This window comes from Lacihabitans soyangensis, assembly GCF_024343775.1.
GTDB lineage: Bacteria > Bacteroidota > Bacteroidia > Cytophagales > Spirosomataceae > Leadbetterella > Leadbetterella soyangensis.
The window spans coordinates 1-57,671 of the sequence record NZ_RJUF01000006.1 but is presented as its reverse complement, the minus strand read 5'-3'; the positions used below and the strand labels follow the sequence as shown (position 1 = coordinate 57,671).

The 57,671-nt window shown below is 39.0% G+C and carries 40 protein-coding genes and 1 tRNA gene (1 of these 41 running past the window's edge); 20 read left to right on the top strand and 21 right to left on the bottom strand.

What is annotated here, in order from left to right; genetic code table 11:
• On the top strand, nucleotides 1-3,313 hold the 3' portion of the coding sequence (locus EGI31_RS04180) for a PVC-type heme-binding CxxCH protein (protein WP_255035903.1). 497 nt of this gene lie to the left of the window's left edge; 3,313 of the gene's 3,810 nt are visible here — the last part of the coding sequence; its start codon lies beyond the left edge, outside the window; it ends in the stop codon at nucleotides 3,311-3,313.
• Between the two features lie 69 nt (nucleotides 3,314-3,382).
• On the opposite strand, the gene EGI31_RS04175 is transcribed toward EGI31_RS04180, so the two are convergent.
• The 3 genes from EGI31_RS04175 to priA form a co-directional block, all read right to left on the bottom strand.
• On the bottom strand, nucleotides 3,383-3,832 hold the full coding sequence (locus EGI31_RS04175; protein WP_255035902.1) for a nuclear transport factor 2 family protein: 450 nt from the start codon (nucleotides 3,830-3,832) through the stop codon (nucleotides 3,383-3,385).
• Between the two features lie 114 nt (nucleotides 3,833-3,946).
• Nucleotides 3,947-4,309, bottom strand: a complete 363-nt coding sequence (locus EGI31_RS04170; RefSeq protein WP_255035901.1) for a phage holin family protein — start codon at nucleotides 4,307-4,309, stop codon at nucleotides 3,947-3,949.
• Between the two features lie 14 nt (nucleotides 4,310-4,323).
• Nucleotides 4,324-6,825: a replication restart helicase PriA gene (priA, locus tag EGI31_RS04165; RefSeq protein ID WP_255035900.1), complete on the bottom strand. Its 2,502-nt coding sequence runs from the start codon at nucleotides 6,823-6,825 to the stop codon at nucleotides 4,324-4,326.
• Between the two features lie 275 nt (nucleotides 6,826-7,100).
• Between priA and EGI31_RS04160 the strand changes: the two genes are divergently transcribed.
• From EGI31_RS04160 to EGI31_RS04135, 6 genes are all read left to right on the top strand, one after another.
• On the top strand, nucleotides 7,101-7,619 hold the full coding sequence (locus tag EGI31_RS04160) for an RNA polymerase sigma factor (protein WP_255035899.1): 519 nt from the start codon (nucleotides 7,101-7,103) through the stop codon (nucleotides 7,617-7,619).
• A 14-nt stretch (nucleotides 7,620-7,633) separates the two neighbouring features.
• Entirely contained in the window at nucleotides 7,634-9,094 is a 1,461-nt protein-coding gene (crtID, locus tag EGI31_RS04155) for a bifunctional phytoene desaturase/3,4-desaturase (RefSeq protein ID WP_255035898.1), read from the top strand.
• Between the two features lie 14 nt (nucleotides 9,095-9,108).
• The gene (locus EGI31_RS04150; protein ID WP_255035897.1) at nucleotides 9,109-9,945 is read left to right on the top strand and encodes a phytoene/squalene synthase family protein; all 837 of its coding nucleotides are present in this window, start codon (nucleotides 9,109-9,111) and stop codon (nucleotides 9,943-9,945) included.
• A 199-nt stretch (nucleotides 9,946-10,144) separates the two neighbouring features.
• The gene (locus tag EGI31_RS04145; RefSeq protein WP_255035896.1) at nucleotides 10,145-13,417 is read left to right on the top strand and encodes a hypothetical protein; all 3,273 of its coding nucleotides are present in this window, start codon (nucleotides 10,145-10,147) and stop codon (nucleotides 13,415-13,417) included.
• A gap of 11 nt (nucleotides 13,418-13,428) precedes the next feature.
• On the top strand, nucleotides 13,429-15,351 hold the full coding sequence (locus EGI31_RS04140) for a DUF3857 domain-containing protein (protein WP_255035895.1): 1,923 nt from the start codon (nucleotides 13,429-13,431) through the stop codon (nucleotides 15,349-15,351).
• 31 nt (nucleotides 15,352-15,382) lie between these two features.
• Nucleotides 15,383-17,332 (top strand): DUF3858 domain-containing protein, encoded by a 1,950-nt coding sequence (locus tag EGI31_RS04135; RefSeq protein WP_255035894.1) that lies wholly within the window; start codon nucleotides 15,383-15,385, stop codon nucleotides 17,330-17,332.
• Nucleotides 17,333-17,403: 71 nt separating this feature from the next.
• Here the strand turns inward: EGI31_RS04135 and EGI31_RS04130 are convergent, their stop codons facing one another.
• A complete protein-coding gene (locus EGI31_RS04130) occupies nucleotides 17,404-18,285 on the bottom strand; it encodes a PIG-L family deacetylase (RefSeq protein ID WP_255035893.1) in 882 nt (293 codons plus the stop codon).
• Nucleotides 18,286-18,509: 224 nt separating this feature from the next.
• Between EGI31_RS04130 and EGI31_RS04125 the strand changes: the two genes are divergently transcribed.
• On the top strand, nucleotides 18,510-19,106 hold the full coding sequence (locus tag EGI31_RS04125) for a hypothetical protein (RefSeq protein WP_255035892.1): 597 nt from the start codon (nucleotides 18,510-18,512) through the stop codon (nucleotides 19,104-19,106).
• Between the two features lie 214 nt (nucleotides 19,107-19,320).
• Here EGI31_RS04125 and EGI31_RS04120 read toward each other — a convergent pair whose 3' ends face one another.
• Complete coding sequence (locus EGI31_RS04120; protein WP_255035891.1) at nucleotides 19,321-19,608, bottom strand: GIY-YIG nuclease family protein; 288 nt, start codon at nucleotides 19,606-19,608, stop codon at nucleotides 19,321-19,323.
• A gap of 111 nt (nucleotides 19,609-19,719) precedes the next feature.
• A tRNA-Phe gene (locus EGI31_RS04115) sits at nucleotides 19,720-19,792 on the bottom strand.
• A 175-nt stretch (nucleotides 19,793-19,967) separates the two neighbouring features.
• Between EGI31_RS04115 and EGI31_RS04110 the strand changes: the two genes are divergently transcribed.
• Together EGI31_RS04110 and EGI31_RS04105 are read left to right on the top strand one after the other, a co-directional pair.
• On the top strand, nucleotides 19,968-21,293 hold the full coding sequence (locus EGI31_RS04110; protein WP_255035889.1) for a 4Fe-4S dicluster domain-containing protein: 1,326 nt from the start codon (nucleotides 19,968-19,970) through the stop codon (nucleotides 21,291-21,293).
• 211 nt (nucleotides 21,294-21,504) lie between these two features.
• Nucleotides 21,505-22,701 (top strand): anhydro-N-acetylmuramic acid kinase, encoded by a 1,197-nt coding sequence (locus EGI31_RS04105; RefSeq protein WP_255035888.1) that lies wholly within the window; start codon nucleotides 21,505-21,507, stop codon nucleotides 22,699-22,701.
• An 18-nt stretch (nucleotides 22,702-22,719) separates the two neighbouring features.
• On the opposite strand, the gene EGI31_RS04100 is transcribed toward EGI31_RS04105, so the two are convergent.
• Complete coding sequence (locus tag EGI31_RS04100) at nucleotides 22,720-23,370, bottom strand: hypothetical protein (protein ID WP_255035887.1); 651 nt, start codon at nucleotides 23,368-23,370, stop codon at nucleotides 22,720-22,722.
• Between the two features lie 224 nt (nucleotides 23,371-23,594).
• Between EGI31_RS04100 and EGI31_RS04095 the strand changes: the two genes are divergently transcribed.
• Nucleotides 23,595-23,957 (top strand): BlaI/MecI/CopY family transcriptional regulator, encoded by a 363-nt coding sequence (locus EGI31_RS04095; protein WP_310586162.1) that lies wholly within the window; start codon nucleotides 23,595-23,597, stop codon nucleotides 23,955-23,957.
• A gap of 11 nt (nucleotides 23,958-23,968) precedes the next feature.
• Nucleotides 23,969-26,386: a M56 family metallopeptidase gene (locus EGI31_RS04090; protein WP_255035886.1), complete on the top strand. Its 2,418-nt coding sequence runs from the start codon at nucleotides 23,969-23,971 to the stop codon at nucleotides 26,384-26,386.
• A 9-nt stretch (nucleotides 26,387-26,395) separates the two neighbouring features.
• Here EGI31_RS04090 and EGI31_RS04085 read toward each other — a convergent pair whose 3' ends face one another.
• Both EGI31_RS04085 and EGI31_RS04080 read right to left on the bottom strand, forming a co-directional pair.
• The gene (locus EGI31_RS04085) at nucleotides 26,396-28,027 is read right to left on the bottom strand and encodes a DUF1501 domain-containing protein (protein ID WP_255035885.1); all 1,632 of its coding nucleotides are present in this window, start codon (nucleotides 28,025-28,027) and stop codon (nucleotides 26,396-26,398) included.
• A 3-nt stretch (nucleotides 28,028-28,030) separates the two neighbouring features.
• A complete protein-coding gene (locus EGI31_RS04080; protein ID WP_255035884.1) occupies nucleotides 28,031-29,578 on the bottom strand; it encodes a DUF1800 domain-containing protein in 1,548 nt (515 codons plus the stop codon).
• A gap of 175 nt (nucleotides 29,579-29,753) precedes the next feature.
• Here EGI31_RS04080 and EGI31_RS04075 point away from each other — a divergent pair, with 175 nt between their 5' ends.
• From EGI31_RS04075 to EGI31_RS04050, 6 genes are all read left to right on the top strand, one after another.
• Nucleotides 29,754-30,452: a 3-keto-disaccharide hydrolase gene (locus EGI31_RS04075; RefSeq protein WP_255035883.1), complete on the top strand. Its 699-nt coding sequence runs from the start codon at nucleotides 29,754-29,756 to the stop codon at nucleotides 30,450-30,452.
• 126 nt (nucleotides 30,453-30,578) lie between these two features.
• Nucleotides 30,579-32,180: an amidohydrolase family protein gene (locus EGI31_RS04070; RefSeq protein ID WP_255035882.1), complete on the top strand. Its 1,602-nt coding sequence runs from the start codon at nucleotides 30,579-30,581 to the stop codon at nucleotides 32,178-32,180.
• Between the two features lie 130 nt (nucleotides 32,181-32,310).
• Nucleotides 32,311-33,162 carry a helix-turn-helix domain-containing protein gene (locus EGI31_RS04065; RefSeq protein ID WP_255035881.1) on the top strand — a complete coding sequence of 284 codons (852 nt, stop codon included), beginning with the start codon at nucleotides 32,311-32,313 and terminating at the stop codon, nucleotides 33,160-33,162.
• 111 nt (nucleotides 33,163-33,273) lie between these two features.
• On the top strand, nucleotides 33,274-34,731 hold the full coding sequence (locus EGI31_RS04060) for a TolC family protein (protein WP_255035880.1): 1,458 nt from the start codon (nucleotides 33,274-33,276) through the stop codon (nucleotides 34,729-34,731).
• 5 nt (nucleotides 34,732-34,736) lie between these two features.
• Nucleotides 34,737-36,131 carry an efflux RND transporter periplasmic adaptor subunit gene (locus tag EGI31_RS04055; RefSeq protein WP_255035879.1) on the top strand — a complete coding sequence of 465 codons (1,395 nt, stop codon included), beginning with the start codon at nucleotides 34,737-34,739 and terminating at the stop codon, nucleotides 36,129-36,131.
• A gap of 109 nt (nucleotides 36,132-36,240) precedes the next feature.
• Complete coding sequence (locus EGI31_RS04050) at nucleotides 36,241-37,227, top strand: NAD(P)H-dependent glycerol-3-phosphate dehydrogenase (RefSeq protein ID WP_255035878.1); 987 nt, start codon at nucleotides 36,241-36,243, stop codon at nucleotides 37,225-37,227.
• A gap of 91 nt (nucleotides 37,228-37,318) precedes the next feature.
• On the opposite strand, the gene EGI31_RS04045 is transcribed toward EGI31_RS04050, so the two are convergent.
• The 12 genes from EGI31_RS04045 to EGI31_RS03990 form a co-directional block, all read right to left on the bottom strand.
• Nucleotides 37,319-38,377 (bottom strand): dipeptidase, encoded by a 1,059-nt coding sequence (locus EGI31_RS04045; protein WP_255035877.1) that lies wholly within the window; start codon nucleotides 38,375-38,377, stop codon nucleotides 37,319-37,321.
• A gap of 77 nt (nucleotides 38,378-38,454) precedes the next feature.
• Entirely contained in the window at nucleotides 38,455-39,099 is a 645-nt protein-coding gene (locus tag EGI31_RS04040) for a pseudouridine synthase (RefSeq protein WP_255035876.1), read from the bottom strand.
• 116 nt (nucleotides 39,100-39,215) lie between these two features.
• A complete protein-coding gene (rlmF, locus tag EGI31_RS04035) occupies nucleotides 39,216-40,127 on the bottom strand; it encodes a 23S rRNA (adenine(1618)-N(6))-methyltransferase RlmF (RefSeq protein ID WP_255035875.1) in 912 nt (303 codons plus the stop codon).
• Between the two features lie 53 nt (nucleotides 40,128-40,180).
• Nucleotides 40,181-40,606, bottom strand: coding sequence for a hypothetical protein (locus tag EGI31_RS04030; RefSeq protein ID WP_255035874.1), 426 nt, complete (start codon nucleotides 40,604-40,606; stop codon nucleotides 40,181-40,183).
• Nucleotides 40,607-40,713: 107 nt separating this feature from the next.
• Nucleotides 40,714-42,051 (bottom strand): Gfo/Idh/MocA family protein, encoded by a 1,338-nt coding sequence (locus EGI31_RS04025; protein ID WP_255035873.1) that lies wholly within the window; start codon nucleotides 42,049-42,051, stop codon nucleotides 40,714-40,716.
• A gap of 83 nt (nucleotides 42,052-42,134) precedes the next feature.
• The gene (locus EGI31_RS04020; RefSeq protein ID WP_255035872.1) at nucleotides 42,135-44,159 is read right to left on the bottom strand and encodes a glycoside hydrolase family 3 protein; all 2,025 of its coding nucleotides are present in this window, start codon (nucleotides 44,157-44,159) and stop codon (nucleotides 42,135-42,137) included.
• Nucleotides 44,160-44,219: 60 nt separating this feature from the next.
• A complete protein-coding gene (locus EGI31_RS04015) occupies nucleotides 44,220-45,560 on the bottom strand; it encodes a 3-keto-disaccharide hydrolase (RefSeq protein ID WP_255035871.1) in 1,341 nt (446 codons plus the stop codon).
• Nucleotides 45,561-45,676: 116 nt separating this feature from the next.
• Nucleotides 45,677-46,558, bottom strand: a complete 882-nt coding sequence (locus EGI31_RS04010; protein ID WP_255035870.1) for a sugar phosphate isomerase/epimerase family protein — start codon at nucleotides 46,556-46,558, stop codon at nucleotides 45,677-45,679.
• A gap of 77 nt (nucleotides 46,559-46,635) precedes the next feature.
• Nucleotides 46,636-48,303: a RagB/SusD family nutrient uptake outer membrane protein gene (locus EGI31_RS04005; RefSeq protein ID WP_255035869.1), complete on the bottom strand. Its 1,668-nt coding sequence runs from the start codon at nucleotides 48,301-48,303 to the stop codon at nucleotides 46,636-46,638.
• A gap of 13 nt (nucleotides 48,304-48,316) precedes the next feature.
• Entirely contained in the window at nucleotides 48,317-51,406 is a 3,090-nt protein-coding gene (locus tag EGI31_RS04000) for a SusC/RagA family TonB-linked outer membrane protein (RefSeq protein ID WP_255035868.1), read from the bottom strand.
• Between the two features lie 238 nt (nucleotides 51,407-51,644).
• On the bottom strand, nucleotides 51,645-53,030 hold the full coding sequence (locus tag EGI31_RS03995; protein ID WP_255035867.1) for a Gfo/Idh/MocA family protein: 1,386 nt from the start codon (nucleotides 53,028-53,030) through the stop codon (nucleotides 51,645-51,647).
• Nucleotides 53,031-53,047: 17 nt separating this feature from the next.
• Nucleotides 53,048-54,205 (bottom strand): Gfo/Idh/MocA family protein, encoded by a 1,158-nt coding sequence (locus tag EGI31_RS03990; protein ID WP_255035866.1) that lies wholly within the window; start codon nucleotides 54,203-54,205, stop codon nucleotides 53,048-53,050.
• Between the two features lie 219 nt (nucleotides 54,206-54,424).
• On the opposite strand from EGI31_RS03990, the gene EGI31_RS03985 reads away from it, so the two are divergent.
• Nucleotides 54,425-55,288 (top strand): AraC family transcriptional regulator, encoded by an 864-nt coding sequence (locus EGI31_RS03985; protein WP_255035865.1) that lies wholly within the window; start codon nucleotides 54,425-54,427, stop codon nucleotides 55,286-55,288.
• Between the two features lie 183 nt (nucleotides 55,289-55,471).
• Nucleotides 55,472-57,544, top strand: a complete 2,073-nt coding sequence (locus EGI31_RS03980) for a beta strand repeat-containing protein (RefSeq protein ID WP_255035864.1) — start codon at nucleotides 55,472-55,474, stop codon at nucleotides 57,542-57,544.
• Nucleotides 57,545-57,671: the final 127 nt, after the last annotated feature.

Sequence of the window (57,671 nt, the reverse complement as noted above, 5' to 3'; positions counted from 1 at the left end):
GTTAAACGTAGAGTGGGAGGGTGATGCCCAAACCGACGTGACCATAGGTAAATATGATTACGGTGGCTTGTTTGTAAGGATGCTTTGGCGAGAAGGAATAGACGGAGAAGTAGTAAATGCAGCAAGACAGAAAAATGAAAAGGCCGAAGGGCAGCGTGCCATGTGGGTAGATGCCGGCATGACTATAGAAGGCAGAAAAGATAGGGTGCATGTGGCAGTTTTTGACCACCCCGAAAACAAAGGATTTCCGCAATATTGGCGTGTTGACGGTCAGTTGGGAATAGGGCCCGCACGTGCTAGAACGGCTGATTGGAACATAAAAAAAGGAGAGGTGGAGGTCATAAAACATCAGTTGATTGTATATACTGGTCAGCTTAATGATGTTGAAATCAACAATATGTGGGGTGAGTACAGTGGCCAGAATATGACTTGGGCACTTTGGGGAATAGCCCAAAAAGAAGGAAGAGATGCCAAGTTTTTGTCGCCAGAGGAAGCTGTGGCCAACATGACCCTGAAAGATGGTTTCAAGGTAAATACATGGGCAGCAGAGCCCATGATCACACAACCGATGGCTTTTTGTTGGGATGACAAAGGCCGTCTTTGGATAGCCGAAAACCGTGATTATGAGTCTAGAGGAAAAGGATTTTCGAATGCTGGTAACAGCAGAATCTTGATACTGGAGGACACCAACCATGACGGTGTGGCGGACTCTAAAAAAGTCTTTTTAGAAGGCATTGCTTTTCCTGCGGCCATGGCTGTGGGATTTGATGGATTGTATCTGGGTGCTCCACCTAACCTACTTTTTGTGCCAGACAAAAACCAAGACGACCAAGCCGATATGGATGACATCGAAGTGAGGCTAACCGGCTGGGGAATTCGCGACCGCCACGAAACGCTCAACAGTTTGCATTGGGGTCCGGATGGCTGGCTTTATGGTTGCCAAGGATTTGCTACACCATCGAAGGTTAGAAAACCAGTTGGTAAGGGCCGACTTTACAGACACAAAGACCCATTTCCAGAAGATATTTTGCAAGGTGAAGGTGTGGATATCAACGGTGGTGTTTGGAGATATCACCCAACCAAAGACAAATTTGAAGTTGTTTCACATGGTTTCAGCAATCCTTGGGGAATTGACTATGATGCTAAAGGTCAGCTATTTATAAGTGCTTGTGTGATACCGCACATGTGGCACATTATACCAGGAGGCATCTATCACCGCCAGGGTGGACAACATTTTAATCCTTATACCTACAGCGATATCAGAACCATCGCTGACCACAGTCATCGCTCGGCTCACGGTGGTGCCAGGGTGTATCAATCAGATGCCTTTCCGGCTGAGCATCAAGGTAGAATATTTATGGCCAATATCCATGAACATGCAGTTTTGTCTGATATTTTAGAGAAAAAAGGTTCCGGCTTCGTGGCCAAACATGGCGACGAACTACTGATGGCCAACAATGCTCAGTGGGTTGGATTCAGCATGGAAGTTGGGCCCGATGGAGGACTCTATGTGCTAGATTGGCACGATGCCGACATTTGCGGCCAAGAAGTGGTAAATGGCGAAACGGGTAGGGTTTTCAGAATTATGCCCAAAGAAAATAAGGCCTTCAACTGGGAAGGAAGATATGAAGATTTGAACAAATTGACGGATAAACAATTGGTAGCATTACAAACCAATACCAGTGATTGGCATTCCAGAAGAGCTAGGTTGATTTTACAAAATAGAGCTTTAAAAAGTAAGTTAGATGCCTCCGCTTTGGCAGATTTAAGAACTATTTGTAAAACTAATGCCAATGCAGACTATCGTTTGAGGGCATTTTGGGCTTTGTTTATCACCAATAGTATTAGTAAAGACGAACTATATAAATCACTTTCTGACAAAGATGAACACATTAGGGCTTGGGCTATACAGATGCTTTGTGAAGACAAAAACGCTGAGCAAAATGCCAAAGATAAGTTTGTGAAAATGGCCAAAGAGGATGCTTCAGCTGTAGTTAGATTGTATTTAGCTTCGGGATTACAAAGGGTGGATAATACAACCGCCTGGCAAATATCCGAAGGATTGGCAATGTATGGCGAAGATGCTGAAGACCACAATTTGCCTAAAATGATATGGTTTGGTCTGGAAGGTTTGGTAAAAGAAAATCCTGCTCAGGCCATGGCTTTGGCACATCAGGCTAAGATTCCGCTCATTTCAAATTATATTTCGAGAAGATTGGTAGATGCCAATAATCCGGAAGCTATCGTAAATTCATTGGCAAAAAATGGAGCGAACCAAGTAGAAATACTGAAAGGAATGAGAGATGGATTGGAGGGAAGATTTGACCTAAAAGCTCCTAAAAATTGGGCTGCACTTTCAACTAAATTGAAAACTACGAAAGGAGAATCAGCGACTTTGGCCGACCAGATATCCCAACGTTTTGGGGATACGCAAGCCTCTGAACAACAGCTCGCTACCTTGAAAAATAAGAACGCACCGATTCTCCAAAGACAACAAGCGATACAGTCACTTTCAAATAGAAAACGAGAAGAATTGGTAGCTGAAATTCCAAACCTATTGAACGATCCGAAACTTAGATTAGAGGCTATTAGAGCCATTTCGGAATACGACAAAGCGGAGTTTGGAAAACTTTTGGTAGCAAATTATAACCAATTCAACGCCGCCGAAAAACAGCAGGCTATTCAAACGCTTTCTTCCAGATCAAAGTATGGTTGGGAACTTACACAAGCCATAAAATCGGAGAAAATACCAAAACGTGATGTACCGCCATATGCTGCCCGACAGCTCTTGAGAGTGGTAGGAAGTGGTTTTATTGAAGTTTGGGGGCCGATAGAGCAAGAACCTTCTTTGGAGAAATCTTATGCCAAATACCAAAGAATGATAAATGAAAAATCTCTGGCTACAGCAAACCCAATAAAAGGTGAAAAGGTATTTCAAACAGTTTGCGGAAGTTGCCACAAAATGTATGGAAAAGGCGGGAACATCGGGCCAGAATTAACGGGATCAAACCGAGGAAGCACAGACTACATCCTATTTAATGTGCTGAATCCGAGCGGAGAAATACAAGATGATTACAAATTGGTGGTGATCATTACCCGTGATGGCAGAACCTATTCTGGCAACGTGATTTCGGAAAATGACCGTCATCTAACGATGCGAATAGTAGGCCAAGACAAAGTTTTCATCAACAAATCAGACATTCAGTCGAGAGAAGTTATGCAAGCATCACTCATGCCTGTTGGGCTATTTGACAATATGGAGGAGGCTGAGATTTTGGACCTGATGAAATATCTGAAAACGCTGAAAAAGTAATGAGGTTTTAAAGCCACGAATGCACTACTTATTGGATTCGTGAATTCGTGGCATAATCACTTGTACTTTTTATTTTTTAAATGAACTGTGCATTTGCTGCAAAACCCATCGGCCTTTTACTTTTTCAAGAATTATGCTTTCTAGCCATTCTACTTTCCGTACAGAATTATCTTGTAGAGATCGAATAGTGGCAGTGTTGTAATAGCTTACCCAAGCCATATTTTTGTAAAATTTGACTTTAATAAAATCAAACTGATTGGTACGTTCAAACGTTAAGGGCTTGGCGGTCATCTTATCAACGTAAGCCTGGATTTCCTTGCGTTCCCATACTTCACCCACCTCCAACAGTTGGAAATCAGGGCTACAATTTCTATCAAAATACTTCATGTCTGGGTGAGTGAAAGTCTCAAAAAAGTCAGTCAGCACCGCCTTGATGGCTGCAGTTTCTTTCTCTGCATTTTGGGCTTTTGTTACCTGAAATGGTAACACTAGAAAACTCAGGATTAGTAATCTTTTCATTTTTCGATATAATTATTTTTTATTTGATTAGGTCTGTAATATATTGTAAATGAACACTTTAACAAGTTGGAATTCGTAGGTTTATTTTCACCGATACAGCCTTAGGACTATTAATTATACCCCAACCTCATCCAAGGCTTCTCCAACTTTAGTTTTTATGATAGCCTCCACCTTAGATTTTTGTGTTTTGAAAATCCACCATAAAATCAAATATACAGCTATAAGTATGACATAACCAAGCCAAAAAGTATGCGTAAAATGATTGATAGTGGCGGCCAACAATATATTGAGAAGCACAAATACCATCACCAGAAAAACGCCCATCACAATTTTAACCACGATACCCGAAATCAAGCCCTCAATTTTTTCTTGAACCTCCAATTTCTTGAGTTCAAACTTGGCCTCAATAAGTTTAATCAGGTTATCTTTTAGCTCATCTATTTTGAAATAATCCGATATCGACGACTTTATGCTCATAATTTTCTAACGATTTAAACGGCATCCACATTTACCACTACCTGCACAGATTTGAATTTTTTTTCAGTAATCAAATTTACTATTTCTTTTTGTAGAAACGCTTTTGTGGCCTGAATATTCATCTTGTCCTTCTCTAGTTTAAGCCAAACCTCAAAAAGATATTTGTTCCTGATTCTTTCTACCAAAGCTTTTTCAGGACCCATAACACGGGTTTTACCCAGTTGATTCTCCAAAGCCTGAGCAAGCCTGGCAGCAGCTTGATGGGCCAAAGTCTGGTCAACGTCCTTAACCGTAATCTCAATAATTCTCGAAAATGGCGGATAATTATACCCCTCTCTATCAATAACCTCGGATTCATAAAAACCCACGTAATCGTTCTGAAGTACAAACTGCAAAATTCGGTTTTGCGGGCTTCCTGTCTGTATCAACACCCTGCCTTTTTGGTCCCTCCTACCTGCCCGGCCACTTACTTGGGTAATCAACTGAAAAGCCCGCTCGGCCGCTCGAAAGTCAGGAAAGTGAATCATCTTGTCGGCATTATAAATTCCAACCAAGCTCACATGGTCAAAATCAAGTCCTTTGGATACCATCTGTGTACCCACCAAAACATCCACCTCGCCTTTTTCAAACTCCCCGATAATATTCTGATAGGCATTTTTTGATCTTGTGGTGTCCAAATCCATCCGTAATATTTTGGCCTCTGGGAATATTTCATACAGATCTTCCTCTATTTTTTCAGTACCAACTCCCATGGCTTTGACCTTGGTAGAACCGCAGTCGGGGCATGTTTTAGGCACTGATTCCTTGTGTCCACAATAATGACAAACCAAAGTCTTCTCTGCCAGGTGATAAGTGAGCGAAACCGCACATTGGTCGCAATGCCCTATCCAATTGCACTCCTGGCAATTGAGATACGGAGCATAACCCCGTCTGTTCAAAAATATAATGGTCTGCTGTTTATTGGCCAAGTTTTGAGCCATTTCCGCCAACAGCTCCGAACTGAATTCCTTCACAAGGGTTTTGTCCTTCCGCTCCTTTTTCATATCTACCAACCTGATATCAGGCAGCTGAGCATCACCGTATCTTACATTTAGGCTTACCAGACCATATTTTTTGTTTTTGGCTTGATAAAAAGACTCTATCGATGGCGTAGCCGAACCAAGTAGTACTTTAGACCGGACCTTCAGAGCCAACATAATGGCCACATCACGAGCATGATAGCGGGGAGCGGGGTCAAACTGTTTGTAGGATGACTCGTGTTCTTCATCTACTATAATGAGTCCCAAATTGGTAAAGGGCAGAAAAATAGCCGACCGTACACCCACCACAAACTGAAACTTACCGTCCAAAACACCTTTCCAAACCTCCACGCGTTCGTTGTCAGAAAACTTAGAATGATAAACGCCCATGGCATCTCCAAAAACCACCCGGAGTCTGTTCACTATTTGAGTAGTAAGGGCAATTTCTGGCAATAAAAACAATACCTGTGAGCCTGAATCCAGTACTTTTTGTATGAGGTCTATGTAAATTTCTGTCTTGCCCGAACCTGTGATGCCATGAAAAAGCACCACTTCGTTTTGGGTGAAAGAGTCCATTATCTGGTCAGATGCTTTTTGTTGTGGCTCCGAAAGTTGCATTTGAGCCTGAGAGCCAAGGTCTTCACCGTCAAACCTTGAAACCACAATCTCGAATTCCTCAAAAATACCTTTGTCCAAAAGAGTTTTGAGAGACGATTCCGAAATATCACCAGCCTTGAGCGTACTTTTCGCCAAACCCTCCTTGTTTTTATAATGCAGCTCATTAATAGGCACATGGCCTAGATATTCCAACAACACCTCCTGCTGTTTGGTGGTTTTTTCAAGCTTTTCTATCAAGGCCAAAATCTCCTCTGTGCCTTCAAAAACTCGCTTCAAGCGTATTTTCTTGACAATCTTCGGGCGATATTTATCTTTTACCTCTTCAAAAAGTATAATGGCATGCTTGGCCACCAGCTCTTTTATGGTTTTGTTGATGTCTTTTTGGTCTAGAAAACGCCCGACCTCGTCGTAGCTTAGAGATTCCTCCTTCAGAAGCACCTCCATCAGTTGGGTTTCTTGTTCAGACAGTAACTCGGGATGTGCAAAATCAGGATTATACTGAATTCTGGACTGACTACTTATTTTAAGTCCGGCCGGCAACGCAATATTCATTACCTCGCCCACATGACACATGTAGTACTCGGCTACCCACTCAAATAGCCAGAGTTGTGAGGCTGTGACAACAGGCTCAATATCAAGCAATTCCTGCACATATTTGGCCTGATACTTTGGTGGTGGTGTGTTATGAATTTTCACAATGACCGCCGTCAAAACTCTCGACTTGCCGAATTCTACCACTACACGAGAGCCCACTTTGGCCAATTGACTCATTTCTCGAGAAAGACGATAGGTAAAATATTGTGGTATGGGTACAGGCAATACCACCTCCACAAAAAATGTCTGTTCTACCTCTGAAAACTCATTACTCTCACTTATCATATACAAATTTAAAATTTGAGCCTTTAAAACACTATAAATATTGGAAATTATATGGATTGCAACGTAAAACAAATATCACCGGACATCCAAAAAGATGAGTAATACGTAGGTTTGTTTAACGATAAAAGAAAAAAATTAAACAAGATAATTGTACTTATTAAAGAATAAATTAAAACATAGTAAGTTTTGTTTAATATTTTTAAATATAAGTTAAACATAATTTTTTCTTTTGTTTAATCTTTTTAACATTTGCTTAAACAAATTAAAACAATCAAATGACTGCGATAGAATTTAATTATGCTTTACAAACCAACACCAAAACGCTTAAGCCTTTTGCGATGAGGTTAACGAAAAACTACGACGATGCCAATGATTTGGTACAAGATACATTGGTGAAAGCGTTTTTAAATAAAGACAAATACGCTGATGGTACCAATTTGAAGGCTTGGTTGTTTACGATTATGAAAAACACCTTCATCACGAATTATCAAAGGATGATGCGTAAGAACACCATTATTGATACTAGCGACAATTTACATTATATAAATTCGTCAGACAGTATTGTTCAGAATGATGCTTATGGTAACTTTGCTAATGAGGACATCACAAAAGCACTTGAAAAATTGGACGATACCTACAAAGAACCGTTCATGATGTACTTTAATGGTTTTAAATATCACGAAATTGCTGAAAAAGTGGCGATTCCGATTGGGACTGTGAAAAATAGAATACATTTGGCAAGAAAAGAGTTGAAAGACCGCCTAAAAATTTATTCTAATACGCAAACTGTTTAAAAAGAGAGAAAGATTTGAAAAAAGTCATCGTAATCGGTTCAGGTTTTGCAGGAATTTCTGCCGCAACAAAACTCGCAAGTTTGGGTTTTGAGGTGACCGTTTTGGAAAAAAACGCCGATTTCGGTGGCCGAGCAAGAGTATTTAGTGAGGCTGGCTTTAAATTCGACATGGGTCCGAGTTGGTACTGGATGCCAGATGTTTTTGAACGGTATTTTGGCGAGTTTGGCAAAAAACCATCTGACTATTATAAACTTGTCCGACTCGAGCCATCGTATAAAGTCATACTAACAAACGGAAAAGAAGTTGATCTGCCCGCAAATCTAACAGAGCTCAAAGCCCTTTTCGAAAAACTCGAGCCTGGCTGTGGTCCTAGTTTCGATGCCTTTTTTGAAGAGGCCAAATACAAATACACTACAGGAATGGGTGAGTTTGTCTGGAAGCCGTCGCTTTCTGTCAGTGAATTTTTTGATTTTCGACTTTTATCCAAAGCTATTAGTCTTGATCTTTTTGCCTCTTTTGGAAAACACCTCAGAAAATTCTTCAAAAACGAAGATTTACTGAAAATCATGGAGTTTCCTGTTTTGTTCTTAGGAGCAACTCCAAACGACACCCCTGCTCTTTACAGCCTCATGAACTACGCCGAAATGGCCTTGGGAACGTGGTATCCCATGGGCGGAATGCACGAAATAGTGAAAGGCATGCTAAAATTAGCCGAAGAAAAGGGAGTAAAATTCATTAATAATCAAGAGGTTAAGGAGATAGTATCGGAAAATGGTAATGTCAAAAAAATACGTACTCTCGATGCTGTTTACTATGCCGATATTGTGGTAAGTGGTGCCGATTACGAACATACCGAGGGTCTTCTTAACGGCAGCCGTAACTACAGTAAAAAATATTGGGATAAACGATTGATGGCTCCTTCGTCGTTGCTGTACTATATAGGAGTTGACAGAAAAGTGGATAGGTTAGAACATCATAATTTGTTTTTTGATGAAGACTTTAATCTTCACGCCGATGAAATCTACAAAAACCCTAAATGGCCATCGAAACCTCTTTTTTACGTGTCGGCACCGTCAAAAACCGACCCATCTGTAGCACCGGAAGGCCATGAGAATTTGTTTTTGCTTATTCCTATAGCTCCTGATTTGGAAGATGACGAGTCAACCCGCGAAAAGTACTTCGATATAATGATCGAAAGACTTGAAAAATACGTAGGTCATGAGATCAGAAATCATGTAGTTTACAAAAAAAGTTACGCTGTAAGTGACTTTAAAGCTGATTATCATGCCTTTAAAGGAAATGCCTACGGTTTGGCTAACACATTGTTGCAGACGGCATTTCTGAAACCCGCACTAAAAAACAAGAACTTAAAAAATATGTACTATACAGGCCAATTGTCGGTCCCAGGGCCAGGAGTTCCTCCTGCGTTGATCTCGGGATTGGTGGTAGGTGATTATATAGCTAAAAATCATTAAAACCCTGATTGAGAATGTTTAATTTGTATGAAAAATCAACCTTCGGATGTAGTAAGCTCGTAACGGAGCTTTATAGCACGTCCTTTTCATTGGGTATCAAAACACTTACCAAGCGTTTCCACGAACCTATTTATGGTATATATGGATTCGTTCGTTTTGCAGATGAAATTGTGGACACCTTTCATCAGTTTGACAAAAAATACCTTCTCGAAAAATTTAAAGCCGACACCTACGAGGCCATAGAAACGGGTATTAGTCTCAATCCCATCCTACATTCTTTTCAGAAAGTAGTTCATGAGTTTAAAATAGACCTTGAGCTCATTGATGCTTTTTTATACAGCATGGAAATGGACTTGGGTCAAATAGTTTACGACGACAGCAAATACAAAGAATACATTTACGGCTCGGCCGAAGTAGTAGGCCTCATGTGCCTGAAAGTGTTCGTGGAAGGAGATCAAAGCCTTTACGAAAAACTAAAAACCGATGCCAGAAGCCTTGGTGCTGCATTCCAGAAAGTCAATTTCTTGAGAGACCTCAAAAGTGACTATCAGGAGCGTGGACGTGTATATTTCCCACAAATAGACATGAGCAATTTCTCGGCTTACGCCAAAAGGGAAATAGAAAAAGATATACAGATAGACTTCGACAACGCACTGAGGGGAATACTAAACCTACCCGTTGGAGCACGTTCAGGTGTATACTTGGCCTATGTGTATTATCTAAAATTATTCAAAAGAATCAAAAAAACCTCAGCAGCCAAAATCCAAACTCAAAGGGTTCGGGTGCCAGACTTTATAAAATTTACCCTCCTTGCACAAACCTTGGTAAAGGGACGATTTGGTGCATTGTAAAAAACTCTTACCTTATTTGATAAACTTGACTCATCTATTACAATTTTAATAGCCTGATTTTCTCTGCCTTTTATTTTAACCTCCACTTTATAATAAGCCATAACCAACTAAAATTATTTTTTAAATTGGTATTTCAATATTTTGGTTTAATTTTTGCCATAAATATTTTCTAATAATCACATAAAAACCATCCACTTCAATGCGTATCCTCGTTATACTGCTTTTGGTATGTTTAAGCACAGCAGCCAATGCCCAAAATCCCCAAATAATATTAGTAAATTCGGGAGAGTTAATTAAAAAAAGCATAAGCCTTCGAAACGAAGACAAAAAAGACCAGGCCCTCCTAGAGCTAGATAAAATTTCAAAAAGTGACACCAATTATGCTCTATCAATTTATCACAAGTCCCTCACTTTGTTGATGTCTGCAAAGCATAAAGAAACCCAAGAAGTTTGTAAGCTTGGTTTGAATCTCAATTCTAAATATGAAGCCTCATTTTTTTTATTTCTGGCTGCCTCCTATGACGACTCTGGCCTAAAAGAATTGGCCATAGAAACTTATAAAAAAGGTCTTGAAAAATACCCGTACGATTATAGCCTACTGACCAGCATGGGCATGACATACTTGAACCAATGGAAAATAAATGAAGCCGTAGAATGTTTTCAAAAATCAATAAACATCAATTTCTTTAATGCACTGAGCCATAAAATGCTTGGCCATCTGTGTTTAATACAAAACCAACCTACCAGGGGTACCCTTTCGATACTGACCTATTTAACGCTTGAGCCACAAGACGACAATGCCGACAATGTGATTATTGAACTCGAAAAATATTTGTCTACCAATGTTGCTTTTAACAACGATTCCTTGCTGATTCAACCTGCCGAAGATTTCCAGACAACGGATTTGGTGCTGAACTCGCAGGTTACTTTCAATAAGAACTTCAAGCTAAAATCTGAACTTGACTACAAAGTTGTTAGACAATGCCAAGCACTTTTAGAAAAGCTAGAATACGCAGAAGAAAGTGAAGACTTCTGGATGAAAAACTATGTTTTGTTTTATAAAAGGATATGGGAAAATGGACTTTTTAATGATTTTACCCACTATTGGTTGAGCTCTGTAAATGAAAAAGCAAAAAAAAGATACGAAAAAAACGATGCAGGTATAAAGAAAGCTAAAGAACTGGTAGATAATAGTTTTTCTGGACATGACAAATTAAAGGTGTTGGATTTCAACGGAAAAACTGCCAAATACTTCGTTGGTACATACAATAACCACAACCTTCAGGCTATTACAACAAAATATGATGAAAGTACCAAAACATTAATGGGTTATACCGAATTTTTTCACCCAAATAAATCCCTAATGAGCAAGGGCTTGTATGACGATAACGGTCAAAAAACAGGTGAGTGGAAGTACTATACTGAAGAAGGATATCTAAGTCAAATTAGTGTTTTCAACCCGAAAGACTCTACCGTAAAGTTCAAAGATTATTTCCCGAATGGCAACCTAGAGGTAGAAGGACAATACAAAAATGATTTGGAACAAGGGGAGTTTATCTATTATTATTTAGGTGGCGGTAAGAAATATGTTAAGGTTTTTGAAAAAGGACAAAAAGAAGGCAAATTTTTTGATTACCACCAAAATGGCCAGCTGGCAGCCGATGCTATCTATAAAAATAATGAATTAGATGGGCCAAGTCGTCAATACTATTATAATGGCCAACTTTCATCGGAAAGTACCTATAGCAAAGGCCTTGAGGAGGGTGATTATAAAAGCTATTTCTTCAACGGCAAGCCAAAAGTGGCAGGTAAAATGTCAAATAACTTATTGCAAGGCGAATGGCTCTACTTCGATATCAATGGTAAAAAAATTGCCCAGTCTTTCTATAAAGACAGTAAAAAAGAAGGCAAGCAAACCACGTTCCATTCAAACGGTAAATTGGCCAGTGAGGGTAATTCTACCGATGGAGAACCTGTAGGTCTTCATAAATATTTTGATGAAGATGGGTTGATTTTTGCCGAAGAATTTTACGAAAAGAAATTGTTGAAATACACAAAAATTTTCGACAAAAAAGGGAATATTATCAAAGAAAACACCCGCAAAAATGACCAATTGGTCTATGAGACTTACTACCCAGCTGGCCAAAAGAGGCAAGAGGGAAGCATGAACAAATTTGGCAATAACGGTAGTATGAAGGAATATTACATGAGTGGGGCACTGTTCGCCGAAAGGCAATATAAAGATGGCCTTTTACATGGCATTTCAAAAGAATTCACAGAACTCGGACAGCTAAAAATGGAAGGTTTTTTCAAAGACAACCAACGAGATGGTTACTTTGTATATTATCATGACAATGGCCAAAAATCTTACGAAGGTTGGTACGTAAATGACCTAGCAGAAGGCCAATGGAAATATTATTACAACAATGGCGTAATTAAGGACGTCATGTTCTTTCAAAACGGCATAGCTACAGGTTATGCAGAAAACTACGCTCCAACCGGTGTAAAGCTCTATGAATATTTCACAAAAGACAACATAGTAACCAAAACCACTCAATACGATACCCTTGGGCAGGTGTTTAATACAATAGATTTACCAAAGGCAAACGGCAAAGTCACCATATTGAGTTTAAACAAAAAGCCATACAAAGAATACACTTTAGTGAATGGTGTGAAACAAGGGAAAGAAACATACTATTGGTCAAAAGATGGTAATAAATATGCTGAAGTTGCATATAACAACGACATGATGGACGGCAAGTACATGTCATACCATCACAATGGAAAACTTAAAAACGAAATTGAATACAAAAACGGCCTACAGGATGGCTACGATAAGAGATACTTTGACAACGGTAAGCTAGAGTATGAGGGTAAAACTATTGAAGGTGAAGCAGATGGCGAGTCACGATGGTATTATCACAACGGAGCCCTTGAAACGCTAACACCATTAAAAAAAGATGAAAAAAATGGTGAACTTATACATTTTGGTGAGGATGGCAAAACTCCTGCCTATAAAATAATCTATGTCCAAGGCCACATTGTAGGATACTCTTACCAAGATAAAAACGCCAATTGGTTACCCGTAGTAAATACCAAAAACGGTACGTTTGACATCAAAGCTTATTATCCTAACGGCAAAATGAGCTATCAAGCCAGCTACAAAAACAACCAACGTATGGGTAACTTGAAACGTTATTATATGAATGGAAATCTGAGTGCTGAATATAACTTCGTAAATGGCATGTACCATGGCGAGCAAAAAGTATTTTATGTAAACGGTAAAATCCGAAATCGATATTTCCAAAAAGAAGACGAACACGAAGGTCCATCATATAGCTACACCGAAACGGGCAAACTTATGCTTGAAGAACACTATCTACAGGGTTACTATCACGGAAAGGTTATAGAATACGATGCCAATGAAAAAGTGGCTAAATCACGGAATTTTTATTTTGGAATAGAATACTGAAAACCAAGAAAATGAATAAAATAGTAATATTCAGCTTACTGATAACGCAAGGAGTTTGGGCCCAATCCAAAGAAAATCTTGACTATTATCGGGCTCAGTATCCGAGCAACGACATACTCACCATTAGCCAAAAAGAAGAGGTAAATATCAAAATAGTGGACGGTAAGGTGCAAATTCTTACCGATTATTTCAATGAAAATCTCTATCTGACCAATAAGGCCAGTATATACCAGTATGCCGACCAATCTATTGTCTACTCTCCTTTTTTTCAGGAAATAAACAATATTGAGGCCGCAACTTTTGTACCAAGCGAAAAAGGCCCTAAAAAACTCAATGTCAAAGAAATAACTACCGAAAAAGAAAACTCCAAAGGTATTTTTTATGATGATTACCTGGTGAAAAAATTCACCTTTCAGGGTTTACAACAAGGAGCCGTCTCAACCCTGAAATACCAAGAAACCATCAAAGACCCCTACATGATGCCGAGTTTCATATTTGGCAATTACTTACCCATTCAAAACGCCGAATTCTCTGTTACCTTCCCCTCCAATATAAAGGTAAATTTTAAAAAATTCGGTGACTTTTCGAATATCGTTTTTACGGAAAGCAAATCAAAGAACAAAACAACTTATACTTGGAAAGCCTCAAATCTGAAAGATATACCCTACGAATCAAAATCTTTAAATATCAGATATTTAACGCCTTCTGTACAATTGTTTATAGAAAATTATACCATAGATAATAAGACCATAGAAGTACTTTCCGATGAAAGAAAACTCTTTAATTATTACGCAAGTTTGGTACGTAATTTAAACGCATCACCTGATAAAGCCCTGATACATCTCACGGACTCTCTCACAAACGGCAAATCTGACCTCGAAAAAATAAAAACAGTATATTATTGGGTGCAAGACTATGTCAAATATATCGCTTTTGAAGACGGTATGGGAGGCTTTATACCGCGTGAAGCCAGTCAGGTATTTAGCAAACGCTATGGCGACTGTAAAGATATGGCCAGCCTGATTACTACCATGCTCAAAATAGCCAATGTAAAAGACGTACATTTGGGTTGGATTGGTACCCGCGACATCCCTTTCAAATACGCCGAAAATCCCTCCCTTTCTGTTGATAACCACATGATTGCAGTGGCTAAAGTCGACAATCAATGGGTTTTTCTGGATGCCACAGACGACCGCATAGACTACGGCCTGCCTACCAGCCACATCCAAGGCAAGCAGTGTATGATTAAACTTACGGATACAGAATATCAAATAATAGACGTACCAGTAGTAAAGTCGAACATAAATGCTCGTAAAGACAAAACCGAGATAAAAATAGAAGGCAATAATCTTGTCGGAATCGGCAAAACGACCTTAGATGGCCTTTGGAAAACCGAGGTGAAATACTACTTGAGTAATTACTCCGAAAAAGAAAAACAAGACTACACCGAAGCACTTTTTAAAGTGGGCAATAACAAATGCAAAGTAGGTCCTGTAACTATAAATAACCTCAAAGACAGGGAAAAACTTATCGGTTTCGACTATAGTTTTCAGGTACCTGATTTTGTCAAAAAAATAGATAATGAGCTGTATTTTAATCCGCATATATACACCCACATAACTGCCGACAACCTCATGCAGAAATCTCGAAAAAACGATTTTGTGAATGATTATGCTTGGAAAGAAGAATCAGAAGTAGAAATAGAAGTGCCAGAAAATCATGAGCTTGTGTATTTGCCAGAAAGTTCAAACTACACTGGAGCCAACTTTGGTTATGCACTGAGTTATGAGCAAAAATCTGGTAAAATCATCCTAAAACAAATAACCTACCTAAATACACTCGTTTTGAAAAAGTCGGAGTTTGAGGAATGGAATAAGATGATCAATAAAATAACCACGGCTCACAATGAACTTATTGGTTTCAAAAAGAAATAATTCATATTTAATCTCATAAAAACATACATAAATGAAGAAACTTGTATTGGCCCTTACACTATTGGGGTCACCACTATTCGCACAAGACCTACAGTTTTTTAAACTTGATTTTATCAAAAAAACAAATAACAAACTTAGTACGCTAAGTGAAGCAGAAAAAAAAGAACCCGCCATCTTGCTCGACAGTAAGATCTATGTTGAATATTACAAAGACTCGCTTACCCAAAACGTGGAACAATATTACGGCCTCATGCGACGCTTCCATATACACGAAGCCGGGGCTGTTGATAGCTACAACAAAGTGTACTTGCCCATATCGGCTAGCAGCGAGTTAATAGACATCAAAGTTAGAAGCATTAACCCCAAAGGTATAGTAAAAGAGCTCGGTCAAAGTGCCATTAAAGAAACCACCGAAGAAGGCCAAACCTACAAAATGGTAGCTGTAGAAGGACTAGAACCCGGTAGCGAAATGGAGTTTTTTTATGTCATAAAGACCCCAATCAATATATACAGCACAGAGCCACTTCTTAAAAAGCTGCCCATTCGCAACTGGGACTTTTTGATTGTTTCACCAGATTTTCTGAAGTTTGAGGCTAAATTATATAACGCCGTAGGTATAAAAAAAGACACGGTAATAAATAAAAAGGCATTTGTAAGCTACAATCTCAAAGACATTACTCCGGTTTTTGACGAAAAATATTCTTCTGAAAACGCCAACACGCCTAGAATAGAGTACAAACTCACTTATAACACCGCTAAAGACAACAACAAGCTCTTTACTTGGAAAGACGCCGGCAATCAGTTTTTTGAAATGATGCACGCAAGGTCTAAAAACACGCTGAAAGAGATAGAGAAGGTTTTGAAAAAAGAAAAAATACTCGAAATGCCAGAAGATCAGGCCATAAGGGCTATCGAAAACTATATAAAGTCTAATATTAATATAAAAGAAGACGCCGAGGATGCCATGCCCGAGGCCATACTTAAATCAAAATATGCTGAAGCCGGAGGTCTTGCCCGTCTTTATGTTCAGATGTTTGAGGCTGCAAATGTCAATTATGAGTTGGGCATAGGTATAAGTCGATTTAAGAAGAAATTCGACAAGGCCTTCGAAACCTGGACACAGCTCGACAAATACTTTTTTTATTTTCCAAATGCCAAAAAATACCTTGACCCAAGCAATCCAATGCTGAGGCTCGGGCAAATTGAAAGCGGTTTAGAAGGCACCGATGCTTTGTTTATAGCCAACATAAGTTTAGGCGAAACTAAATCAGGCATAAGCAAAATCAAGACCATTCCATTTTCAACGGCAGCATTAAATTACAATAATATAGACGCCGAAGTCAGCTTCCCTGCCAACTTAGCACACGCCAACATTAAACTAACTAGAACCTTGGGCGGTTCGCAAGACGGCGAAATCAAAGGTTATCTGATGCTGTCAAACGAAACCCAACGCAAAGAAATACTAGATAATATATTGAAAGCCTCTTTGAAAGAAGACGCCGAGTATTCTAATATTGTGGCCAAAAACTATGATATCAACTCTGATGAAGTTAATAAACCCTTCATTCTGAGCTCAGACGTAGTGGCTAAAAATATGATAGAAAAAGCAGGTAAAAAGTATATTTTCAAACTGGGAGACATACTCGGGCCTCAGCAAGAACTATATAACGAACGCCCCCGTCAGCAATCTATCGATGTGGGTTCGGCACATGAGTATGTAAGAAATATCACCATTGCCATTCCTGATGGCTACAAGGTACGTGGCTTGGAAGAAGTAAAACGAAATATCACGTATGATTTTGAAGGCAAAAAAAACATGGGTTTTGTATCTGACTACCAAGTAAATGGAAACAAAATAACCATAACAATAAACGAATACTATCACAAGGTTTTACTCCCACTAAGTGTTTACGATGACTTCCAGAAAGTAATCAATGCCGCAGCTGATTTTAACAAAGTAACCATCATTTTTGAAAATTAATAATCTCAAAATGTAAGGACTAATTCGGCCTTAAAGATATTGCGGGTGACCTATCGCCAAAGAGAAGATGGTCATTTGGTCACAAATCCCGACTGACGAATTTTCTCAAAAAGCTTGGAAGTGGCCTCGATGCCACTTTCTACGTTTATATCAAAATACCAAAACGTCTCCAAGTCGCCTCGATGCATAGAGCTATTCATGTCGCCACTTTGTGATTTGTGACAGGCCTTCACCCAATCCGCCACTATCATGTAGCTGTGTTTGTTGTTTTCTCCGAATCCATACGACCTATCGAAATAAAATACTGGGGCTTTTTTAGAGATTTTGGTTTCAGGAAACCCATCCAAAACATCAAAGCTGTAAGTATAATTTTTATTCAAAGCTCTACCACCCAAAACAATTGGTTTTTTCTCTGACTTTAAGTTTTTGACCGCTCTAATAGCCAAAATACTTGCAGTTTTATGGTGGGCGTGTTGCTCAGCACTGGGTACCAAACAAAACACATAATCGTATTGCCCCTCCTCCAAAATCTTGTTCAATTTTTTCTCGCAAAAAGCCATGTCCCAACGCTTCCCTTCGAAAAACGGCTTTGGGTCTATTTGATAAAAATCATCGAGTTGGTCAAAAAAGAAAAAGTTTCTGATACCCATTACTTCACCCGCACAAATCAGTTCCTTTTTACGCAGAAGCGGCAATGCTACCCGACCTGTGGCCGAATCCGTTAAGTTTTTGTCATAATAAGTAGATGCCACCAAACCATTGTATCCTCCCGAAGCGTCGGTTATCAAAGCTAAATCCACCGTGCCTTTCAGCTCCCTAGTAATTTTAAAAACCGTGGCCGGAAACATCGTTTCGTCGTCGGGATGAGCAGTAACGATTAACACCTTTGGGCCTTGGGCGAAAAGGGTATTGGAGGTAAGTAAAAGAAATAGTAAACCGAAAGTTGTTCTCATATTCTTCATAGGTTGAATAAATATTCTTTTGTCTTAACAAATTTAGAAGAATTTGTGGGAATGACTACTAAAAACAACTTTAACATCTTGATAGACCAATTATATAAAGTTTGAATATTTCATTCCGAAAAAAACTACCGATAAATAACATTCCTTCAGCAATATCAAAAACACACATAATTGTAAATGATTAAATTCGTTTGTACCTAAACTATTAAATCATCATGAAAAAAACGATTCACATTATTCTCTTTCTGCTTAGTATTCAATTGGTCTGGAGCCAAAATCAAGGAAAATTCTCAGTAGGTATTGGATTGAATACAAACATAGGCACCATAGCAGGATTTCGAGCACTCCCTCAGCTGAGCGTAAGCAGATTTTATGCTAAAAACTTGGAGGTTGGTCTAAAAATTGGGGGTAACTATAACAAAGTTAAATACAATGGCAACATTATAATAAATAATCAGACCTACGATGAGTTCACTGAGAAGTCTTTTCAAGCTGCCACATTTGGACGTTACTATATTAGCGATTATCGTTTAAGGCCATTTGTATTATTTGAAATAGGTATCGAAACGAATTCCTCAGAATATTTTAAAGTTATATCGCAGACAGCTGCAAGAGGCTTTGGAAATAGCAACACTGCTTTGATAACAAATATTGGGGGAGGTTTCAGTTATGCATTAACCAAAAAAAGAAATCTTTTTTTAGACGCTTCTCTAAGCAAAGGCCTTTCAAACACCCAGACATTTACCTCGTCCAGACCCAATTTAGGAACTTTTGAATTAAGAATGAGGGGTGTTTTTGGTGGGAAGAAGTGATGAATAGTTTTAAAATCTAAACATAATGCTCAACCAATTTAAAGGAGAAACACATTGGCGACAGCTTTGAAAAAATAACTCCAAAAAGCAAATTTTTGTACCCCTAACTGTACCAAACAAAAAAGCAGTCACAACTTTCGTCATAACTGCCTTGTTATTTTGTGGTGATGGACGGTCCCGATAGCTATCGGGAGAACCGCCTTTCGCATAGATATTATTTAACAGAAACAATAAGTTTTTCTATCATTTCTGGGTATTTTTTTAAATTTTCAATGTATTTTGATGATTTCATTGATTTGATTTTTTTCTCTATTATCAATGCCTGATTTCTATTTTCTAATTCAATAAAAAGGTTAATCTCCCAATCATTTACTTGCTTAGTAAAAGACTTTCCATATTTCCCAGTATTGTGCTCTTTTACACGCTCAAATGGAAAGGTAGATTCACCGACATAAAATTTGTTCAAGCTTTGTGAAAAAAGTATATTTACAAAGTGATTCATATTCTTACTATTATGTGAATATTTCAAATCAATTTTTACGCTAATCCAATTTTTTTATGAAATAATCAAAATTTGGAGCACAAAAAAAGCCGACTCTTTCGAATCGGCTTGTGGTGATGGACGGAATCGAACCGCCGACACAAGGATTTTCAGTCCTTTGCTCTACCAACTGAGCTACATCACCATTGTGATTTCACCACCATGTCCCTGTTTGGGACTGCAAAATTAGGGAAAAAGTTTTCAATAACAAATTTCAATTAAAAAAAACATAATTTTTTTTTCGAGCGTTTGTTTTCTTCCACTTTTTCTTGATATTTGTATATAGTATGCATGCATACCATTATTAAAAACCTAACAAGATGAATTTCATACCACAAATATTATTCTTAGCCGCACTTGGTGTAGCAGGTTATTTTATTGCCCGCAGGGTTATGTTGATAAAGAAAACCATTCAATTGGGCAAAGCTGAAGACAGAACAGACAATGCTAGTATTAGGCTTAAAAACATGCTTTTGCTGGCATTTGGTCAGAAAAAAATGTTTGCAAAACCAATGGTGGCCATTCTACACCTAGCCGTTTACCTAGGATTTATCATTATCAATCTGGAAGTGTTAGAGATTGTGCTAGACGGTTTGTTGGGCACGCACCGCATTTTCTTAAAGCCTTTGGGAAGTTTGTACCCAGTATTAATCAATATTTTTGAGTTATTGGCCTTGGCTGTTGTGATAGCTTGCGTTGTGTTTTTGATAAGGAGAAATATCACAAAAGTGGAGCGTTTGCAGGAAAGTCGCCACCGTGAAATGAAAGGTTGGCCAGTAAAAGACGGTAACATCATTTTGGTTTTTGAAATTATTCTAATGGCTGCTTTCTTGAAAATGAACGCCGCCGATACGGTACTTCAAAGTCGTGGTGTTGGGCATTTTGCCGAAGCGATCACGGGTCCATTTGTCGTAAGTCAGTGGTTGGTGCCAATTATGGATACTTTTTCTACTGGCATGTTAATTTTTGCAGAAAGAGCGGCTTGGTGGTTTCATATCTTGGGTATTATGGCTTTTGCCTTGTATGTCACTTATTCTAAGCATCTTCACATTGCTTTGGCTTTTCCAAACACTTATTTTTCCGACCTCAATCCGAAGGGTAAAATGAGCAATATGCCTACTGTAAGTACTGAGGTGAAAATAATGTTAGGCCTTGAACAAGCTCCTGAAACCCCAGCAGAGGTGGGCAGATTCGGAGCAAAAGATGTGGAAGATTTGAGCTGGAAAAACCTCATGGATGCCTATAGCTGTACCGAATGCGGCCGCTGTACTTCCGCATGCCCGGCCAATCAAACAGGTAAGGCTCTTTCTCCTCGTAAAATAATGATGGACACCAGGGACAGACTGGAAGACATCCAAAAAGGCTGGATTAAAAATGGTAACGACTACAAAGACGAGAAATCACTTCTTGGAGACTATATCACTGACGAAGAAATATTGGCTTGTACGAGCTGCAATGCCTGCGTGCAGGAATGCCCCGTAATGATTAGCCCTCTAGATATAATCTTGCAACTACGCCGCTACCGCGTAATGGAAGAAAGCCAAGCTCCTCAAAGCTGGAACATGATGTTCCAAAACCTCGAAACCAACATGGCTCCATGGAAATTCTCTCCTGACCAGCGGTTTGATTGGGCGAAAGAGGATTGATTGGTTAATTGGTTAATTGGTTAATTGGTTAATTGGTTAATTGGTTAATTGGTTAATTGGTTAATTGGTTAATTGGTTAATTGGTTAATAAAAGTCCATCTTTTAATATTGGGTTCATTTTTGGGTGTTTTTGTTTAAATTTGAAGCACTTTTAGAATATTCTTGTTGCAATATCTACTTTGAGTAATTTTCTTGCTTGATCAAAACACCCATGAACCAAAACATCCAAAAACTCTACGAAATAGCTAAAAAGCCAAAACGAATAATCATCGGATTGATGTCTGGTACTTCTATGGACGGTCTGGATGTGGCTCTTTGTGAATACCAAGAAAGTGGATTGAAGACCAAAGTAAAGGTTTTGAAGTTTGAAACTGTACCTTTTGCAGAAGATATAAAAGTAGAAATCAGGAAGATATTTGCAAAAAAAGAGATAGAATTTCAACAACTATGCGTGCTGAATCCTTGGATTGGCAACTTGCATGGAGAAATCGTAAATCAACTTTTAGAGAAATGGGGAATACCGAACTCAGAAATTGATTGTATTGCAAGTCATGGACAAACGGTGTTTCATGCTCCCAAAATCCAACATAAAATAGAGAAATTTCCCAACGCCACACTCCAGATTGGCGATGGAGATCATTTAGCCGCCAAAACGGGCATTATGACTTTGTCCGATTTCCGCCAGAAACATTGTGCTGCAGGAGGCGAAGGAGCACCGTTGGCGGTTTATGGGGACTATCTTATTTTCTCCGAAAAAGGCAAAAATAGAATATTGCTCAACATGGGCGGAATCTCCAATTTCACGTTTTTAAGTGGCGATTTGAATCCCGAAAAGGTCTTTGCTACTGACACCGGCCCAGGAAATACGATTATGGATGCTTTTGTTCAAAAGCATTTCGGAATTCCTTATGATAAAGATGCCGAAATAGCTTCAAAGGGGCAAGTTTCTGAACCTTTGCTCCTAGAATTGAAAAAACATGATTTTTTCAAAGGAACATTACCCAAAACCACCGGACCAGAGGTTTTCAACCTGGCCTATTTGGAATCTGCTTTAGAAAAATCCAACACAAAAGAACTTTCTAAAGGGGATATTATGGCTACACTTTGTCAGCTCACCGCTGAAACCATCACTTACTGTATTTTCTCCATTTCAAAAAATGAACTCCCTTCAGAGGTATTCATGAGCGGTGGCGGCATGCACAATCCACTGATTGTAAGTCTTTTAAAACAAAAAATGCCCAATACGAAATTCTTAAAAACAGATGACATCGGTATAGATGGTGATGCAAAAGAGGCGGTACTCTTTGCAACACTAGCCAACGAAGCCCTTTGCGGTGGTGAAACTGATTTTGGCACTAGAAAAGGTGTACCGAGCGTAAGTATGGGAAAGGTGAGTTTTCCGAGTTGATAGCCACTTATAAAAGAATCATTTTCTTTTCCACTTTCCGATGCCTATACCTACTCCGACAACCGCAGATGGAAAAACTCCAGTACCAGAAGTTCGACCAAACATTGAACCATCAAAGCCTCTTGAATATCCAGGAGGTGTATAGCCAATATAATTATGATATGCCCTTACACCTAGACCAAGGAAAATATCGAATGCTGGAAAGTACTGCATATCAATATACTCCCTTCCAATCTTAATATGCGAAGCCAGAACGTTTACAAAAAACTTAGTGAAATAAGGCGGCTGAGTATAACCAAGAATATCCGTTGGTGCTGTAACCGGAGAAAAGGGCTCCTCAACATGTTTGTACATCAACTCCGTCGCCCAATAGTTTCGACCATTCTTTTTAGATGAAAAAGGTTTAGAGAATTTTCGGTATTCTAGGCGAGCCATATACACCACATTATATTCCTCCTTCTTAAAAATCGCTTTATTTCCAAAACCAAATGTGAACTGGGCACTTCTTTTTGCGTCAATAAAATACTCAAATGACATCTGAAGGTGCTTGTCCACTTCCAAAAAAAGTGGAACTGGATTATATTTTATGGCAAAGCTTGGCAAGGAATCGGACGAAACTTGTCCGAAGCATTTTACAGAAAACAAAATCAAGAAAAGTAATCGACCCATGGATGGATTCTCTTTTTTTCAAAAATAGAAATAATGAGCCATTTTGGGTAAGAAAAATTATTTTACGGTAAAGAATTTTCATTTTTCTAAATATAAACCGTAAAGTAAAAAAGCGGCATAGGTAAACATCTGTTATCGTGTCACTTATGCTTAATTCCTGAAAATTAAATTAAATAACTGAAAAAACAGTTGCAAAACTGATTTTTTAGTTTTAAGTTTGTTTCATGATGGAAGAATTAACAAAAACAGAAGAAAAAATAATGCAGATCATCTGGAACCTCGACAAGTGTCTGGTTAGAGATATCATAGATCAATTGCCTGATGACCCGAAGCCACCTTACAACACCATTTCGTCGGTGGTTCGACTCCTTGAAGGAAAAGGGTTTTTAGACTATAAAGCATATGGAAAAACTTACGAGTATTTTCCAAAGATTACAAAAGAGGAATACAAGCAATTCACCTTCAAAAAAGTGTTTGCCAATTATTTCGACAATTCGGCTGAAAGTCTGTTATCGTTCATGGTAAAAAAAGAAAATCTCAGTAAAGAAGAAATAGAAAATCTCAGAAAAATAATTGATAACAATTAAGCAATACCAACATGGAATATCTACTAAAATCCTCCGCTTGTTTAATAAGCTTTTATGGCTTGTATTTTTTTATCTTTCGCAAATTTACCTTTCATACTGCAAATAGATTCTATTTAATCTTTAGCCTAGTTCTCAGCATACTCCTACCTTTTCTTACAAATACCAAAACAGAAATAGAATACCTAAACACATCAGTGATTTCAACGCCATCACTTATTGAATACCCTCAACCCATATTTCAAAGCACCTCAAGAAATTCAGTTATTAGCACTGATACTGACGATTCGCTATGGAGTAAAATTGAGATCATAGACATTTTAGAAATCGTCTACTTACTAGGTTTAATTATTTCTATTTTGCTATTCTTCAAGAATATTCTTTTCGTCATAAATACCTTAAAAGGAGAAAGATACGATATTGTTCACCAAAATATAAAGATTTACAGAACAGGAGGGTTTCTTCAAAATTCTTCCTTTTTTAATAACATATTTATAAACAATAAGCTACTAAATCCACAAGAAGAATCCCTAATTATCACACACGAAAGTCTTCATTTCAAAAAACTGCATTCTTTAGATTTACTATTTGTGGGTATTGCCAAATGCTTTTTTTGGTTTAATCCGGTAATCCATTTTTTTCAAAAATCTCTTAAAGAAATTCATGAATATGAGGTAGATGACCTGATGGTAAAAGAAATTGACGGCAAAGAGTATGCTCTTCTTTTACTCAAGTTGGGGGTTTCAGAAAATCATACAGTTCTAAATCAAATGAGCAAAAAGCCGCTTTCAAAAAGGATTGAGTTTTTGTTTAGCGGCAACACTTCACAATCTAAAAAATATGCATATTTAGCTGCTTTACCCCTTTTAGTCTTCTCGCTTTTCGCATTCACCAATGAGGAAGTCGTGAAGGTTTACAAAGAAATAAATGGAAGAAAGAAAATTACGAAAATAGAGGTAAAGAGTTATCCGCTAATTATAAAAAAAGAAAGAAACTACGCCACATGGGGATTTACAAAAGCTCTGAAAATGGCCCCTTCTAATCTTACTCTCAACAATTTAACAACAGTCAACTTTAACGGTTACAGATACGAAGTAAATCCAATTTCTTTAACAGAAAGTACCATTGCAGCAGTAAATGCCGAAATTCAAAAAAGAAATTTGGCTCTTGTTATTTCAGAAAAAGAGCTTGACATTAACGGAAATTATAAAAAACTAAAGTTAGCTATAAAACACCTAAAAACAGGACAAATCACCTCTGCCGAGTACTTCGATATGCAAAAGTGCAGAGATCAGGGACGAAATGGTGCTTTTTTTATAATGGAAGCGTATGACCGAAATTTCGAAAAATCACAAATTTCATACTTTTTTGGCTCATCAAGTTTACTCATTAATAAAAGCAATTTGCCTAAAAAGCAACACAACAGCTTTAATATCAACTCGGAGTCCAGCATTATTAGCCATAGTTCGGACTCTATAAGTTATACCGTTTACCCCGATAAATTGACACGCAAAGCAGCAGAAGAAGCAAAAGAATACTTCTCAAAGAATGGTTTTAATTTTGAGTTATTAGATTATTCCGAAAATCCTTCTGGTGGTTTGGATAAAGTTAAGATACTCTTTGGCAAACAAACCAAAAGTTTTGATTTAAGCCAAATGCGTCACTGGGTGAAGCAAAAAGGTGAAGCTGACACAAAACTATCAAGATTGGACGAATGCCTGGTATTTGAGGGAAACTTGAATACCAAAGAAACCAAAATATCAATTAATAATGCGTGGTTTAAAGGAGTATTAATGTCTAATAAATACGACATTGTAACTGGTAGTATAGAAATACAGGAAATTAATCAGAAAAAGGAAATTAGAACGGTATATGAAACCAATTTTCTAGGCGAAAATCCTTTGGTTATAATTAATGGCGAAGAGTTTCCTGCAGAAATTTTGACAAGATTGAATACTAAGGCATTCGGCTGGTCACTTATTTACCTGCCAAACAACGAAAAGGCAATTACTAAATATGGTGAAAAAGCAAAAGATGGATATTTTGAAATGCGTTCCATTAATGATTACGTATTTACTAACGAAAAGGAATTGTCCATTGCTCGTGAAATCGTAAAAAAACATCTTAATGCCAACAAAAAGAGAGTTTTAAGAATCAATTACAAAGATGCAGAAGGTAAGGAATTCGAAAAAATAATTATTCACAAAGAAGACAAGACGAGCACTCATTTAAGTTTAAATGTTCCCAAAAACAGCAAAATTCTTTTCATGATTGATAAAAATATTGTTTCTGAGAATGATATCGAAAATACTGAGTTGAAAATTATTGGTGGTGTTTGCACTGAAAAAATAGGAGAAGCGGACATTACCCGTTTTGGAGCAGTTTTAAAAGACTACGACGGCTACTTTAATCTGACTACTACCAGGTTCTAAAAAGGAATTCTATATCTTCAAACACCTAACAAAGTGATTCCGTTTTCCCACTTTTATACGAAGAAGATAAAGCCCAGGACCGCCTTTTAACTCAAGATAAACATTGTGAAGACCCGCCTGGTAAGTCTTTTCGTGGATTACGCCCATTTCTTGGCCATTTACATAAGTCTGCACAATTCTCACCGATCCTTGAAAATAGAGTCGCATATTTAAAAATGCAGAATTGCCTTGAACAGGGTTTGGATAAAGCGTAAACTTGTCCTGCTCAGTAATATTCAAAGGACTCAGTGGATTGTCGGGATTGTTCAAATCCATGTTTACCTTTGGCACATCTGGAGGTGGTGGTAGCGTAATGTCTTTTTTAGTACTTTTTAGAAATCCCTTCTCCTCAATATATGCAAACTTTGACCCCAGAACGTTCTGTGCGTATTCTGGGGTTTGATCAAACCAACTGACCATTATCTCATAATAAATACTCCTGAAGTCAGTTTTAAACCATAGATTCTGAAAATCACGGAATTGCAAGAATGCGAAATGAAAACCAAATATCTCGCCTTTTACGGCTTCTCCAAAAGCAAATCCGACATTTGCAGTGCCGTGGTCTGTACCTAGAGATCCGTTTTCATAAGGTCTTCTACCAAACTCAGAGGTCGTAATACCCACAACTTTGGACGCATGACCCAACTGCTCTATGTCAGACTGAAACGCACTAATAGCCTCACTCAATTCGGCCAAAAGCCTTGAATGTATTCCATCCAAAACACCCTGATTGGAGTGCGTGTCGTAGCCATGATGTTCTACAAAATACACCTTTGATTTCAGGCCGCCATTTATCAACCTTGCCACCAACTTGAGCTGATTTGCCAAAGGTTGGTCGGCATATTTTTCGATATTCTTGCCGCTATCAAAAGCTTTCTTGATTACTTTGGAATATTCGTTAACCTCCTGCCCAACTTTATTGACATAGTCAAACTCACTCATAAAATACGCCGAGCCGCCAATATTGATTTTGTTGGATTCAACAGACTTAGCCTGACTATAAAGCTGTTCGGCATCTTCCAGGACTATAGATTTCTCACCCGTTTCACCTAAAAACATGAGTGAAGGATTCTGTCCAATTTGCAAACAAAATGGACTATCTGTACGTTCTGAAGGCCTTACTCTGTCAAAATACCTACCCAACCACCCCGATTTCAGCGGCTCGGTATCGTTGTTTGGCACCACACCGCTCAACCAAATATCTGTAGATCTAAAGTGCGAATAGTTGGGGTTGTGATAGCCCAAGCCATGCATAACGGCCAATTTACCCGCATTAAACAATCCCAGCATACCGTTTTTGGGCCCGCGTTTAAGGTTCGGGTGCATAGCCATACCCAAGTCTTTGCTGATGGGCTCTACCACGTTTTTAGGAATATGAAGTTTAGGTCTGTACAAAGTATAGTACGATTCCCACTCGTATGGCGTGATGGTGTTCATGCCGTCGTTGCCGCCAAACTGCTGAATAACCACCAGAATATTATCGTTTTGGACATTTGCTAAAGCCGGCTCAAACGCACTCACGTGCATTTTGCCCAAAGATAGATTGCTTACTACCCCAACGCCCATTGTGGACTGCTTTATAAAATCTCTCCTTTTTATCATATTCTAAAATAAGAAATACTCGGGTGCTTTAATTATTTCAAACAGAAAACTCCTCACTCTTTGACCAGTCTGATCCTTGTTTTTGATGATTTCGTACCATTCATAGTCCGGTGCTCCGCTCAAAAACACATTTTTGAACTTTTTAAATCTATCCTCCGAGACAGGCCTAGCTAAAAATAATTCTATATACCGCTCTGTAAGAATTTGGACATCACCACTGCCTTCAATGCTTAGGGCCCAATTTGCCAATTCGGTATTGGTGTTATTGTTAATTATTTCTTTGATATAATAAACGGTTGTTGGAAGTGTCTTGGTACTAATCCACGACCTATAACCTTTCCACCCAGCTACGTTTGGTGGATTAAAAAGCTCCAAACCAAGGGTTGCCATAATATTACGAGCCCACCTGTCAGGATATTTTAAATGCTTCAGCATACCTATAACCGTCTCAGCAGGCGACTTAACTTGAGCTCCAACATTCAAATCATCAAAAAAATGTTGGCTTTTTAAAAGTCTTTTTAAAACTGGTTTAAGTTCAAAATTATTATCAGTAACCAATTTGGCCATTTGGTCAATTACACTTGCATCAGCCTTTTGGGGGTTGGCGTAAACGAAATATTGGTAAAGTTTGTTGCTGATAAATTTTGCAGCAACCTCGCCTTTCTTTGAGAGAATTACATCTATGAGTTTTTGGATGGAGTTCTTAAAGACATTTTGTTCATTTACCTCATAATTTACGGCAAAAACCTCGCCCATAAAAATCTTGGTGGATTTGTCAAATTCTGCGATATTGAGATATGGCTTATAGGGAGTGCCTTCATCTAAAAAATAATTGACTTTCCAGCCAGTAAGAATTTTAGAGGCTTCTCTGACGTCTTGCTCCGTGTAATTGCCCACACCCAACGAAAAAAGCTCCATAAGTTCTCTAGCATAGTTTTCGTTTGGAGAGGCACTTATGTTTAGGTTGCCATTTAGATACTTTAGCATTGCCCCATCAATCGTAAGCTGCTCCAGCAAATTTCTAAGGTTGCCAGCATAATTTTTACGAAATAGATCGTTTTGCCTATACATAGATATGGCCGGGATGTTATCGCAGCTCTGAAACTGAGTAGCGAAATGGTCATGCCAAAACAAAACCATTTTTTCTAAAACACTCACCGTATCCTTTTTCATTAAGGTAACCCACCATTCTCCTAAAACATAGTTGTACTCTCCAAAAAGAAGATTTCTTTTGGCATCGGCTTCCTCCCTTTGTTTTCCTGAGAGATTTCCCGGGTTTTTAATATGGTCATTATGAAAAAAAGGAGGGGATGGGTTAATTGCTGCATCAGCATTCGTAAACAATTCGTCTACTACAAAACCAGCAGTTTTACCCACATATTTGTCAATAATAGAATTGGACAAACTAAATGTAGTCCTTCTCAACAAATGCTGTACCTGAAGTCTCGATAGTGGCTGTGTGTACTCATCCAAGTTGGCATTTATATCCAATCTGGAGCGAGTCGACTCCAACAAACTATCAAAAAAATTTCTTCTCGAAATGATACCCATTTTATGTGCTGAAAACTGTTACAAGTTATAGAGAAAACAGCGTTTTGCCAAATTAGAATTGTATTAGAGGGTGTTTTGAGAGGGAATACCCACACAGGCAATTATTAAAATAATTTATTTAGTTTCCTAAATTATAACATATATTTGTGTTTGTTCAACTAATAAAAAACGATAAATGAAAAAGTGTATTTTATTCATTCTGGCTCTCTCGGTGGTTTCGACTTTTGCTTTTGCACAAAAAAAAGGCAAGTGGGTTAAACTTAGCGATGGCAAAACCTTTAAAAACTGGCACATTTATAATCACGCCGGGGAACCAGTAAATGCCAAATGGAAAATTGTAGATGGAGCCTTTGCGTTTGACCATACCGCCAAAAGTGACTATAAAGTAAATGATTTGATATCAGATCAGTCATACGAAAATTTTGAGTTAGAACTGGAGTGGAAAATAGCCAAAAACGGCAACAGTGGTATTTTTTATGGGGTATTTGAAGACGCCAAATACAGCACGCCCTACTTAACAAGCCCAGAAATACAAGTATTAGACGACGAGGGTCATCCAGACGCCAAACAAGGAAAAAACGGTAACCGTAAGTCAGGATCGCTATACGACATGATTCCATCAGCCTCAAAAGGGAAACCTGCAGGCGAGTGGAACAAAGTAAAAATCAAGAAATTGAACAATCAAGTGACCGTTTGGCAAAATGGCATATTGGCAGTGACTTACCCAACCGTTGGTCCTCAGTGGGAGGCAATGGTAGCAGACAGCAAATTTAAAACTTGGGAAGGTTTTGGCAAATATCCAAAAGGAAAAATAGGCCTTCAAGACCATGGAAATGAAGTTTCTTTCAAAAATATTAGAATTAAGGAGTTGTAAAATTTCTTAAAAATATTCAAAATCTGACCCTCAAAATTTCTTTGAGGGTCTTTTTTTTGCTCAAAAACCACGACTCTAAAAGATTTTTCCTAAATTGAGTCATCAAATTACCTAGCCTCATCTGCAATGAAAAAAACATTATTTACTCTGCTTCTTGCTCCCTTTTTGGTTTTTAGTCAAATAAAAGACGCTCCTAACAGAACTGAGGGCGACGGACCCTATAATAAACTCATAATCAGAGGAGTAACTTTAGTAAATAGCACAGGTGCTCCACCCGTTGGGCCAGTAGATATAGTAGTAGAGAAAAACCGAATCAAAGAAATAAAACAAGTAGGCTACCCTGGAGTGCCCATAGACCCAAAACGCCGCCCCAAAGCAGAAGCTGGCGATAAAGAACTGGATTGCACCGGCATGTATCTTACACCTGGTTTTGTAGATATGCATGGTCATATAGGCGGCAGCTCGCAGGGAACGCCTTCGGAGTATGTTTTTAAACTTTGGATGGGCCATGGTATCACCACTATCCGGGACCCTTCAGCCGGAAATGGACTAGACTGGACTTTGAAACACAAACAAAAAAGTCTTAAAAACGAAATCGTTGCCCCAAGGATATTGGCCTACACTGCCTTCGGAATGGGTTCTGATACTCCGATTACCACACCTGAGCAAGCCAAAGAATGGGTGCGAAATAACGCTAAAAAAGGTGCGGACGGCATAAAATTCTTTGGAGCAGAGCCAGATGTTTTCAGAGCAGCATTGGGCGAAAACAAGCTATTGGGTTTGCGTTCAGCTTGTCATCATGCTCAGCTAGAAGTTGCCCGAATGAATGTTCTGGCCACTGCAAAAGCGGGTTTGACTTCTATGGAGCATTGGTATGGATTGCCTGAAGCCTTATTTGATGAGAGAACTTTGCAGAACTATCCAGCAGATTATAACTACAACAACGAACAGCACAGATTTGAGGAAGCCGGTAAACTCTGGAAACAAGCAGCTGAGCCCGGTTCAGAAAAATGGTATAAAGTGATGGACGAGCTTCTCAAATTAGACTTTACGCTTGACCCAACATTCAATATTTATGAAGCCAACAGAGAGTTGATGTTGGCTCGGAGAGCCGAATGGCACGACGAATACACCCTGCCGTCTCTTTGGCGTTTTTACGGACCGAGCCGTATTTCGCACGGAAGTTACTGGCTCAACTGGGGCACTGAGCAAGAAATCCAATGGAAAGAAAACTACAGAATCTGGATGCGGTTTGTTAACGAATACAAAAACAAAGGTGGCCGTGTAACCACAGGTTCTGACTCAGGATTTATCTATCAGCTCTACGGTTTTGCGTATATCCGAGAGTTGGAACTCTTGCGTGAGGCCGGATTTCATCCATTAGAAGTAATCAGGGCCGCTACCATAAAAGGAGCAGAGGCCTTGGGAATGGACAAAGAAATTGGCTCAGTGGAAGTTGGGAAATTGGCGGATTTCGCCATTATGGAAGAAAACCCATTGGCTAACCTAAAGACACTATATGGAACTGGAGCCATAAAAGTGAACGATAAAAACGAGGTGATAAGAGTTGGTGGCGTTAAATATACCGTTAAAGATGGTATAGTTTATGATGCCAAAAAACTGCTCGAAGACGTAAAAGCCATCGTTAAAAAAGCAAAAGAAGAAGAAAATTATGAGATACTACAGCCAGGAATTAAGAGAACCGGTGAGGGAAAATTGGGGAATTGAGTTTTTTTGACAAAAATTATTAATTGAGACCAAAAAATTAGAGATAACAATTCCTATAAAATTATCCGTGTCACTTCATTTTAGTACGTGTTCTTGATGAGAAAAGGAAATCTTCTCTGAAAATAAAATAATGCTCCGAATTCCCTCCGAAATACAAGCCCATCAGTTTGAATCCTTAAAAATTCAAGAAAACACTTTTGTAGCTTACCGTAGCGATGTGTATCCATCCAAAAACGATGTGTTTTTTGAGGAAAATGCGGTTATTTATGTACTCGAAGGAGACAAAATATTTAGCAGCTCAAGTTCCGAAGTTCGTGTTCAAAAAGGCGATGTACTTTTTGTAAAAAGAGGTTATTACCTAATGTCAGAGTCTATCAATGAGGCCTACAAAAGTTTGGTGTTCTTTTTTGATGAAAAAATATTGAAAGAATTTGTCAGTCAAAACCTCGAGCTTTTCGAAAACACTTCAGCCATAGACCCAAACAGTTCATGGCTTTTAACCCTAAAATCCAACGAAGCTTTTGGCAAATATATAGAGTCCATTTTGCCGTATTTCAAAAGCAAAACCAAATATCTCAATCAATTTCTGAAACTTAAAGTGCAGGAATTATTGCTCCACTTGTTGGAGTTTGACCCAAATAATCAATTAAAAAATCTTCTTTTTTCTATTTATACGGGTCAAAAAGCAGACTTGGAATATATTCTGAATACATTCTACCTAAAACCCCTAAACCTCGATGAACTGGCGAAACTTTCAGGTAGAAGCTTGTCGGGTTTCAAGCGTGAGTTTCAAGAAATATTTGGTCAATCGCCTGGCCAGTGGATAAAAGACAAGAAACTCGAACACGCAGCTTTTCTGATAAAAAACAAAATGGGCAACATAGAGGAAGTTGCCGAAACTGTTGGCTACGAGAGTGTGTCACACTTTATTAAAAGTTTCAAGGAGAAATTCGGAATAACCCCCAATAAAATCAGCAAATAGTTTTAAACCACCCACTTGCCCGTATTTTGCCAATTTTTGCCGTTCAAATAAATTATATAGCGACGAGTACCGTATCCTTATTAAAATTGCACTCAATTATTGGATTAATGTATGAAATTCAAAAAACTACTCCTTTCGGTTTTTCTTATTTACGGTAGTCACTGCTTCGCCCAAACGAAAGTCACGGGTTCTGAAGTAGCACAGAAATATTCCTTACGGGCATGTATTGATTACGCCATAAACAACAATGTATCACTCAAACAGTCTCAAATGGCCGTGGAAAGTGGAATTGTTCAGCTCAATCAATCGAAAGTAGCCAAACTACCCACCGCCAACGGCCAGTTTAATTTAAATGGTAACGCAGGTAGAAACGTGGATCCGTTTACCAACGGTATCGTAACCAACACCATCGGTACCAACAACATGGGAGTAGGTTTGAGCATGCCGATTTTTGACGGTAGCAGAAATAAAAACACCGTAGAAAGAAGCCAGCTCAGTCTTGAGGCAGCTCAGATGGACGTTGCCACTCAGAAAAACAATGTGTCGCTACAAGTGACTGTTGCCTATTTGAATGTATTGTCGGCAGAAGACCTGATAGATGTGGCTCAGCGACAACTGGATGTAACAAGGCTGCAATATGAGCGTACACAAAAATTAGTTGAGGCAGGTTCTCTACCAGAAACTAACTTGTTCGACTTAGATGCTCAAACAGCCAACGACGAACTCAGTCTCATAAATGCCCAAAATAGCCTCGAGTCAGCAATTCTGACATTGAAACAAGCCATGAATGCACCAGCAGACATGAACGTACAAGTTGCGAGAATAATTGTTCCTGACCCGAACATTGTAAACTATGGCGAAAACGCCAATTCGGTTTATCAAATTGCAGTTGGATACCTGCCGGAGGTTAAGGCTGGTGAAATTAGGTTAAAAGCCGCGGATAAAAATATAGCCATCGCTAAAAGTCTTGGTTTGCCAAGCATATCTGCCAACACAAGCTGGGGAACGGCATTTTCAAGTGCTGCCAAAAGACTCACAGAAACAGGTACTACATCCAATCCGATTCCGGTTTCGGCACAGTTTGAAGGTCAAACTATTCCTTTTGTAATAAACTTTCCTCAAACTTCTTATGCGTCAGATGGCATACCGTATTTCAGACAATTGGGAAGCAACCAAAACCTGAACGTAGGTCTCTCTGCCAGAATTCCTATATTCAATGGTTACAACCAGAAATACCAAACACAAGCTGCCAAAATACAGAAAATGCAGGTTGATTTGCAAAATCAAAGTGTCAAACTACAAATCAAACAAAATATTGATCAGGCATACATTACTATGCTAAACGCTCAAAAAAGATACTCAGCAACTTTGGCTCAAACCAATGCTCTTGAGAGATCTTTCAAGGCGGCGGAGTCTAGATACAATGCTGGAGCAAGCAACTTTGTGGATTACAATTTGGCCAAAACCAATCTTGACAGAGCAAAATCTAACTTGGTTGTAGCCAAGTATGACTACATCTTTAGAATCAAAATATTAGACTTTTATCAGAATAAACCCCTTGAATTTTAAGTAAAATGAAAAAGAAATCGAATAAAATATGGTGGATATTGCTCGGTGCATTGGTAGTGTTGTTAGTTGCATTTTTGGTAGCTAAAAAACAAGGCTGGATAATGGCGGAAAAGCCAACTGAGGTAGAACTGGCCAAAGTAGGTTCTGGAACTCTCGTAGAAACTGTTTCGGCATCAGGTAAAATACAGCCAGAGGTGGAAGTAAAAATTTCGCCGGATGTTCCAGGAGAAATCATCGCTTTATATGTAAAAGAGGGCGACTCTGTAAAAAAAGGCCAGTTGCTTTTGAAAATCCAACCTGAAAACTACGTATCCGTGGTGGATAGGTTCAGAGCTGGAGTGAATCAGTCGAGGGCAACCGCTGAACAAACTAAAGCAAGTATCGCCAGAGCAGAATCACAACTATTAAGAGCTCAGATGGAGTACAATCGTCAGAAAAAACTATTGGCTGACAAAGTAATTTCTCAATCAGATTTCGAAACGGCTGAAACCAATCTTAAAATAGCTAAACAAGACGTAGATGCCTCAAAATCAAACTACGAAGCTGCTAAGTTTGGAATAAACAGTGCAGAGGCAGCATTAAAAGACGCTTCTGAAAACTTGAGAAAAACCAATATATATGCTCCAATGAACGGAATCGTATCGAAACTGGCAGTAGAACTTGGCGAAAGAGTGGTGGGAACTTCTCAAATGGCGGGTACAGAGCTTTTGAGAATAGCCGACCTCAACAATATGGAGGTAAGAGTAAATGTTAATGAAAATGACATAATAAGAGTTGGCCTTGGGGATACCGTTATCGTGGATGTAGATGCGTACTCGGCTTCTGGCAAAAAGTTCAAAGGATTAGTAACACAAGTAGCTAATACGGCAAACGGAGCAGGGGGAACATTAACAGGAGCTGCCAGTAATTCCACCGAATCGGTGACCGAGTTTGAGGTTAGAATCAAAATTTTACCTTCTTCTTACCGCGACTTAATAGACGTACGAAAAGGTAAAAAATACCCTTTCAAACCTGGTATGACCGCCACTGTTGATATTGTTACAGCCACAAAAACTTCGGTTATTTCGGTGCCAATCTCGGCTGTAACCACCCGAGTAGAAGGAAAAGATAAAGGTGCTAAAAAAGCAGACGACGAAGATGGAATGGGTCTGGGAGCCGTAACCGAGGATGCCGATTCTAAGAAAGAAAAACCGAAAGAAATAGTGTTTATCAATGACAAGGGTGTGGCCAAAAAACGTGAAGTAAAAACGGGCATAACAGACACCAGTGCTGGTTTGATAGAGATAACTTCCGGCTTGAAAGCTGGAGAGGAAATAATTTCAGGGCCGTTTTTGGAGGTTTCCAAAAAACTAAAAGATGGTGACAAAGTAGCCAAAAAGAAGGCTGAAGTGAAGAAATAATTTTGCAAGAGAAATAACAAAAGGGAGAGTGGTAAGGATTTGCCACTCTTTTTTTGTGAAAAAATTGTTCAAAAAAGCCTAATTTTGTTGTGTAAACATTTCAGAACAAATGAACGTAACCATAATTGGAGGAGGAAGCTGGGCCACTGCCTTGATAAAAATTCTTTCAGAAAAAAACATAAAGATAAAATGGTGGTTACGTGATTTGGAGGCCATAAATCACATCAAAAAACACCACCACAATCCACAATATCTGAGCAGTGTGGAGCTACATCCCTCAAAAATAAAGCCGTATCATAACCTCAAAGAAGCACTTAAGAATACAGATTGGGTGATTTTGGCCATTCCGGCGGCATTTATTGAAAGTGCAATCTCCGAGGTTAATCCTGAGTTGTTTGTTGGTAAAAAAATAGTTTCTGGCGTAAAAGGCATAGTTCCCTCATGCAATATGTTGGTTACGGACTGGTTTTCGAAAAAGTATAATGTCGCCAAAGATCAAATAGCAGCCATAGCCGGGCCATGCCATGCCGAAGAAATAGCTTTGGAAAAACAATCTTACTTAACCATAGCCTCTGAAGGTATCCTAACCGCCAAAGAATTTGCCGCCTTGCTCTCTTGTAGATTCGTCAAAACCGCCTACATCAACGACATCGACGGGGTAGAGTATGCGGCGGTTATGAAAAACATTGTAGCCATGGCCTGTGGTATTACACATGGACTGGGAGCCGGTGATAATTTCCAAGCCGTAATGGTGTCCAATGCCATGCTCGAAATCGAGCGATTTGTGAATAAAATATCCCCGAGTGAAAGAGAAATAAACTCTTCGGCCTATTTAGGAGATTTGTTGGTAACTGCCTACTCACAATTTAGCAGAAACCGTACTTTTGGCAACATGATAGGCAGGGGATATTCCGTCAAAACAGCTCAAATGGAACTTAACATGATAGCGGAAGGCTATTATGCCACTAAAAGTATCCACGAGATAAACAAAAATTTAGAGGTCAAAATGCCAATTTTGGAGTTTGTATATGGTGTTCTATACAAAAACCAAAGTCTCTTGAAAGCATTTGAAGTTCTGAAAGAGCAACTGGTGTAAAACAGATTTGAGCTTGACTAAAACAATTTTCCTAAATGTTTGAAATAACCTCTCTTTAACTTTTATAACCCAGCGATTTAGGAAAATCGCTCTAAGGGAGGTTCTTCATCAAAAAATCAATGAAATTTTGGTGCATTATTTTCGAAATATCACTTTCTCTGTACCCGCGATTTTTTAAAATATCTTCTATTTTTTGCAAATCTGCTATCGTTTCCAAATCATAAGGGCACTGCTCTCTGCCGTAAGCTCCGTCTAAATCCGAGCCAATACCTACATGATTCGTATTTCCTGCCAGTTGGCAAATATGATCAATGTTATTTACCGCTATTTCCAGATTACAATTGGTCGTTTTCGGATCAGAAACTCCACGTGTCCAATTAGGAACCATCATCCAGGCGTCCAGTGCCACTCCAATAACCCCATTTCTTTCTATGATCGCTTTTATTTGTTCGTCGGAGTATTGGCGGTTGTGGTTTACAAACTTTCGGCAATTGTTGTGGCTTGCCCACAAAGCACCGTTATAGTTTTCTAGAGCTTGCCAAAACGCATCGTCACAAAGATGGGTCATGTCCAAAATCATACCCAATCGTTCAATCTCTTTCAAAAGGTCAATCCCAGCCTTTCCCATTTTCCCTGTAGAATCTGTTCCGTTGGCATATCGACCTTCTTTATAATGAGCTGGTCCAATGGCTCTGAGTCCTTTATTGTAAGCTTTCTCCAAGTAACTTAAGTCAATAATAGAATCTGCTCCTTCCAAGCTTAAAACAAATCCGATGGCTTTTTTGTCATTTTCCCAAATAGAAAGATGGTTTTGTAAATCTGATGAAGATTTGATCATTCGCATTTCGCCCTTCGCCTCCATGGCTTCGTACCAAGCCAACTGACCCTGCGTTTGTGCCCATGCTTGCTCAGGCGAGTTCCAACCTGGCAAAGTACTCTCTGCCTTTACAAAACGAGCAATTTGTGTGGCTACCACTAAGCCAATGTTCCCTTTACGGAGTTCATTTAACGAAATAGTGGCCTTGCCCCTATCTGGTTTATCTGTCATGCCAAACTCTCGAGCGTTTATATCCGAAACCTCCTGGGTGAGGTCGCGATTCCATTCGAGGGCATTCATGGCTAGGTCTAAATGGGCGTCTACAATAAGCATATTTTATGGTTGAATTTCTGTTACAAAAATATGGGACAGATCTTGGAGAATCCTAGAAACAAGATTTTATTTCGGGGTTAGTAGTCAATTTTCAGAAGCTTAAAAAACTCCTCCTCCTCGTATTCTCTAACTTTTCCAACAGGCAAATCACCCAATTCAATATCTTCTATGGAAGTTCTAATCAGCCTTTTACACTTGTTGTTTACAGCAATTATCATTTTCCGAATCTGCCTGTATTTGCCCTCTGTGAGGGTCATTTTAAGCCAAGCGTGTGGGTGACGAGGGTGCAAGGTGTTTACGATGTTATAACAATCGTCGGGTTTTTCTATTCGTTCCACCTCACAGGGGCTGGTGGTCCACAATTTGTTTCCTCTTAGCAATATCTCTACGCCAGACCGTAAATTTTCAATGTTTTCGTCGGTAATGGTAGCGTCCACCTGCACCAAGTAAGTGCGTTTGTGTAGAATTTTGCTGTTAAAAAGCAATTTTGTAACCTTTTTGTTGGTGGTCAAAATCAACAATCCCTCTGAAAGATTATCGAGTCTACCGATAGCATGCGTGCCTTCTGGAAAATCAAAATCAATCTTTCCGAGCATGTTGTTATCAAATTTATCTCCGGTAAACTGCGAAAGCATATCATAAGGCTTGTTGAGAATAAAATAACGGTTGGGCACTTCTGAGAGGATTTCGATAAAGCTTTTTTGATTAAAATTTTCACCCAAAATTAAATGTATTTTGGCTTGAAACCTAAGAAATGGAGGAAGAGCTTATGCTTAAATTATAGTAAAAATATCATTGGGGAAGTATCTTTTATCAGCGATTTGAAAAATCACTCTACTTAAAAACTCCAAACCACCAAACGGCTAATCTTTTGGCCTTGAGCCATTTCTATGGTCTTGACTTGACTCACTTTTACTTTTTCTAGTTCTTTATAAATTCTATCGAGATGCTCTTTTTTTGAAACCAAACTCGTAAACCATTTACAATTTTCTGAAAATCTCACACTTTCTCGAATCATTGATACGATAAACCTCAGTTCGCCACCTTCGCACCAAAGTTCTCTGGCGTTTCCTCCAAAGTTTCGTAATGGCTCCGAATGTCTCTTACCAGTTAGATTTTGATTTTTTTGAACGTTTTTTTCTATAGCTTCTTCAGCCGAGGCATAAAAAGGCGGATTGCAAAAAGTAAGATCGAACCGTTCGCCTTTTTTTATGATTCCCTCAAAAAAATGGGACTTGTGGGGTTGTAATCTTATTTCTATACCGTTTGTAAGTACCTCATTAAAATCCAAAATAGCTTTGGCTGATTTCACTGAAAGAGGATCAATATCTGTTCCGACAAAACTCCAACCGTATTCCTGATGGCCGATGATGGGATAAATGCAGTTGGCACCCGTCCCAATATCCAAACATCTAATCGAGCTGCCTTCTGGTAGCTTACCAGCATTTTCTTGCATCAAAATATCCGCCAAATAATGCACATAATCAGCCCGACCAGGAATGGGTGGACAAAGATAGCCCTCTGGAATATCCCAGTTCTTAACCCCATAATAATAAGCCAGAAGAGACTTATTTAATATTTTTACTGCTTCGGGATTTGAAAAGTCAATGGTTTCTGTGCCAAATTTGTTTGTAAAAACATAAGCCTCCAGTTGTGGAAGAACCGTAACCAAGCTTTTAAAGTCATATTGACCCTTGTGCTTGTTTCGGGGATGAAGAGACGGTTTTTCTTTGAATGTTTTGCTTGGCATCTTTTAATATTTCGTCCCAAAATTAGCCTCAAAACCTCTCAAAAACGAAAAACCTACTGCTTTTTATAAAAGTAGGTGCTCCCATCGGCCAACTCAGCATCCAAAGGACATTTTTGGTAAAGAGCGATTTCACCCTTTTGTTCATCAATACTTAAGAAAGAGTAGGTTTCGGACTCCAAAAAAACCAGGGCCAAACGTGGATTTGGAGAACTTTTGGGATGATTCCCTATTTCTATTTTGGTAGATTCCGTCACTACGCCATTTACTTTTCTTATTAAAGTACTGGCCTTTGCGTCTATTTCCAAAGTTTCTGTTTCGGTTGGAATTAATTCCGTCGGACTATTGGGTGCTGGATAACCGACTCCAATTTTATATAATTTCCACGTTCCATCAAGCTTTACAAGTTCAGGATCAATATCGGCCTCACATTGTGCCGCACTTAAAACCAAACCGAATAGAAGAAACAATAGTCGAATCATAACTGTAGCGTTTTCATTAATGATTCAGAATACAGAGATTTAGTTGGAAATGAAAGAGGAGAGCCAAGAGACTCTCCTTCCATTATAATACTTAAATCAATTTCTTATCAAAACGGCTTCCAAGGTTTTCCGCCAACCAAAATCTCTTGAGCTTTGGCATCGAAAGTTACTTTTAGGCCAGTTCTGTAAGCAGCGTTTGACATCATTGTGGCTATTGAATGCTGATAACCAGCTTCTATAGGAGCATTTGGTGTTTTGCGGCTACGTACGCACTCCATCCAGTTTCTGATATGAGCAAATGTCAACGGATCACCACCAGTGTTGGCATCAGATGCTACTTTGTCTCCTTCCAATTTCAATGGTGAAAGCAAGTTGGCCTTCATTCCCATCGCTTTGGCTTCACGCTCACGTAAACCACCTGTGTCAGAGATTTCGTTCGTGTCCAAGTTAATCATACCGCCATTTGAGTAGTAAAGCTCTTTGGTGTCACCAGCCGAGTTTGAGAATCTACTTGTAAACTGCACTTGGAATCCATTTTGCGGTTTGTCAGCAGGACCGTAATCAAACACAACCGTTAATGTATCGGCATTCGTACGGCCATCTTGCCATTGGTAAATTCCGCCGTTGGCCACCACACTTCTTGGGTGACTCAATCCTGAGAACCAGTGAACAGTATCGATTTGGTGGCTCATCCATTGTCCCGGAATTCCTGAAGAGTACGGCCAGAACAATCTGTATTCTAAGTACTTACGAGGGTCAAATTTCTCATAAGGACGGTTCATCAAATAACGCTTCCAATCCACATCAGATTCTTTGAGGCTGGCAACCAAATCAGGACGTCTCCAACGACCTGGTTGGTTAACGTTCCACATCAACTCCACCATTTTGATATCGCCAAATTTACCTGATTTGATAAAATCTTCTGCGGCATGATAGTTGGTTCCCGAACGTCTTTGCGAACCGATTTGTACGATTTTTTTCGAATCCTTTACGGCTTTCAATACCGCACGGTTGTCAGCCATAGTTTCTGCCAAAGGTTTTTCGGCATACACATCACAGCCTGCTTTTACGGCCTCGATGGTATGTAATGCATGTTGAAAATCGGCTGTTGACATCATCACGGCATCTACAGATTTTGAAGCATACAACTCTTCGTTGTTTCTATAAACTTGTACGTTAGCTCCCAACTGTTTGTCCAAAAACGCCTTACCTTCCTCACGACGGCGATTCCAGATGTCTGAAAGGCCCACCATTTCGAAGTTCATTTCTTTTTGCAATGCTGCAAATGGGCCTACATGGGAGGCACGGTGACGGTCAGAGAAACCCACACATGCTACTCTTACGCGGTCGTTTGCACCTATGATTTTTCCGTAGCTTTTTACAGAAAATCCAGTGGCTACGCCCGCCATTATCGATTTTTTAACAAATTCTCTTCTTGTTGTCATTATGATATTTTGGTTGAAGTTTTCTAATTATAAAAATACTGTTTTATTAAAAATATTACTGTTTTTTCTTGAAAAAAATTAAATCAATAACTCAATCCTTGGCCGAAATTAAATAAGGCATATCCAGGATTTTCCTTACTTCCAGGTAAGTCAGACTTGTTTTCAGAGACAGCCTTTTCCGAACTTGGTGTTGCAAAAGGCATCTTTCCCGTTGGGTTAAATCTACCTGATATTACATCAATCAAAGCATCGACGGAAGTACCAAAAGTAGCCAATACAGTGGCGGTTTTTCCCCTATCTATCTCATCAATAACCCAAGGATTGGTGTAATTTACCACCACAACAGTCGGTTTGCTATTGATTAATTCATTTACATGGGTCACATCAACTTTGTTTTTTGAAAGGCTCAACTCTATAGGTTTTCCTCCAGAACTGAATAAGCCACCTGTGGTTGGAAAAAGCCACAAGAGAACCACATCAGCCTCCTCTTTTGTAGAAACGAACTCAATGTTGTCCGCTTTCGTTTCTGGTTTCAGGACTTTTATTGGTGACTTTGGAGCTTGGGCTTGAGGCCCTCTTCCTCCACCTTCTTCTCTATAATATTCAAAGTAAACCTTTGTTTTCTTTGTAATGGGTAACAGTTTCTCATCATTTCTCAACAATACGATTGACTTACGTAATGCCAAATCGCCTTTTTGCTGGAACTCTTCGTTTCCAACTATTTTTTCAGCTTTCTCGACATCCACAAAAGGATTTTCAAACAAACCCAATTCAAATTTTTCTTTGAGCAATCGACTTACAGATTCGTTGATTCTACTTTCTTTTACCAAACCTTTTTTTACGGTGTTGAGCAATACCGTTGGATCAGCCGCTCCTGAAAAAATATCCACTCCAGCTTCTATGGCTTTCACATATCGCTGCTCGATAGTTAGAGATTCTACTCCCCAAGGCATCATTTCTATGGGGCCCGTATCAGAGTTTATAATGCCTTTAAAACCTAACTTTTTACGCAACAAATCATCAATAATGGCCTTATTGAACGAGAAACCAACTTCCTCAAATTCCTTGCCTTTCGGTGCTGAATAGTACGGCATTATAGAAGAAGTACCTGCATTTATGGCTGCAATGAAAGGTTTCACGTGTTCATTGAAATTTCCACCCGGATAATGGGCAAACTTTCCCCAGTCAAAATGGGAGTCTTGTCCACCTTCCTGTGGGCCTCCGCCGGGGAAATGTTTGGTGGTCATCGCTACAGAATTTTTGCCCAACTTATTTCCTTGAAAACCTAAAACTATCTCGCGAATCATGGCTGAAGAAAGATCTGCATCTTCTCCGAAGGTTCCCTCGGTGCGGTTCCAGCGGGGTTCGGTAGCCAAGTCAACCATGTACATATATCCTTTTCGCAAACCAACTGCAGTCCATTCTTTTGCGGCAATTTCTGCAAACTCTCTGGTAAGTTTGAAATCACGCATGGCAGCCATACCGAGTTCTCCGGGCCATTTTGAAAATGCCGTAGCTCCTACACTCAAGCCCACTGCGGCATCGGTAGTGATGTGATTTCTTGGATTGGAAGCCACAATTGCTGGAATACCCAATCTTGTGGATTCGCAAAGTGCTTGCAAGTTATTTGACCATTCTGCCATTGTTTTGGCCGAAGTATTTGCTCTCAATATAAAATGCCTGAGCTGTCTTTCTGTAACGGCTTTGGTGGTTCCTGAAGCAGACATATTCGGCTCAGACAGTGGTTTACGAGTAAACATATTGACATTTTGTACCAAATCCTCCTCGTTGAAACCGCTTGATATTGGGGCATTCGGATTAGCCGATGGACCAAAGCCGCCATCGTTGGCCATTCTGGTGGTACTTATAAGCATGAAACCTACTTTTTCTTCGATGGTCATCTTTGAAAGCAGGTCTTTCACCCTAACATCAACAGGCAAACGCCAATCCTCGTACTTGTCGAGTGTACCGTTTTTGTTTAAGTCTTTAAACTCTAGACTTCCTGATTTTATTAGCTTCCCATTTTTACTGCCCAAAATAGGTTGGGAAGGTTTTTGTGCAAAAACCAGATTTATCGCAAAAAGAGAAACAAAAATTGTCTTTTTCATAAATTACCAGAATTGTTAGCTAACTGAAAATTTGAATTAAAGAATGCGTTTTAAAAAGCTTTACTTGATTTCTCGGATTTTTACATTTTTGAAAAACACATTATCGCTATGATCTTGCAACAAAATGTGGCCCTTTTCTCCTGATCCAAAACCCTCAATTTTGGCATATTTACTTCTCGCGACAAGTGCCTTAAAAATATTGCTATTTCGCTGATATTCAAGAACTTTGAATCCATTTAACCAATGTTGTACTGTATTATTTGGCATTACTACCACTCGTGCTTGGTTCCAGTCTCCTATTTTCTTTTGAAAACGCTTGTCTAATTTATCCGAAGGAATGAGGTCATACAAACTGGCAATTGTACGATTACCTACCACCCCTTGTTTAGCATCCGGATGTTTTTCGTCATCTAATACCTGATACTCAAGACCAAGCGGTGATTTCTTTCCTTCTTCACCAAGCATTTCGACGAAGTATTTTACGCCAGAATTTGCAGCATCGGTCAGTTTAAAGTCAAACTGAAGTTCGAAGGCTCCATATTTCTGTTCTGAAATTAAATCAACCCCAGGACTTTTGTCAGTATTGGCAGTTATGGCCAAAATACCATTTTCTATTTTCCAACGAGAATCTGGTGCTGCCGTGCTACTTCCATTTTTCCAACCGTCAAAATTTTGACCATTAAAAAGTAATTTGTAGCCTTGAGCTTTTTCTTGTTCTGAAATATTATTTGGCAGAAGATTAACTACTGGGCATTCATCCAAAGGACTTGGCTTTAGATTTTCAGTCTGAATTCTGATGTTTTTCCAGCGGATAGTCATACCGGGTTTCATGGCTGCATATATAGAATGGACTTGAAGGGCTATAAACCCTTTGGCGGTCATGTCGTCAATAACATGTGCTGTAGGTATGCCGTTTATAAATGTTCTTAGTATATTACCAATGGCCTCGATACGGTATTTGTTCCAACCAAGTTTAACAAATGCTTTTTGGCCGGCTGGATTGTGGTTTAAGTTATATAACCAATCTCTGCGACCTTCGTCATAAATACCACCTGACCAGGCTCTTGTAGATGGATCCACCTCCATTTGGTACCCATGTACTCTTCCGTTTTGATAATCTGGTTTAGACAAGCTTCGAAACTGAACTCCGCCATTCATTTCATCGTCGAGTTTGAGATCTAGTTCAAGAATAAAATCACCGTAATCTTTATCTGTACAAAGAAATGAGTTTGGGGTATCGCTAACAGTCTGACCTACAATCTGGCCATTTTCAACTTTATAAACTGCTTTACCACCTCTTTGGGTCCAACCTTTCAGGGTTTTACCATCAAAGAGGCTTGTCCATTTTTGTGCTGACAAGCCAGTAGAAAACAAAAAGAATAACAATATTAGTTTTTTCATATTTTTTAGATGAATATTACTCAAAATTACCTAATATTATTATTCCTAAATGATATAGAAAAAGCGAAAAAATATGAAATTTTGATGCTTTCTTAACAGTTTACATTAGAAAGGTGTTAAAATTTCACCTTTATTCCTTCTAAATAGGTTTTGCTAATTTGGCCACACTCCAAAGCAGTTCTTCCTTTCACCGGAACAGAATCCAATTCTATGATATTCCAACCTTTAAAACCAATCTTGTTTAGATTCTTGAAGATTCCTGGAAAGTCAACTTTACCTTGTCCAAGTTCAACAAATCTGTATCCTGACTTGTTCTCTGCGTCGGGGCGGGTATCTTTTATATGCGTAGCATAAATAATGTCTTTGTATTTCAAAACGGCATCGGCTGGTACTCCGCCGCCTTGGTGATAATGGGCCACATCTAACAACAATTTTATATATCTAGTATCCATTTCGTTGACTATGATTTCTATTTCCTCAGGCGTTTCACCAAGCTGATGCATGTGGTTATGATAGGCAGGCTGAATTCCTGTTTCTTCGAAGACAGCCTTCGCCACAGCCGACATATTCTTGGCATACTTGATTAGTTCCTCTTTGGTTGGCTGCCTGTCTTTCGGTCTTGAGGTATTTGTTATTTGCAATGAATGGCCGCCCAAGGCTTTAATGAATTTTGCGTGATTTAGGTGTGTTTCTGTATCTTTAGAAATATCATCAGTTATGCCCACATTTCCACTAGAAAACATCGCCAAATTTAACTTTGCCGAATCAATGGTTATTTTTAAATCTTCAGGTTTATCCTTGAAAATGGGATAAGTATTGGACCTGAGTTGGATACCCTTAAAACCTAATGCAGCAATATCCTTAATGGCTACCAAGTCATTTCCACTCCATGTGATGGCCGAATAAGCCATCTTTTGATTGTATTTGGCTGCAAAGGCATCAAATTGTGATGCTAAAACCAAGCTTGCTGCTGACTGAATAAATGTACGTCTGTTCATGATATTTTTTGGTTGAATATTAGAAAAGAAAACCCCGAATTGCTCCGGGGTTTTCTTTAGGAATAAATTAAGAAATATTAATATCCTGGGTTTTGTGCAAATGAACCTTTAACTGCACGGTCAATTTGTGTTTGTGGTATTGGACGAAGGTAGTGCTTCTCCGCAACAGCTGAGGCTTGTGGATTGTGTTTTTTAACTCTATCAACCAAAAGTCCCCAACGCTTCAAATCTAACCAACGTGTTTGCTCACCTGCCAACTCACGAGCACGCTCATCTACTATGAAATCAAATGTAAGTTGATCTTGCGTAATCCTCATAGCTTCTTTTTTCCCTGGCCAAGCTGCTCTTTCTCGAACGGCGTTAACATCTGCCAAAGCCTCTGCTTTTTTACCCAATTGGAACAAAGCCTCTGCTCTCATCAAATGAATGTCAGCCAATCTCCAAACAAAATGATCTCTTGAACCTCTTGGCTCTGTTCTGTCCGAACGCTTGGTATCAAAGAATTTTTGCAAAGTTGGGAATAGTGCTTCGTTGTAAGCACTTGGCACCAATACCTGATATTTCTTTGTCGCTCTTTCTTCTTTACTCATTTCATATCCAGGAATAAAGATGGTAGTATCTCCAGCAGCAAAAGTTACTTTGGCTTTTGAGTTATCAAAAGAAGTATTGAAGGTACCAGGGCTGTTTGATTTCCAAGTATCTCTAAATGACTTTTTGTAACGTGAGTCATTCACTCTATCAGCAAAAACTGTATTCAGAAGGAAATTTGTTGGTCTCAAACGCTTGAATGGTCTACCATAGAAAACGTCACGTACCATACCTGCTTGGGTATCATACTGCATACCGAAATACAAATGTAGGTTGTTACCGCCACCGCCTTCACCACCAACATTAGTAGCGTTAGAGATTTGGTCAGTAGTATATTGAACCGCAAAAACTACCTCAGCATTTTGTTGGTTATCTTCGTTATGTACCGCTGCGAAATCATCCAATAATTTAAATGAATATTTGGTAATCAGGTTAGTACACAAGTCCGCTGCCTTCTGAAAATCATCTGCTGCTTTATTTGGACCATAAGCCTTTGCCAAATACACTTTAGCTAAAAGAGCTTCTGCCGAAGCCTTGGTGGCTCTACCGTAATCTGCAGAGTGAGCTTTGTTTTCAAGATCAGCAATGGCTTCATTACAATCTTTGATGATTTGAGCATAAACTTCTGCTTCACTATTTCTCTTAGATTCCTTTGTTGGGGCCAAAGTTTCTGTTAATCTCAAATCAAGAGGACCATATTGCTGAAGCAAAATGTAATAATAGTGGGCTCTAAGGAACTTCACCTCTGCAACTCTCAATTTTTTTGTGGCATCAGAAACACCTGTAACCGCAGCTGATCTTTCGATAACAGCATTACAAGTATTAATACCTCTATACATTTCGTCCCATAGAATATTCAAATAATCAACCGTTGGTTGGATTTGATTATCATAGAAATGAAATCCTTTATAACCACCATCGGCTCCAGTGGCATAAATGTCGGTACCATACTCAGTCAAAGTAAGACCCAATTGTGTACCGTAAAATGTTCTCAGCGAAGAATATGCAGCCTTTGTGGCATCCTCAAATCCTTTGGCTGTATTCATATAATCATTACCAATGTTAGAGATTACTTCCTCTTTCAGTAAATCTTGGCAAGAGGTGCTCATAAGCAACAAACCACCCAATGCAAATCCTTTTAATTTATTTATATTCATGATAATCAATGCTTTAGAATTTAATATTTAAACCAAATGTAGTTACAGTTGTAGACGGTGTAACATCACTAGTAACAGCTGTTAAGCCTGTTGCCGAGGTAGTAATAGCCGCTTCAGGATCTACACCATTGTATTTAGACATATAGCTTGACCAAATTTTAGGCTGCTGAATTGAAGAGTAAAAACGAACAGATTCTGCACCGATTTTCTTGGCAATTCCCTTACTAAATGTATATCCAAAGTTGATGTTTCTCAACTTTATGAAAGTACCATCATAGTAAAACAAGGTAGAGTTATAAACTGGGAACTCTTGGTTGCTTTTTGGACGAGGAAACTCATTGGTTGGATTGTTTGGAGTCCAGTAATCAACTTTGATTTGTTGGTAACGACCAGCCAACTGTAGTTGGTTTCTGTGGAAACCAGACAAAATAGTATTGCCAAAACGACCAAATAAGAAGAAACTCAAATCAAAACCTTTGAATTCGAATCTGTTTGTAAGACCACCCGCCCATTTTGGCACATCTGTACCAATTAGTGTACGGTCATCGGCATTAATTTTTCCATCAGGTTGGCCTGTAAGATTACCTTGGGCATCTCGTCCATTATTATCTTGAACTTTAATCTGACCTACCTCAGATCCATAAGCTTTTGCTTGATCAGCTTCATTAGCTTGCCAGATACCATCTTTTTTCCAATCAAAATAAGTATTCAATGGATAGCCAATAAACCATCTGTTACCCAAGTCATCTACTTTACCGTTGTACAATTCAACGATTTCTTCTATGTTTTTGGTGAATTGGAAATCTGTTGTCCACTTAAATCCATTCTTGGAATTCACATTAACGGTAGTTACTCCTAACTCTATACCTTTGTTTCTTGTATGACCTACGTTGTTACTGAAGAAGTTGAATCCCACTGAACCTGGCAAGAAGTCGTTCAACAATAAGCTCTTGGTATTGGTTTCGTATAATTCCAAGGATCCTTGTACACGTCCACGAAGTACTGAGAAATCTAAACCAATGTTGGCATTGGAAGATGACTCCCATCTCAAATCAGGGTTACTGATAGTTCCTGGTCTAAATCCAAATGCTCCAGTTGCACCGAAAGCATAAGTTGTACGAGCTAATAAACCTTGAGTTTGATAAGGAGCAACCCCTTGGTTACCCACTTTACCCCAACCTGCACGGAGCTTCAACATATCTATGAAAGTCACGTTCTTCATGAAGTCTTCGTTGGTTATATTCCAACCAATAGCTACCCCAGGGAAGTTACCATATTTGGTGTTTTCTCCGAAACGGCTAGATCCATCACGACGCATGGTAGCAGTAATCAAATACTTGTCGTTGAATGAATAATTCACACGACCCATAAATGAGTTGATAGTCCACTGTACCAAACCTGACTGAACACCCAAAACAGACGTAGCAGAGTTTAAACTGTAAAATGATTGTGCTTGTGCAGGTATTCCTTGCACCTCAGTTCTGTATCTTTCAAAATTATCTTTTTGGATTGATTGAACACCTGTAACATTCAAAGTATGTTTACCAAAGGTCTTGCTGTAGTTCAAGATATTTTCCATTGTCATGTTGAAACCGAAACGATTCTCGTTGAATGCTTGGGCATCTCCACGACGACGAGCATTGGTTTCAGAACCTATGAATCTACCCCAACGTTGGTGCGTAAAATCAGGGCCAAGGTTTAGTCTGTAAGTTAAACCATCAATTATTTTAACTTCAGCATAAATAGAGTTAAAAATTCTGTACTTCTTCGTATTATCAATGTTTACTCCATCAACCACCTCAGAAAGTGGGTTTGATAGGAGGGCATCGTTTGTTGGCTCAAATATTAAGCTACCGTCTGCATTGAATGCAGCACCAAGTGGGTTGGCGTTAAGGGTATTGCCATAAGGGTTAAGGTTTTCACCATTTCTTACCGAATACATCATGTAAGATGATATACCTACTTTCAATCTTTTATTTACTTGGTGGTCAATGTTCGCACGAAGAGAATGACGCGTAAAATCTAAAAGTTTAGTGATTCCCTTGTCTTGGAAAAATCCACCAGAAATATAGAAAGAAGTTCTATCGTTACCGCCTTGAATACCAATTGTATGGTTTTGCATCATACCAGTTCTTAGAATAAGATCCTGATATTGGGTATTTCTTCCAGCGGCAATACCTGCTGCTACGTTAGGATCACCTCCTAATACAGCTATTTTAGCATCTGCTGCCGGATCTGATTTACCGGTTGGCACTGCATTTCCAGCAGCATCCTTGTAAAGGTTAGTGGCTCTATAGGCCTCTCTTACATATTCAGCAAACTCCTCTCCAGAAAAAAGCTCTAACTTACTGTAGGCATTTGAGGCACCAGCGTAAGTATCCAGAGTTACAGTAGTTTTTCCTTTGTTTCCACCTCTTTTGGTTGTCACCAATACTACACCGTTCGCACCTCTAGCACCATAAATGGCAGTCGCAGTAGCGTCTTTTAGTACCTCAATCGACTGGATGTCGTTAGGGTTTATGTCTTCATAACCAGCAGAAAGTGGAATACCATCTACTACATAAAGAGGATCGTTACCCGCGTTGAATGATCTACGACCGCGAATAAGGATTCTTGGTGCTGAACCAGGTTTAGAACCAGACTGAGAAACGTCCACACCTGCAGCACGACCTTGTAAAGCTTGTCCTAAGTTAGTTAGTGGCATTTCAGTGATTTGCTTCGATGTCACTTGCGAAATAGCCCCTGTCATTTGACTTTTTTTCTGAGTACCGTATCCTACTACCACTACCTCTGAAAGGGCGGTTGCATCTTCAACTAGGGATACATTGATTTGGCTTTTCGATCCAATAGTTACCTCTTGCGAAACATATCCAATGTAAGAAAATACCAAGGTGTTTTTATCACTTGGCACGTTTACACTGAAAGCTCCATCACCATCCGTTACAGCTCCATTTGTAGAGCTCTTCACCGTTACACTCACACCTGGAAGACCATTGCCACCAGCATCCGTTACCTTGCCTGTAACCGCTCTAGACTGAGCTGCTACAAACTGCGATTGGAGGCAAAAAAGCACTCCAAAAAGGAAAAGTAAACTTTTCTTCATAGTTAAAAAATTGGTTAAAAAATTGAAAAAATCTTAATTGTTCTAAGTTAATTTATACTAATGAAATTTTGCGAAAATTTGTACAATCTTGGAAAAAGTACATTTTTCTTAGAATTTATACAAAATTAGCACGGCGTAGATGACTTACCTTCCAATAAAAAAGCAATTTATGATACGATTTTGACGACAATAGTCAAAAAAGTGTCGATAAAGTGTTATAATAAAAATTTTTAAAAACCTACTTGGCTTTTGCAAAAATTTTATCAGTTCCGTAAGGAGCTCTTTGGGGTCGGCTTAGCATTTTATTTGCATTTTCGTTGTTCGTAAATCTTTCGGTTTTTGGATCCCAAATTAATTTTCCAGGAATTTTCATAGCCACATGACTGACCAAGCAAACCGAACATGCACGGTGGGCAATTTCTACTGGCGAAAGTACTGGTGTTTTGTTTAGGATACCTTCCAGCCAGTTGAGATGGTGTTCTTCACTTACTTGTAGTTTTATTTCGTTGTCTTTAATAACCGAAGACAATATTTTAGGGTCGCTGGCATCTAATGCTTTCGCACTTTTGGCTGCCGTCACAGGATCACTTGCAGAGGCCACATAGTTTCCTCGTGATACGAAAATCCACCCCTCAGTTCCTTCGTATCTAATACCGTTTGTAAAACCACCACTGGTGTACATGCTGATTCCGTTGGCATATTCGGCTTTTACCATAAAGTCTCCATGAACATTCCAAAGTCCTGCTTTCGGAAATTCCGCCACCGCTTCAACTGATATTGGTCCGGTAAGTTCTGTATCCATTCCCCAAGCCGCAGAATCAAAATGATGTTGACCCCAACCAGTAATCATACCGGCTCCAAACTGCTCCATTCTGAGCCAACCTGGTCTGTCGTATCCTTTTTGTGGATGAACACCAATCTCGGTGTAGGGCATCTTTGGTGTAGAACCTAACCACATGTCGTAATTGAAGCCTTTTGGTATAGGCATTTCAGGTGCAGGTGGGCCTGAAGGATCTCCTGGCAAACCTATTTTTACGGTATGCAATTTGCCTATTCTGCCATTTCGCACCAACTCGGCTGCTATTCTGAATTGTGGAGAAGAACGCTGCTGAGTTCCCACTTGAAAGACAACCCTTGTTTTGTTAACAATATGAGCCAACTGTCTGCCTTCTGAAATGGTAAGAGAAGTTGGTTTCTGTAAATAGATATGCTTTCCGGCCAAGGCGGCTTCCATGGCTGGCTGCGAATGCCAATGGTCAGGCGTACTTATCATTACAGCATCAATATCTTTATTAAGAAGCATTTCGCGGTAATCGTCATACATTTTGGTATCCATGTATTTATCATTACCCATTTTTTTAGCATAAAAACCATCAATTAGCTTTTTGCCGTCCTCTAGTCTATTTCTATCCACATCACAAGCGGCCATTATTCTGGCAGAATCATGTTTTAAAGTACTGGCCAAGTCATGGTCACGGGCTATTCTACCACAACCTATTTGCCCAATATTTACTTTATTACTTGGTGCGTTTTTGCCAAAAACCGAGGAAGGCACTATGGTAGGCATTGTTATTCCGAGTGCGGCCGTTTTTAGTGTTTTATTAAGAAATTCTCTTCTTTCCATGATTGAATATTGATGATTTAAACGATTTCGATTTTTTGGGCTTTACTTTGGGCTTTCAGGGCAAGTTCCATGGCCAAGAAACAATGGTCCTGCGTCATGGCAGTTTCAGTTCGATTCACCACGTCATTTACAAGCCTTTCTCCATAAGAAAGTGGATACTCACTGCAATCGAAGTAGGCCGTCTCTTTGTTATTGGCCATATAAAGGTGATTACCTATGTCTTTTCTAGCGATATCGATATTTTTCCTGATCTCAATGAAACCTTCTGTTCCGAGAATTGTCAATCGGCCATCGCCCCAAGTTTTGAGACCATCTGGCGTAAACCAGTCTACTCGTATATAACCCATGCCTTGGTTACCTTTGAGCATCACATCGCCAAAGTCTTCGAAAGTCGGATATTGTTTATTATTGAAATTCCCAACCTGAGAGGCCACAACTTGTGCCGATGTAGAACCTGTAAAATGCAGGAATTGGTCAAACTGATGCGATGCGATGTCAGTTATTATACCTCCGAAATATTTCTTTTCAAAAAACCACTCAGGTCTTGTTTTGGGATTCATTCTATGTGGACCCATACCAATGGTCTGCAATACATTGCCTATGGCACCTGCTTTTACTAATTCGCTGGCTTTTTCGGTCGCACGATTTTCGAAACGTTCACTGTAAACTATTGAAAATATTCGACCAGTTTCCTTCTGGACTTTCTTGACTTCTTTGAGTTGTTTGAGGTCAGTAAGACCTGGCTTGTCTACCATGTAGTCTTTTCCTGCTCTCATGGCTTTGATACCGATGGCTGCTCTTTCGCTTGGAATAGCTGAACTAAGTATCAGATGAATCTCTTTGTTTTCCAAAAGTATGTTTTCATCGTTTACACGAGGAGCGTTTGGAAATCGCTTAGAAAATTCCGCTGCCAAGTCATTTTCTTTGGCATAAAAACCTACCATTTCTCCCCCACCTCTGATAACGGCGTTGGCCATAGAGTATATATGTCCATGGTTGATGCCTATGACTCCAAACTTTATTTTTGGTGCGAGCGTCTTAACTAGATTGGGAGATTTTTCTTTGTAAAATTTCAGATTCAAGTCTAAATCGGCCATGAAGGGCAACATACCCAAGCCCGACAGTTTTAACGAGCTATCTCTTAAAAAACTTCTCCTATCTTGTTGTTTCTTCATATTTAAGGTTAAATTTCTCTTATAAAAGTATTATTTATTATAAGAATTTTAACAAAAATAGGGCTAACAATTTTCAAAAACTACTAAGCAGATGCTTATTGTGGTGATATTTTGACAGTAAATTTAAGCTTTGTGTAAAAATAGTCTTAAAAACAGGTGAGTACATGGTGATTATATGACAGCGATATAATATTTTTGGAAAATAAATACCAATTTATCATGAAACCTCAACTCCTAAAGATTTCGAACCCGGCCGATACTTCATTCAATTTGATAAAAATGGATGGACCAAACTTTCCTACTCCATGGCACTATCACCCTGAAATAGAGATAGTTCTGATGTTGGAAAGTACAGGAAAAAAATATGTTGGTAGCAGCATAACAGACTTTGAGCCCGGCGATCTGTGTATGATTGGTAGTTTCTTGCCCCATTATTATAAAAGCGATGAGGCTTACATGAAAAACAACCCAAATCTGAGAGCGAAATCTATGGTAGTGCATTTCAATGCCGACTTTATTGGAAATCAGTTTTGGGAAACCCCAGAAAGTTACAATATCAAAAACCTCTTGGAAAGAGCTAAGAGAGGTCTGCAGTTTAGCAAAGAAACCTCAGCAAACATACACCCAAAATTTGTAGAAATGTTCAACTTGGAAGGCATGGCTCGCCTTCTTAAATTTCTCGAGGTACTTGACGATATGGCCAAAAGCAAGGACATTGAATTTTTGTCAACAGACCCTATTCAGATAAGAAACGAAGTAGATTCGGATCGTATAAAAAAAGTTTTGGAGCATGTTAGTGAAAACTTTAAAAATCAAATAAGACTTGACGACGTGGCTCAGTTGGCCAACATGAGTGAGTCGGCTTTTAGCAGGTATTTCAAGAAAAGAACAAGGAAAACTTTCTCTAATTTCTTGACAGATATCAGGATAGAATATGCCTGTAAAATGCTACAAAACGATAAACTGAGTATTTCGCAGATTGCTTTTGACAGTGGATTTTATAATTTATCAAACTTCAATCGTCAATTTAAGGCTATAAAGAAAATCACTCCATTAGCTTACAGAATGAATTATTTGGATTAAAAGGAGGGTCTGTCTTAACAAGAAAAGGAATATAATAAATGGAGATAAACTTGTTATAATGTCTTTTCTGATAATTATTTCTGCACTTGAACTGGTATAAACCACCAGTGGATAAACAGTAAAAATTGTACCTGAAGGCAGGTATTAACTTGGAGATTTTAAATGATTAATACCCAAATTGTCATGAAGAATCTCTTTACTCTTTTTCTATTTCTGGCGGTTATATTCGCCAGCCAAGCACAATGTCCTTTTAACAATACTCCATCATTTGGCACATCAGGTAATACCAATGTGAGTAATTATACTGTGGGCAATCGAAACTTGCTTTACAATGCAGTTTGGGCGGGAGAATATGTAGAAGTGCAAAATGTTCCCGCTGGGGCTCAAATGAGATTTGATGTTTGCGACGCCTCAATCGACACTTATTTGACCATTTTCCCTTCAAGCTCATCCACTTCTATTGCATTCAATGATAATTTCTGCGGAACTGGCGGCACTCGCTCTCAGATAGAACATACATTCGTTACAGGAGGCAATTATAGAATCCAACTTAATGAAAAAACTGGTGGGAATAATTGCTCAACAGCAGGAGGAACAAACGTGCCATTGTATGCCACCCTTCTTTTCGCTCCCGTTGTTTCGGCTAATGTCAATTCTATAGTTAGAGCCAATACCTCACCTACAAATGCTTCATCAGTAAATTTTACAGTCACGTTTTCTTCAGCCATTACCGGACTCTCTGCAAGTAATTTTAGTCTAACTACAACTGGAGTAACAGGAGCTTCTGTAGGTTCTGTTTCTGGCTCGGGCACCACTTGGAATGTTTCTGTAAATACTGGTAGCGGAGACGGGACTATAAGACTAAATTTAGTCAATGACACGGGCTTAAGTCCAACCTTAGCCAATGAGCCATTCAATACAGGAGATACCTACAATATTGACAAATCGCCCCCGACAATAAACATAAGTAGCATTATAAATAGCCCTACCAATGTGAGTCCTATTCCATTGACCATCACTGCAAGTGAGAATATTACAGGTTTGGACTTTACTGATTTTAACGTAACAAACGGTTCAATAGCCAATTTTGCAGGAAGTGGGCAGAATTACACTGCAAACTTAATCCCTACAAACAACGGAACAGTGAATGTAACAGTTAACGCAAACTCATTTCTTGATGCGGTAAATAATTCAAATACTGCACCGTCGAGTTTTGTGATTCAATACGACAACGTAGCTCCGGTAGTTTCAGGAATTAATAGAAGTAATCCGAATACTCAAATTACCAATGTTAATACTGTAACATTTAGGGTTGTATTTTCTGAGGCTGTTTCAGGAGTAGATCTAACCGACTTTAGCATCGCAACCACAGGCAATGTCCAAGGAAATTTATCTGGTTTCTCCTCACTAGGTAGTTTATTCTATAATGTAACAGTTAACAATATTTCAGGTGCTGGGACGCTCTCTATTACACTTAAAAACTCTGGAACATCCATTGTCGATAATTCTGGAAACGCCATCACTAGTGGGTTTTCAGCGGGCCAGACTTATATCATAAATAATGAGCCCAGTTTTTCATTGAGTAGCCCACAAAATCAAACCATCTGTCAAAACTCTGGTTTTTATCAATTAAACAATCTACTAACAGTCAGCGATATAGATGTAGGGCAGACCTTGACTTGGAGTATTGTAACTGGTCCTACAAACGGAATTTTGGCAGGATTTAACGCTACATCAAGCTCAAATGGCGGAACTGTGACTCCAAATGGTTTAAGTTATACACCAAATTCTTCATTTGCTGGTATTGAAACCTTCACCATCAGAGTTTCTGATGGCGTAACTTCAAGAGACATGGTTTTTAATATAACAGTAACCACTTTACCAAATATTAGTATTTCTCCAGTTCAGACGTTGTGTGAGGGTCAAAACATTACTTTAACCTCAACTGGAGGAGGAAACTATTCGTGGACTGGGCCAGACGGCTTTGTTTCTACATTACAAAACCCTTCAATAACGGGTGCTACCTCAAACAAGTCTGGTACATATAGTTTAACTGTAACCGCAAATGGATGTACAACTAGTGCTACAACAGCCGTGACAGTAAATGTTTTACCAAACATAACCATAAATTCGAATCAAAACATATGTGAAGGAAATCTTATAAACCTGACTTCCTCCGGAGGCGGTGACTATTCTTGGACTGAACAGGAAGTGGAGATTTTTCATGGTCAGGACCAAACGGTTTTAGTTCGCTAATTCAAAATCCTACAATAAGTGTGGCATCCCTTAACCAAAGCGGGATTTATACAGTTACACTTTCTTTGAATGGTTGTTCAAGCTCTGCCACTACTTCAATAACTGTTAATTCTCTGCCAATAATAAC

Excerpts from the sequence above, each read along its gene's own strand:
- EGI31_RS04175 (WP_255035902.1), bottom strand. The coding sequence starts at position 3,832 with ATGAAAAGATTACTAATCCTGAGTTTTCTAGTGTTACCATTTCAGGTA.
- EGI31_RS04170 (WP_255035901.1), bottom strand. The coding sequence starts at position 4,309 with ATGAGCATAAAGTCGTCGATATCGGATTATTTCAAAATAGATGAGCTA.
- priA (WP_255035900.1), bottom strand. The coding sequence starts at position 6,825 with ATGATAAGTGAGAGTAATGAGTTTTCAGAGGTAGAACAGACATTTTTT.
- EGI31_RS04160 (WP_255035899.1), top strand. The coding sequence starts at position 7,101 with ATGACTGCGATAGAATTTAATTATGCTTTACAAACCAACACCAAAACG.
- EGI31_RS04150 (WP_255035897.1), top strand. The coding sequence starts at position 9,109 with ATGTTTAATTTGTATGAAAAATCAACCTTCGGATGTAGTAAGCTCGTA.
- EGI31_RS04145 (WP_255035896.1), top strand. The coding sequence starts at position 10,145 with ATGCGTATCCTCGTTATACTGCTTTTGGTATGTTTAAGCACAGCAGCC.
- EGI31_RS04140 (WP_255035895.1), top strand. The coding sequence starts at position 13,429 with ATGAATAAAATAGTAATATTCAGCTTACTGATAACGCAAGGAGTTTGG.
- EGI31_RS04135 (WP_255035894.1), top strand. The coding sequence starts at position 15,383 with ATGAAGAAACTTGTATTGGCCCTTACACTATTGGGGTCACCACTATTC.
- EGI31_RS04130 (WP_255035893.1), bottom strand. The coding sequence starts at position 18,285 with ATGAGAACAACTTTCGGTTTACTATTTCTTTTACTTACCTCCAATACC.
- EGI31_RS04125 (WP_255035892.1), top strand. The coding sequence starts at position 18,510 with ATGAAAAAAACGATTCACATTATTCTCTTTCTGCTTAGTATTCAATTG.
- EGI31_RS04120 (WP_255035891.1), bottom strand. The coding sequence starts at position 19,608 with ATGAATCACTTTGTAAATATACTTTTTTCACAAAGCTTGAACAAATTT.
- EGI31_RS04110 (WP_255035889.1), top strand. The coding sequence starts at position 19,968 with ATGAATTTCATACCACAAATATTATTCTTAGCCGCACTTGGTGTAGCA.
- EGI31_RS04105 (WP_255035888.1), top strand. The coding sequence starts at position 21,505 with ATGAACCAAAACATCCAAAAACTCTACGAAATAGCTAAAAAGCCAAAA.
- EGI31_RS04100 (WP_255035887.1), bottom strand. The coding sequence starts at position 23,370 with ATGGGTCGATTACTTTTCTTGATTTTGTTTTCTGTAAAATGCTTCGGA.
- EGI31_RS04095 (WP_310586162.1), top strand. The coding sequence starts at position 23,595 with ATGATGGAAGAATTAACAAAAACAGAAGAAAAAATAATGCAGATCATC.
- EGI31_RS04090 (WP_255035886.1), top strand. The coding sequence starts at position 23,969 with ATGGAATATCTACTAAAATCCTCCGCTTGTTTAATAAGCTTTTATGGC.
- EGI31_RS04085 (WP_255035885.1), bottom strand. The coding sequence starts at position 28,027 with ATGATAAAAAGGAGAGATTTTATAAAGCAGTCCACAATGGGCGTTGGG.
- EGI31_RS04080 (WP_255035884.1), bottom strand. The coding sequence starts at position 29,578 with ATGGGTATCATTTCGAGAAGAAATTTTTTTGATAGTTTGTTGGAGTCG.
- EGI31_RS04075 (WP_255035883.1), top strand. The coding sequence starts at position 29,754 with ATGAAAAAGTGTATTTTATTCATTCTGGCTCTCTCGGTGGTTTCGACT.
- EGI31_RS04070 (WP_255035882.1), top strand. The coding sequence starts at position 30,579 with ATGAAAAAAACATTATTTACTCTGCTTCTTGCTCCCTTTTTGGTTTTT.
- EGI31_RS04065 (WP_255035881.1), top strand. The coding sequence starts at position 32,311 with ATGCTCCGAATTCCCTCCGAAATACAAGCCCATCAGTTTGAATCCTTA.
- EGI31_RS04060 (WP_255035880.1), top strand. The coding sequence starts at position 33,274 with ATGAAATTCAAAAAACTACTCCTTTCGGTTTTTCTTATTTACGGTAGT.
- EGI31_RS04055 (WP_255035879.1), top strand. The coding sequence starts at position 34,737 with ATGAAAAAGAAATCGAATAAAATATGGTGGATATTGCTCGGTGCATTG.
- EGI31_RS04050 (WP_255035878.1), top strand. The coding sequence starts at position 36,241 with ATGAACGTAACCATAATTGGAGGAGGAAGCTGGGCCACTGCCTTGATA.
- EGI31_RS04045 (WP_255035877.1), bottom strand. The coding sequence starts at position 38,377 with ATGCTTATTGTAGACGCCCATTTAGACCTAGCCATGAATGCCCTCGAA.
- rlmF (WP_255035875.1), bottom strand. The coding sequence starts at position 40,127 with ATGCCAAGCAAAACATTCAAAGAAAAACCGTCTCTTCATCCCCGAAAC.
- EGI31_RS04030 (WP_255035874.1), bottom strand. The coding sequence starts at position 40,606 with ATGATTCGACTATTGTTTCTTCTATTCGGTTTGGTTTTAAGTGCGGCA.
- EGI31_RS04025 (WP_255035873.1), bottom strand. The coding sequence starts at position 42,051 with ATGACAACAAGAAGAGAATTTGTTAAAAAATCGATAATGGCGGGCGTA.
- EGI31_RS04020 (WP_255035872.1), bottom strand. The coding sequence starts at position 44,159 with ATGAAAAAGACAATTTTTGTTTCTCTTTTTGCGATAAATCTGGTTTTT.
- EGI31_RS04015 (WP_255035871.1), bottom strand. The coding sequence starts at position 45,560 with ATGAAAAAACTAATATTGTTATTCTTTTTGTTTTCTACTGGCTTGTCA.
- EGI31_RS04010 (WP_255035870.1), bottom strand. The coding sequence starts at position 46,558 with ATGAACAGACGTACATTTATTCAGTCAGCAGCAAGCTTGGTTTTAGCA.
- EGI31_RS04005 (WP_255035869.1), bottom strand. The coding sequence starts at position 48,303 with ATGAATATAAATAAATTAAAAGGATTTGCATTGGGTGGTTTGTTGCTT.
- EGI31_RS04000 (WP_255035868.1), bottom strand. The coding sequence starts at position 51,406 with ATGAAGAAAAGTTTACTTTTCCTTTTTGGAGTGCTTTTTTGCCTCCAA.
- EGI31_RS03995 (WP_255035867.1), bottom strand. The coding sequence starts at position 53,030 with ATGGAAAGAAGAGAATTTCTTAATAAAACACTAAAAACGGCCGCACTC.
- EGI31_RS03990 (WP_255035866.1), bottom strand. The coding sequence starts at position 54,205 with ATGAAGAAACAACAAGATAGGAGAAGTTTTTTAAGAGATAGCTCGTTA.
- EGI31_RS03985 (WP_255035865.1), top strand. The coding sequence starts at position 54,425 with ATGAAACCTCAACTCCTAAAGATTTCGAACCCGGCCGATACTTCATTC.
- EGI31_RS03980 (WP_255035864.1), top strand. The coding sequence starts at position 55,472 with ATGAAGAATCTCTTTACTCTTTTTCTATTTCTGGCGGTTATATTCGCC.